Source organism: Paracoccus aestuarii (assembly GCF_028553885.1).
Lineage (GTDB): Bacteria > Pseudomonadota > Alphaproteobacteria > Rhodobacterales > Rhodobacteraceae > Paracoccus > Paracoccus aestuarii.
Genome location: NZ_CP067171.1, coordinates 113,600 through 169,754, shown reverse-complemented (window position 1 = coordinate 169,754; position 56,155 = coordinate 113,600). Strand labels below are relative to the sequence as shown.

Annotated in this window: 48 protein-coding genes, 1 tRNA gene, 3 pseudogenes and 2 riboswitches (2 of these 54 cut by a window edge); of the genes and pseudogenes, 29 read left to right on the top strand and 23 right to left on the bottom strand. The window is 69.6% G+C overall.

The window, feature by feature from the left end; all coding sequences use genetic code 11:
• From JHW48_RS17875 to JHW48_RS17845, 7 genes are all read left to right on the top strand, one after another.
• Positions 1–557: the 3' portion of a glycosyltransferase family 2 protein gene (locus tag JHW48_RS17875; protein ID WP_119886252.1), read on the top strand. The gene continues 403 nt to the left of window position 1, outside the view; only the last 557 of its 960 coding nucleotides appear in the window; its start codon lies beyond the left edge, outside the window; it ends in the stop codon at positions 555–557.
• Between the two features lie 136 nt (positions 558–693).
• Positions 694–867, top strand: coding sequence for a hypothetical protein (locus tag JHW48_RS17870; RefSeq protein WP_170152291.1), 174 nt, complete (start codon positions 694–696; stop codon positions 865–867).
• A 70-nt stretch (positions 868–937) separates the two neighbouring features.
• A complete protein-coding gene (treZ, locus tag JHW48_RS17865; protein WP_119886250.1) occupies positions 938–2,614 on the top strand; it encodes a malto-oligosyltrehalose trehalohydrolase in 1,677 nt (558 codons plus the stop codon).
• A complete protein-coding gene (gene treY, locus JHW48_RS17860) occupies positions 2,611–4,875 on the top strand; it encodes a malto-oligosyltrehalose synthase (protein ID WP_119886249.1) in 2,265 nt (754 codons plus the stop codon). Before treZ ends, treY begins: the two co-directional genes overlap by 4 nt.
• 118 nt (positions 4,876–4,993) lie before the next feature.
• On the top strand, positions 4,994–6,148 hold the full coding sequence (locus JHW48_RS17855) for a sugar phosphate nucleotidyltransferase (protein WP_119886248.1): 1,155 nt from the start codon (positions 4,994–4,996) through the stop codon (positions 6,146–6,148).
• Positions 6,141–8,186: a glycogen debranching protein GlgX gene (gene glgX, locus JHW48_RS17850; protein WP_119886247.1), complete on the top strand. Its 2,046-nt coding sequence runs from the start codon at positions 6,141–6,143 to the stop codon at positions 8,184–8,186. Before JHW48_RS17855 ends, glgX begins: the two co-directional genes overlap by 8 nt.
• 27 nt (positions 8,187–8,213) lie before the next feature.
• Positions 8,214–8,474, top strand: a complete 261-nt coding sequence (locus tag JHW48_RS17845; protein WP_205961903.1) for a DUF2934 domain-containing protein — start codon at positions 8,214–8,216, stop codon at positions 8,472–8,474.
• Here the strand turns inward: JHW48_RS17845 and JHW48_RS17840 are convergent.
• Together JHW48_RS17840 and JHW48_RS17835 are read right to left on the bottom strand one after the other, a co-directional pair.
• On the bottom strand, positions 8,471–9,280 hold the full coding sequence (locus tag JHW48_RS17840) for a PaaX family transcriptional regulator C-terminal domain-containing protein (protein ID WP_170152290.1): 810 nt from the start codon (positions 9,278–9,280) through the stop codon (positions 8,471–8,473). The two genes, JHW48_RS17845 and JHW48_RS17840, sit on opposite strands and share 4 nt — an antisense overlap.
• Positions 9,281–9,341: 61 nt before the next feature.
• Positions 9,342–12,747, bottom strand: a pseudogene (locus tag JHW48_RS17835) (indolepyruvate ferredoxin oxidoreductase family protein).
• A gap of 120 nt (positions 12,748–12,867) precedes the next feature.
• Between JHW48_RS17835 and JHW48_RS17830 the strand changes: the two are divergent.
• The 3 genes from JHW48_RS17830 to JHW48_RS17820 all read left to right on the top strand — a co-directional run bounded on the left by JHW48_RS17830 (position 12,868) and on the right by JHW48_RS17820 (position 14,386).
• Positions 12,868–13,305 (top strand): Lrp/AsnC family transcriptional regulator, encoded by a 438-nt coding sequence (locus JHW48_RS17830; protein WP_119887856.1) that lies wholly within the window; start codon positions 12,868–12,870, stop codon positions 13,303–13,305.
• Between the two features lie 80 nt (positions 13,306–13,385).
• Complete coding sequence (locus JHW48_RS17825; RefSeq protein ID WP_119887855.1) at positions 13,386–13,955, top strand: type 1 glutamine amidotransferase domain-containing protein; 570 nt, start codon at positions 13,386–13,388, stop codon at positions 13,953–13,955.
• A 113-nt stretch (positions 13,956–14,068) separates the two neighbouring features.
• Positions 14,069–14,386, top strand: coding sequence for a hypothetical protein (locus tag JHW48_RS17820; protein WP_419182431.1), 318 nt, complete (start codon positions 14,069–14,071; stop codon positions 14,384–14,386).
• Here JHW48_RS17820 and JHW48_RS17815 read toward each other — a convergent pair.
• Positions 14,387–14,482: transfer RNA gene (locus JHW48_RS17815), tRNA-Sec, on the bottom strand.
• Positions 14,483–14,532: 50 nt separating this feature from the next.
• A complete protein-coding gene (gene putA / locus JHW48_RS17810) occupies positions 14,533–17,940 on the bottom strand; it encodes a bifunctional proline dehydrogenase/L-glutamate gamma-semialdehyde dehydrogenase PutA (protein WP_119887015.1) in 3,408 nt (1,135 codons plus the stop codon).
• Positions 17,941–18,004: 64 nt separating this feature from the next.
• Between putA and JHW48_RS17805 the strand changes: the two genes are divergently transcribed.
• Positions 18,005–18,514: an Lrp/AsnC family transcriptional regulator gene (locus JHW48_RS17805; RefSeq protein ID WP_419182429.1), complete on the top strand. Its 510-nt coding sequence runs from the start codon at positions 18,005–18,007 to the stop codon at positions 18,512–18,514.
• Here JHW48_RS17805 and selB read toward each other — a convergent pair.
• Genes selB through fdnG form a run of 6 tightly spaced genes read right to left on the bottom strand, consistent with a single transcriptional unit; the run spans position 18,511 to position 27,476 of the window.
• Positions 18,511–20,403: a selenocysteine-specific translation elongation factor gene (selB, locus tag JHW48_RS17800; RefSeq protein ID WP_119887016.1), complete on the bottom strand. Its 1,893-nt coding sequence runs from the start codon at positions 20,401–20,403 to the stop codon at positions 18,511–18,513. The genes JHW48_RS17805 and selB overlap by 4 nt on opposite strands.
• Positions 20,400–21,758 carry an L-seryl-tRNA(Sec) selenium transferase gene (gene selA / locus JHW48_RS17795; protein WP_119887017.1) on the bottom strand — a complete coding sequence of 453 codons (1,359 nt, stop codon included), beginning with the start codon at positions 21,756–21,758 and terminating at the stop codon, positions 20,400–20,402. Before selA ends, selB begins: the two co-directional genes overlap by 4 nt.
• Positions 21,758–22,672, bottom strand: coding sequence for a formate dehydrogenase accessory protein FdhE (gene fdhE / locus JHW48_RS17790; RefSeq protein ID WP_119887018.1), 915 nt, complete (start codon positions 22,670–22,672; stop codon positions 21,758–21,760). Before fdhE ends, selA begins: the two co-directional genes overlap by 1 nt.
• A 54-nt stretch (positions 22,673–22,726) precedes the next feature.
• Complete coding sequence (locus JHW48_RS17785; protein ID WP_119887019.1) at positions 22,727–23,416, bottom strand: formate dehydrogenase subunit gamma; 690 nt, start codon at positions 23,414–23,416, stop codon at positions 22,727–22,729.
• Complete coding sequence (gene fdxH, locus JHW48_RS17780) at positions 23,416–24,390, bottom strand: formate dehydrogenase subunit beta (RefSeq protein ID WP_119887026.1); 975 nt, start codon at positions 24,388–24,390, stop codon at positions 23,416–23,418. Before fdxH ends, JHW48_RS17785 begins: the two co-directional genes overlap by 1 nt.
• 5 nt (positions 24,391–24,395) lie before the next feature.
• Positions 24,396–27,476 (bottom strand): formate dehydrogenase-N subunit alpha, encoded by a 3,081-nt coding sequence (gene fdnG, locus JHW48_RS17775; protein ID WP_147388126.1) that lies wholly within the window; start codon positions 27,474–27,476, stop codon positions 24,396–24,398.
• 249 nt (positions 27,477–27,725) lie between these two features.
• On the opposite strand from fdnG, the gene JHW48_RS17770 reads away from it, so the two are divergent.
• The 3 genes from JHW48_RS17770 to JHW48_RS17760 are packed head-to-tail and all read left to right on the top strand — an operon-like array spanning position 27,726 to position 30,756.
• Entirely contained in the window at positions 27,726–28,589 is an 864-nt protein-coding gene (locus JHW48_RS17770) for a putative selenate ABC transporter substrate-binding protein (protein WP_119887022.1), read from the top strand.
• A 3-nt stretch (positions 28,590–28,592) separates the two neighbouring features.
• Complete coding sequence (locus JHW48_RS17765; protein ID WP_119887023.1) at positions 28,593–29,249, top strand: phosphonate ABC transporter ATP-binding protein; 657 nt, start codon at positions 28,593–28,595, stop codon at positions 29,247–29,249.
• Positions 29,218–30,756 carry a PhnE/PtxC family ABC transporter permease gene (locus tag JHW48_RS17760; protein WP_272835901.1) on the top strand — a complete coding sequence of 513 codons (1,539 nt, stop codon included), beginning with the start codon at positions 29,218–29,220 and terminating at the stop codon, positions 30,754–30,756. Before JHW48_RS17765 ends, JHW48_RS17760 begins: the two co-directional genes overlap by 32 nt.
• On the opposite strand, the gene JHW48_RS17755 is transcribed toward JHW48_RS17760, so the two are convergent.
• Positions 30,753–31,355, bottom strand: coding sequence for an acyl-homoserine-lactone synthase (locus JHW48_RS17755; protein WP_119887864.1), 603 nt, complete (start codon positions 31,353–31,355; stop codon positions 30,753–30,755). The genes JHW48_RS17760 and JHW48_RS17755 overlap by 4 nt on opposite strands.
• A gap of 15 nt (positions 31,356–31,370) precedes the next feature.
• Positions 31,371–31,580, bottom strand: a complete 210-nt coding sequence (locus tag JHW48_RS17750) for a hypothetical protein (protein ID WP_119887865.1) — start codon at positions 31,578–31,580, stop codon at positions 31,371–31,373.
• A 139-nt stretch (positions 31,581–31,719) separates the two neighbouring features.
• Here JHW48_RS17750 and JHW48_RS17745 point away from each other — a divergent pair, with 139 nt between their 5' ends.
• Positions 31,720–32,337 (top strand): helix-turn-helix transcriptional regulator, encoded by a 618-nt coding sequence (locus tag JHW48_RS17745; RefSeq protein WP_119887866.1) that lies wholly within the window; start codon positions 31,720–31,722, stop codon positions 32,335–32,337.
• Between the two features lie 4 nt (positions 32,338–32,341).
• On the opposite strand, the gene xylB is transcribed toward JHW48_RS17745, so the two are convergent.
• Positions 32,342–33,790 carry a xylulokinase gene (xylB, locus tag JHW48_RS17740; RefSeq protein ID WP_119887867.1) on the bottom strand — a complete coding sequence of 483 codons (1,449 nt, stop codon included), beginning with the start codon at positions 33,788–33,790 and terminating at the stop codon, positions 32,342–32,344.
• A 205-nt stretch (positions 33,791–33,995) separates the two neighbouring features.
• On the opposite strand from xylB, the gene minC reads away from it, so the two are divergent.
• Genes minC through JHW48_RS17720 form a run of 4 tightly spaced genes read left to right on the top strand, consistent with a single transcriptional unit; the run spans position 33,996 to position 36,173 of the window.
• On the top strand, positions 33,996–34,733 hold the full coding sequence (gene minC, locus JHW48_RS17735; RefSeq protein WP_272835900.1) for a septum site-determining protein MinC: 738 nt from the start codon (positions 33,996–33,998) through the stop codon (positions 34,731–34,733).
• Complete coding sequence (minD, locus tag JHW48_RS17730; RefSeq protein WP_119887900.1) at positions 34,730–35,578, top strand: septum site-determining protein MinD; 849 nt, start codon at positions 34,730–34,732, stop codon at positions 35,576–35,578. The genes minC and minD overlap by 4 nt, the downstream gene beginning before the upstream one ends.
• Complete coding sequence (gene minE, locus JHW48_RS17725; protein WP_205962009.1) at positions 35,575–35,859, top strand: cell division topological specificity factor MinE; 285 nt, start codon at positions 35,575–35,577, stop codon at positions 35,857–35,859. Before minD ends, minE begins: the two co-directional genes overlap by 4 nt.
• Positions 35,856–36,173, top strand: a complete 318-nt coding sequence (locus JHW48_RS17720; protein WP_205962010.1) for a hypothetical protein — start codon at positions 35,856–35,858, stop codon at positions 36,171–36,173. Before minE ends, JHW48_RS17720 begins: the two co-directional genes overlap by 4 nt.
• A 19-nt stretch (positions 36,174–36,192) precedes the next feature.
• Here the strand turns inward: JHW48_RS17720 and JHW48_RS17715 are convergent.
• The 4 genes and pseudogenes from JHW48_RS17715 to JHW48_RS17705 form a co-directional block, all read right to left on the bottom strand.
• Positions 36,193–36,950, bottom strand: a protein-coding gene (locus JHW48_RS17715) for an IS5-like element ISPaes2 family transposase (protein ID WP_119887901.1) whose coding sequence is annotated in 2 segments (ribosomal slippage) — positions 36,193–36,626 and positions 36,626–36,950 — 759 coding nt in all. Because the reading frame shifts where the segments join, the coding sequence is not laid out codon by codon here.
• Positions 36,951–37,012: 62 nt separating this feature from the next.
• Positions 37,013–37,900, bottom strand: a complete 888-nt coding sequence (locus tag JHW48_RS17710) for an MFS transporter (protein ID WP_272835899.1) — start codon at positions 37,898–37,900, stop codon at positions 37,013–37,015.
• A 67-nt stretch (positions 37,901–37,967) separates the two neighbouring features.
• A pseudogene (locus JHW48_RS18720) lies at positions 37,968–38,072 on the bottom strand (hypothetical protein); the annotation flags it as partial.
• Between the two features lie 92 nt (positions 38,073–38,164).
• On the bottom strand, positions 38,165–38,707 hold the full coding sequence (locus tag JHW48_RS17705) for a TetR/AcrR family transcriptional regulator (protein WP_119887963.1): 543 nt from the start codon (positions 38,705–38,707) through the stop codon (positions 38,165–38,167).
• Between the two features lie 98 nt (positions 38,708–38,805).
• Between JHW48_RS17705 and JHW48_RS17700 the strand changes: the two genes are divergently transcribed.
• Complete coding sequence (locus tag JHW48_RS17700) at positions 38,806–39,459, top strand: ceramidase domain-containing protein (RefSeq protein ID WP_272835898.1); 654 nt, start codon at positions 38,806–38,808, stop codon at positions 39,457–39,459.
• A 6-nt stretch (positions 39,460–39,465) separates the two neighbouring features.
• Here JHW48_RS17700 and JHW48_RS17695 read toward each other — a convergent pair whose 3' ends face one another.
• Positions 39,466–41,349: a methyl-accepting chemotaxis protein gene (locus tag JHW48_RS17695; RefSeq protein WP_119887226.1), complete on the bottom strand. Its 1,884-nt coding sequence runs from the start codon at positions 41,347–41,349 to the stop codon at positions 39,466–39,468.
• A gap of 104 nt (positions 41,350–41,453) precedes the next feature.
• Positions 41,454–41,653: riboswitch (cobalamin riboswitch) on the top strand.
• 126 nt (positions 41,654–41,779) lie between these two features.
• On the opposite strand from JHW48_RS17695, the gene JHW48_RS17690 reads away from it, so the two are divergent.
• The 7 genes from JHW48_RS17690 (at position 41,780) to JHW48_RS17660 (ending at position 50,149) form a co-directional block, all read left to right on the top strand.
• Positions 41,780–43,627, top strand: a complete 1,848-nt coding sequence (locus tag JHW48_RS17690) for a TonB-dependent receptor plug domain-containing protein (RefSeq protein ID WP_119887225.1) — start codon at positions 41,780–41,782, stop codon at positions 43,625–43,627.
• A gap of 73 nt (positions 43,628–43,700) precedes the next feature.
• A riboswitch (cobalamin riboswitch) is annotated at positions 43,701–43,902 on the top strand.
• A gap of 87 nt (positions 43,903–43,989) precedes the next feature.
• Positions 43,990–44,211 carry a glutaredoxin-like protein NrdH gene (nrdH, locus tag JHW48_RS17685; protein ID WP_119887224.1) on the top strand — a complete coding sequence of 74 codons (222 nt, stop codon included), beginning with the start codon at positions 43,990–43,992 and terminating at the stop codon, positions 44,209–44,211.
• Positions 44,212–44,215: 4 nt separating this feature from the next.
• Complete coding sequence (nrdI, locus tag JHW48_RS17680; protein ID WP_119887223.1) at positions 44,216–44,629, top strand: class Ib ribonucleoside-diphosphate reductase assembly flavoprotein NrdI; 414 nt, start codon at positions 44,216–44,218, stop codon at positions 44,627–44,629.
• Entirely contained in the window at positions 44,614–46,737 is a 2,124-nt protein-coding gene (gene nrdE / locus JHW48_RS17675) for a class 1b ribonucleoside-diphosphate reductase subunit alpha (RefSeq protein WP_119887222.1), read from the top strand. Before nrdI ends, nrdE begins: the two co-directional genes overlap by 16 nt.
• 70 nt (positions 46,738–46,807) lie before the next feature.
• Complete coding sequence (gene nrdF / locus JHW48_RS17670; protein WP_119887221.1) at positions 46,808–47,776, top strand: class 1b ribonucleoside-diphosphate reductase subunit beta; 969 nt, start codon at positions 46,808–46,810, stop codon at positions 47,774–47,776.
• Positions 47,777–47,780: 4 nt separating this feature from the next.
• Positions 47,781–49,430: a sensor histidine kinase gene (locus JHW48_RS17665; protein ID WP_119887220.1), complete on the top strand. Its 1,650-nt coding sequence runs from the start codon at positions 47,781–47,783 to the stop codon at positions 49,428–49,430.
• Positions 49,430–50,149: a response regulator transcription factor gene (locus tag JHW48_RS17660; protein ID WP_119887219.1), complete on the top strand. Its 720-nt coding sequence runs from the start codon at positions 49,430–49,432 to the stop codon at positions 50,147–50,149. Before JHW48_RS17665 ends, JHW48_RS17660 begins: the two co-directional genes overlap by 1 nt.
• Here JHW48_RS17660 and JHW48_RS17655 read toward each other — a convergent pair.
• Positions 50,134–50,694, bottom strand: a complete 561-nt coding sequence (locus tag JHW48_RS17655) for a phosphoribosyl-AMP cyclohydrolase (protein WP_119887218.1) — start codon at positions 50,692–50,694, stop codon at positions 50,134–50,136. The two genes, JHW48_RS17660 and JHW48_RS17655, sit on opposite strands and share 16 nt — an antisense overlap.
• A 135-nt stretch (positions 50,695–50,829) precedes the next feature.
• Positions 50,830–52,107, bottom strand: coding sequence for a phospholipase D-like domain-containing protein (locus JHW48_RS17650; RefSeq protein ID WP_119887217.1), 1,278 nt, complete (start codon positions 52,105–52,107; stop codon positions 50,830–50,832).
• 169 nt (positions 52,108–52,276) lie between these two features.
• On the opposite strand from JHW48_RS17650, the gene JHW48_RS17645 reads away from it, so the two are divergent.
• Together JHW48_RS17645 and JHW48_RS17640 are read left to right on the top strand one after the other, a co-directional pair.
• Complete coding sequence (locus tag JHW48_RS17645) at positions 52,277–52,945, top strand: fused MFS/spermidine synthase (protein ID WP_272835863.1); 669 nt, start codon at positions 52,277–52,279, stop codon at positions 52,943–52,945.
• Between the two features lie 21 nt (positions 52,946–52,966).
• Positions 52,967–53,686, top strand: coding sequence for a spermidine synthase (locus tag JHW48_RS17640; RefSeq protein WP_272835897.1), 720 nt, complete (start codon positions 52,967–52,969; stop codon positions 53,684–53,686).
• A gap of 6 nt (positions 53,687–53,692) precedes the next feature.
• On the opposite strand, the gene JHW48_RS17635 is transcribed toward JHW48_RS17640, so the two are convergent.
• The 3 genes and pseudogenes from JHW48_RS17635 to JHW48_RS17625 all read right to left on the bottom strand — a co-directional run.
• Complete coding sequence (locus JHW48_RS17635) at positions 53,693–53,932, bottom strand: hypothetical protein (protein ID WP_272835896.1); 240 nt, start codon at positions 53,930–53,932, stop codon at positions 53,693–53,695.
• The gene (locus tag JHW48_RS17630; protein ID WP_272835895.1) at positions 53,842–55,935 is read right to left on the bottom strand and encodes a metal ABC transporter permease; all 2,094 of its coding nucleotides are present in this window, start codon (positions 55,933–55,935) and stop codon (positions 53,842–53,844) included. The genes JHW48_RS17635 and JHW48_RS17630 overlap by 91 nt, the downstream gene beginning before the upstream one ends.
• Positions 55,932–56,155 (bottom strand): annotated as a pseudogene (locus tag JHW48_RS17625) (metal ABC transporter ATP-binding protein) (it continues 548 nt past the right edge of the window). Before JHW48_RS17625 ends, JHW48_RS17630 begins: the two are co-directional and overlap by 4 nt.

The following is a 56,155-nucleotide window of genomic DNA, read 5'->3' as shown; positions in this document are numbered from 1 at the left end:
CCGTCAAGCATTCCGACCGCGCCGGCCCTCCCGCATCGGGGATCGCGGCCTGCACGGATTACCGCTGTTTCTGGTCGCTGAACTTCGCCATGCGGCGCGCGGATTGGCGGTCCGGCCCGCGCTTCGACGAGGCCTTCACCGGCTATGGCGGCGAGGATACGGATTTCGGCCGGGCGCTGGATCAGGCGGGCATGCCGATCTGGTGGATCGCGGGAGGGCGGGTCTATCACCAGTATCACCCCCATTGCATGCCGCCCGTCCATCACCTGCATTCGGTGCTGCGCAACACCCAGATCTTTGCCGAGAAATGGGGCCACCGGACGATGGAGCACTGGCTCTATGCCTTCCGCCTGATGGGGCTGATCGAACCCGATGGCGACGGCATCCGTATCATCCGCGATCCCGGACCGGAGGAATTCGCGCTCTGCCGTCAGCATGGCGATATGCCCTATGCCAATTCGCGCCGCGTCATCAACCGGCTGAAGGCGATGGCCCCGGGCCAGACCCCCGCCCAGCACCGCGCCGAGATCGACGCCCAGGAACGGCAGCTGCTGTGACCGGCCCGCGCGCTGCCATTTGTTTGCTGGCCAGACGGCCCGGCCCTTGCTAGAATGCAGATTGTGTAAAGTTCGATGTTCGAGGGTATTCATGACGCATCAGATCGTCCCGGGACGACAAGGCGGCGCGGCCGCGATGACGGCCGCATTCACGCGCGAAATGCTGCAGAACCTGGCCGTGGTCATGGAGGCCGCCTGCGAGGACCAGCCCCTCACCGTCGAGGTCGAGGACCTGGCGGTCTGGGCCGTGACCCCCGACGGTGCCCGTCTTTTCATCGGCATCACCCCGCGGACCGCCGCCGCCAACTGATATTTGCGCGCCCTGGGAACGCCCTGCCGCGCCGCACATTGATCTGTGCAATTGGCCGCAGGGGGTGACGATGGGGACGGCGATCTGGGGCCCGCGGCGGGACGGGGACGGCTGGCGCGCGGCGCTCTGGGCGCCCGAGGCGCGCGATGTGCGTTTGGTCACGTCCGAGGGCCGTCACCCCATGACCCGCGATGCGGATGGCTGGTGGGACGCGCCGGTGCCCGGCAGCTGCTACCGGTTAGATGTCGACGGCCAGGTGATGCCCGACCCGGCCAGCAGGCTGCAGGACGGGGGCGTCGATGCGCCCTCCATCCCCGCCTGCGCCGTCACGCCCCCCGCATGGTCCGGCCGGGACTGGGCCGAGGCGGTGATCTATGAACTGAATCTGGGATGCTTCACGCCCGAGGGCACGCTGCAGGCCGCGGCGTCGCGGCTGGAGGGGCTGGCCCAACTGGGCTTCACCGCGATCCAGCTGATGCCCATCGGCCAGTTTCCGGGCGACCGGGGCTGGGGCTATGACGGGGTGCTGCCCTTCGCGCTGCATCCCGCCTATGGCGGCCCGCAGGATCTGGCCGATTTCATCGCCCGCGCCCATGATGCGGGGCTGATGGTCATCCTGGACCTGGTGATGAACCATTTTGGCCCCGAGGGCGCGTGGCTGCATCATGCCGCGCCCCCGTTCTTCGATGCGGCGCGCCAGACGCCTTGGGGCGCGGCCATCGACTTTTCCCGCCCGGAGGTCCGGGGCTTCTGGACGCAATGCGCGATGCATTGGCTGCGCGATGCGGGCTTCGACGGGCTGCGCCTGGACGCGGTCCATCAGATCACCGGCCCCGGCGCGCAGGATTTCCTGACCGATCTGGCGCGCGAGGTGGCCGGGCTGACCCCGCCCCGCCACCTGATCACCGAGGATGACCGCAACCTGCCCGCGCTGCGCGAGGCAGGCTATGACGCCAGCTGGAACGACGATTTCCACCATGCGGTTCATTGCGCCCTGACCGGCGAGGATGACGGCTATTACGCCAGCTTCGCGGTCGATCCGGTGGGCGATCTGGCCTTGGCGCTGGAACGCGGCCATGTCGAACAGGGCCAGCCGCGCCCGGGCCTCGACCATCCGCGCGGCGCCGATTGCAGCCACCTGCCGCCCACGGGCTTCGTCAATGCGATCCAGACCCATGACCAGATCGGCAACCGCGCGCAGGGCGACCGGCTGATCACGCTGGCCGATCCGCATGGGGTGCGGGTGGCCTATGGGCTGCTGCTGGTCGCGCCCTTCATCCCCATGGTCTTCATGGGCGAGGAACGGGGCGAGACCGCGCCCTTCCAGTATTTCGCCGATTATTCCGGCGATCTGGCCCAAGCGATCCGCACCGGCCGGGCCCGCGAATTCGCGGGCATCGCCGCCAGCGACGGGCCGGGGCCCGACCCGATGGACCCCGCCACATTCGCCGCCAGCCGCCTTGGCTGGGCCGATGATGCCGATGCCCGGTCCTGGATGAACCTGACCCGCCGCGCCTTGGCCTTTCGCAGCGCCCTTGTCGTGCCCCTGCTGCGGTCGGGCCGCCCCGAGACGCGGGTCAGCCGCGACGGGCCGGGCCTGATCCGGGCCGAATGGCGCTTTCCGGCAGGCGGGCTGGCGATCTCGCTGGCCTTCGGACAGCCCGACCCCGCCCCGCTGCCCCGCCCGGACCTTCGGGTCGGGCAGGCCGGTTCCGATTACCTCCTGACCGTGAAGGCCCGCCCATGATCCCCCGCATTCCGACCGCCACCTTCCGTGTCCAGCTGCGCGAGGGGGTGGATTTCGACACCCTGGCCGGGCGGCTGGATGCGATCGCGGGGCTTGGGGTCTCGCATCTCTATCTCTCGCCGATCTTTGCGGCGCGGCAGGGATCGACCCATGGCTATGACGTGACCGACCCGACCCGGATCGACCCCGCCCTGGGGGGCCGCGAGGGGTTCGAGGCCTTGGCCCGCGCCGCCCGCGACCGGGGGCTGGGCATCATCCTGGACATCGTGCCGAACCATACCGCGTTTTCGGTCGAAAATCCCTGGCTGGCCGATGTGCTGGCGCGCGGCCGGGCCAGCCCCCATGCGCGGCATTTCGACATCGACTGGCAGGCCGGACCGCTGGTCCTGCCATGGCTGCCCCAACCCTTCGAGCAGATGCTGCGTCAAGGCGATTTCCATGTGGCCGACGGGCAGTGGCATATGGGCGATCTGTCCATCCCGCTGGCCCAAGGCTCGGACGCAACCGATGATCTGCGCGCCCTGCACGAGGCGCAGCACTGGCGCCTGGTTCCCGCCGCCAAGGAACGCGACGCGATCACGCATCGGCGTTTCTTCAACGTCACCGACCTGATCGGCATGCGGGTCGAGGATGCGCGCGTCTTCGACGACACCCATGCGCTGATCACCGCGTTGGTCCGGCAGGGGCTGGTCCAGGGGCTGCGGGTGGATCATGTCGACGGGCTGGTCGATCCGGCGGGCTATCTGGCGCGGCTGGCCGATGCGGTCCCCGGCATCCCGGTCTGGGTCGAGAAGATCCTGACCGGGGACGAGCCGCTGCCCCCCGCTTGGCCCGTCGCGGGCACCACCGGCTACGAGGCGGGCTGTCTGCTGACGCGGATGCTGACCCGGGTGGACGGCATCGCGCGCCTTGATGCCCATTGGCGGCAGACGACCGGCATCGCCGAGGATTTCCCCCAGGCCCTGATGCGCGCCAAGCATGACGTTCTGGACCATGAACTGGCCGCCGAGCGTCGCCAGATGGCGCGGCTGGCCGAACGCGCGGTCCAGCCCGTCACCGATGCCGATTTCGGCCCCGAGACACTGCGCGAGGCGGTGACCGCCCTGCTGACCGCGATCCCGCGCTATCGCAGCTATGTCACCGATCGGGGCGCGGATGGTGAGGACCGCGCGATGATCGCGGCCGTGGCCGACCGCGCCGCGCGCGATCTGCGCTGCGACCGGGCGGTGCGGGTGCTGGCCGGCATCTGGGCCGCGCCCGCCAATGCCGCGCAGCGCGATTTCGTCTTTCGCCTGCAGCAGGTCTCGGGCGCGCTGCTGGCCAAGGCGCAGGAGGATACGGCGGGCTTTCGCTGGACCCGCTATCTGGCCGCCAACGAGGTGGGGGCCGAACCCGACCATCCCGCCGTGGACGCCGCCGAGGCGCTGGCCCTGCTGCGGGCGCGCAGGCCGGGCGACATGGTGCTGACCTCGTCCCATGACAGCAAGCGGTCCGAGGATGCCCGCGCCCGCATCATCGCCGCCAGCCATCTGCCCGATGCGCTGACCGAGCTGGACGACCAGGCGCGGGGTCTGGCCGGGGATCTTGACCCGCAATGGCGCTGGTATGTCCTGCAGACGGCGCTGGCCCTGCAGGGCGCGCCCGAGGCCGGGGACCGGATCGCCGCGCATCTGGAAAAGGCCCTGCGCGAGGCCAAGCAGACCAGCTTCTGGACCCGCCCCGACGCGGCGCTGGAACAGGCCGCGGGCGATCTGGGCCGCGCGCTGCTGGCGGAATGGGACCGCGACCGGCCCGCCGCGCTGACGGCGCTGACGGATCGCGGCGATGCGCTGATGCTGGCGCAGCTGGTCTGCAAGATGCTGATGCCGGGCTTTCCCGACATCTATCAGGGGACCGAAGCGCGGTTCCTGGCCCTGACCGATCCCGACAACCGCCGCCCCGTCGCGTGGCGCGCCCTGACCGCCCCCGCGACCGGCGATGACCCATCCGCCGTCAAGCATCGCTGGACCCGCGCGCTGCTGCGCCTGCGGGCCGATCACCGCGACTGGCTGGCCCGGGCCGAGGTCGATCTGACCATCGATGCGGGCGGCCTGACCCTGACCCGGCACGAGGGCGAGCGTCGCCTGACCGCGCATCTGCAACTGCCGCAAGGGGCGGCAGCGCGGCCCGATCCGGCGGCAATCCTGCACTGGACCGGGCCGGATGGCTGTCATGTGGCGCTGCTGGCCCATGGGCCCGGCTGGACGCGGATTGATAATTGACGATCACAGGAACAACTCTGGCGTGAAACGGTTCGCCCCATGCCCGACTGCGTCGCCGTTCCCCCCTCCGGCGTCGCGGTCGGGCAAACCGTCAGCGCCGGCCCCGAGGATCCCCGCCATGTCCGTGCTTCGCCCCCTTCGCCTGCTGTCCGCCCGCACCCGCTGCCCCGAGACGCCGCCTCTGTCGGACGTGGCCTGCCTGCTGCTGGCCGGCGGGCAGGGGACGCGCCTGCAGCAGCTGACCGCCGTCGACAGCAAGCCCGCCGTGCCCTTTGCCGGGTCGAACCGGATCGTCGATTTCGCCATGGCCAATGCTGCCCGGTCGGGCCTGCGGCGGCTGGTCGTGGCCACCCAATACGCGCCGCGCAGCCTGCATCACCATTTGCGGACCCGGTGGGGCCATTGCTTCGACAAGGGCGGGCTGGTCCTGCGCGACGGGCAGGGCGATTACCACGGCACCGCCGATGCGGCCCGCAAATGCTGGGACCTGCTGACCGAGGGCCCGGAGGATCTCGTGATGATCCTGTCCGCCGATCACGTCTATGACATGGATTACGGCGCCCTGCTGGCGGCGCATCGGGCATCGGGCGCGGCGGTGACCGTGGCCGTGAACCCCGTCCCCCTGGCCGAGGCGCGCGCCTTCGGCGTCATGCAGGCCGACGGCGCGGGGCTGATCCAGTCCTTCGCGGAAAAGCCCGAACGGCCCGCCGCGATGGTCGGGCGGCCCGACATGGCGCTGGCCTCGATGGGGATCTATGTCTTCCGCCGCGACTGGCTGCGGCTGGCGCTGTTCGAGGGCACCCATCCGGCGCTGGATTTCGGCCATGACATCATCCCCCATGCCGTCGACCGGGCCGAGGCCTTTGCCTGGACCCTGCCCGCCGGGCCGTCCGGCCAGGCCTATTGGCGCGATGTCGGCACGCTGGACGCGTTGCGCTTGGCGCAGCTGGATTTCGTGAATGCCGAACCCGCGCGCCTGCCCTTCGCCTGCCCGGCATCCGACTGGTATCTGGGCCGCGGCAGCGTCGCCATGCCCGGCGCCGTCGTGCCCCATTCCGCGCGGCTGACCGCCACGCTGGTCGCCCCCGGCGCGCAGGTCCCGCCGGGCCTGGTCACCGGCGACGACGCGGCCGAGGATGCCCGCTGGTTCACCCGCACCCCCGGCGGCACCGTGCTGATCACCCAAGCCATGCTGGACCGCCGCGCCGCCTATGCGGGCATCCGCCGGTCCGTCACCCCTCCCTCCATCCCCCGCCGAGGCCTTCATGCGTGACCAATCCGCCCCCCCCATCTTCGACGCGAGCCAAGCGCGTTCCGACATCCTGGGGGCAGAATACCTGAGCGACGGCACGAATTTCGCGCTGTTCTCGGACCATGCCACGGCGGTCGAGCTGTGCCTGTTCAGCGAGGACGGCCAGACCGAACTGCACCGCTTGCCCCTGCCCGAGATGGAGGGCGGCATCTGGTTCGGATATCTGCCCGGCATTCGCCCTGGCCAGGTCTATGGGTACCGCGTCCACGGGCCCTATTCCCCCGAGGAGGGCCATCGCTTCAACCCCAACAAGTTGCTTCTGGACCCCTATGCGCGCGAGCTGCGGGGCCAGATCATCTGGGACGACGCGCTGCACGGCTACACGATCGGCGAGGACGACCTGAGCTTTGACGACCGCGACAGCGCGCCCTTCATGCCCAAGGCGGTGGTGGTCGATGCCAATTTCGATTGGGACAGCGACCGCGCCCTGCGCACCCCCTGGCCGCAGACCGTCATCTATGAAGGCCATGTCAAGGGCCTGACCATGCAGATGAAGGACGTCCCCGAGGAGCTGCGTGGCAGCTTCAAGGGCCTGGCCCAGCCCGCGCTGATCGACCACCTGCAGCGCATGGGCGTCACCACGCTGGAGCTGCTGCCCATCCATGCCTTCGCCAATGACCGCTATCTGGTGGAAAAGGATCTGTCGAACTACTGGGGCTATTCCACGCTGTCCTTCTTTGCGCCCCATGCGCCCTATCTGAAGACCGGCCAGATCCGCGAGGTCAAGGAGGCGATCCGCGCCTTTCACAAGGCCGGGATCGAGGTGATCCTGGACGTGGTCTACAACCACACCTGCGAAGGCTCCGAGCTGGGCCAGACCCTGTCCTTCCGCGGCATCGACAATGCCAGCTATTACCTGCTGGCCGATGACAGGCGCCACAGCTTCGACACGACCGGCACGGGCAACACGCTGAACGTGGCGCATCCGATGGTGCTGCGGATGGTCATGGATTCGCTGCGCTACTGGGTGCAGGTGATGCATGTGGACGGGTTCCGCTTCGACCTGGCATCGACCTTGGGCCGCGAGGCCAGCGGGTTCGAGCGCGACGGCGCCTTCTTCAACGCGATCCGCCAGGATCCGGTCCTGTCCGGCGTGAAGCTGATCGCCGAGCCTTGGGATATCGGCGAGGGCGGATACCAGGTTGGCGGCTATCGCTGGCCCTTCCGCGAATGGAACGACAAGTTCCGCGATGACACCCGCGCCTTCTGGCGCCGCGATCCGGGCATGCTGGGCGCCGTCTGCGAGCGGTTTTCCGGCTCGCCCGTCCAGTTCGACCACAGCCACCGCCCGGCGACCAGCTCGGTCAATTTCGTGGCGGCCCATGACGGCTATACGCTGTGGGACACGGTCAGCTATGTCGAGAAACACAACGACGCCAATGGCGAGGATGGCCGCGACGGGCATGACCACAACCTGTCCGACAATCTGGGCGCCGAAGGCCCGAGCGACGATCCGGGCATCGAGGCCGCCCGCATCCGCCGCGCCCGCGCCATGCTGGCCACGGTGCTGCTGTCGCAGGGCGTGCCGATGATCCTGGCCGGGGACGAGATGGGCAACAGCCAGGACGGCAACAACAACGCCTATTGTCAGGACAACCCGATCAGCTGGCTGGACTGGGACGCCGCCCGCCCCGAGCTGATGGAGGCCGTGGCCGCCCTGTCGGCCTTCCGCAAGGACAGCGGGCTGGCCCATACCCGCTTTTCGGGCAAGGAGGGCGGGCCAGCCGTCGAATGGCTGCATCCCCGTGGCGATCACATGGGCGATGCCGACTGGTCCGACGCCGATCTGCGCCTGACCGGGATGCGCCTGCAGCCGGCCTTCGGCCCGGCCAGCTTGATCATCGCCAATGCCGGCGATGACGGCGAATTCGCGCTGCCGCCGGGGAACTGGCGCCTGCGCATCGACACCGCCCGCGACAGCGTGGCCTGCGACGAACCGGTCTCCGGGGTGCTGCCCTTGGGCTGGCAGAGCGTCGTGGCCCTGACGCTGGCCGATTGATCCACCGTCACATCACAGGAGGATATGATGACGAACGACCAGGACGAGATGATCCGCGCCCGCGCGCACAAGATCTGGGAAAGCGAGGGCTGCCCCGAGGGGCGCGAGTCCGATCACTGGGCCCGCGCCGAGGCCGAGGTGAAGGCCGAGGGCGGCACGTCCGACGACGCGCCCGCCCAAGGCACCCCGGATTACGGCAAGCCCACCGATCGCGGCCAGGAGGAGGGTCATTCCCCCCCGAATGTCGCGGGCGACGAACCCCATCGCCGCGAACAGCGCAAGTCCTAGGACAAAGCGGCCTGGCGAGACCGGCTGTCGGCGCTTTGCGCGGGCAGGGGGCCGTCGCCGCCATCCAGTGACGCGATCTGCGCCTCGGCCCCGGGGCAGAGGCGCAGATAGCGGTCGCGGAACAGGTCCTGCGCCCGCCGCCCCGCCCAATCGGCGGGCAGCAGCGCATCGGGCAGCAGCGGGTCGCGCAGCCGCGCCGCCCGCCAGCCATGGACCAGCAGCAGCCGTTCCGCCAAGGGCTGCGGCCCCTGCGGCAGATCCGAGAAGACGCGCAGCAGGCGGGCGTAGCGCACCGCCACCCCCTCCAGATCCCAGAAACCCGCGATGCCCGGCACCAGGCCCGGATCATCGGCGGGTGCGCGCATGACGGGCATCGCGCCCGCGGGAAAGGACCCGCCATCAGGTGCCAGCCAGCAGCCGCCCCCCACCGGCGCCAAGTGATGGGCGCGGCGCTGGTCCTCGGTCGGGTCCTGATCCAGCCGCAGCAGCCACCAGCCCGATGGGCGCGCGTCGGGGCGATAGATCAGCGCCGCCGCATGCTGGAATTCGTCCCGCGCCGCATCGGTCAGCCGATAGAAGCTGCGCCGCCCGCGCCGTTCGCCCGCCAGCCGCCCCGCGCCGACCAGCCGCGACACCGCCGTGCGGACCTGGTTTTCCCCGAAACCCGCCATGGCGCAGCAGTCGATCAGGCTGGCCATGGCCAGGACGCCGCCCCGCGGCAGCACCACGTCGCCGTAAAGCGTGATGATGAAGCCGGGGGCCGAGACCTCCAGCTGTCGGGCCAGGTCGGCGGGGTTCGCGTGCATTTGACCTCTCGGGCGGAACTGGCCCTTGATGCCAGCGCGCCCGCCCGGCGGCAAGCGCCCGTCAGGCCAGGAGCGCCTCGACCTCGGCGCGGATGCGGTCGGCGGCGGCATGGCGCACGGGGCCATAGCCGCGGATCTGGCCCACCGCGGCCAAGGCGCGGACGGCGCGATCCGGGCCGATGCGGTCATGGTCGCGGGCGATGCGGTCCATCACCCCCTCGAACCATGCCAGCAGCGCGGCATCCAGCCGCCGGTCGGCAGTGCGGGCAAAGGGATCGGCCCAGCCCCCGCAGCCCCCGCAGCCGCGCCAGCCCCGCCAGCACGGGCCGCATCCACGGCCCGAAGGCGGTCTTGCGCGGCCGCCCCCGCCCATCCGTCCCGCGCGGCAGCATCGGCGGCGCCAGGTGGTGGCGGATGGTGTAGTCGCCCTCGAATTCGGCCGCGATGCGGGCGGCGAAGGCGGGGTCGGCATGCAGCCGCGCGACCTCGTATTCGTCCTTGAAGGCCATCATCCGGTAAAGCTGTTCCGCCGCAGGCCGCATCACCGCATCGCTGTCCGCAGGCAGGGCGCGGCGCAGCGCCGCCAGCCGGTCGCGATAGCGCGCGGCATAGGCGGCGTCCTGATAGGCCTGCAGCAGCCCCGCGCGATGGGCGATGACCGCATCCGTGTCATCGGGCGCGGCGGGGATGGGGGCGGGGGCCAGGGCCTGGGGATCGGCGGCCAGCACCCGGCCCAGATCGAAGGCCATGGAATTTTTCTCCACCGCCACGCCGTTCAGCAGGATCGCCTGTTTCAGCGCGACCTCGCTGACCGGGACCAGCCCCTGCTGCCATGCCGCGCCGAGCGCCATGATATTGGCAAAGACCGCATCCCCCATCAGCCGCTCGGAGGCGGCGTTGAAATCCCGGGCGGTGACGTTTTCGGGGCCGACGGTGCGGGCGATCAGGTCCTCGCGCTCGGGGATGCGCAGATCGGCATCGCGGTTCAGGACCAGATCGCCCGTGGGCATCGGCGCGCGGTTCAGCACCACCCGCGTGCCGGCGCGGTAATGGACCGAGGCCTTGGGCGACGAACAGACCACCGCATCGCAGCCGATCACCGCATCGGCATGGCCGCGCTCGATCCGCACCTGATGGATGTCGTCCGGGCGCGGGGCCAGCCGGACATAACCCAGCACCGTGCCGAATTTCTGCGCGAAGCCGGTGAAGTCCAGCACGCTGGCGCCCCGCCCCTCCAGATGGGCGGCCATGGTGATCAGCGCGCCCACCGTCACGACGCCCGTGCCGCCCACGCCCGCCACCAGCAGATCGAAGGGCCGGTCCAGCGCCGGGATCGCGGGCTGCGGCAGGCCCGCGCGCAGCGCGCCCATGTCCAGCGCGGCAGGGCCGGGCTTGCGGCGCCGCCCGCCCTCGATGGTGACGAAGCTGGGGCAGAACCCGTCCAGACAGCTGAAATCCTTGTTGCAGGATGACAGGTTGATGCGCCGCTTGCGGCCCAGGGGCGTCTCGACCGGCTCCACCGACAGGCAGTTCGAGGCGATGGAGCAATCGCCGCAACCCTCGCAGACCGCCTCGTTGATCATCACGAAACGCGCGGGATCATCGGCCTTGCCGCGCTTGCGGCGGCGGCGCTTTTCGGTCGCGCAGGTCTGTTCATAGATCAGCACGGTGACGCCCCGGATCTCGCGCAGCTCGCGCTGGATGGCGTCCAGCCGGTCGCGATGGTCCAGCGTGGTGCCGTGCGGGAAATCACGCAGATCGAAGGCGCCGGGATTGTCGCTGACCAGGGCGATGCGGGTCACGCCCTCGGCCCGGCAGCTTTGCGCGATGGCCTGCACGCTGACCGGGCCGTCCACCGGCTGGCCGCCGGTCATCGCCACCGCGTCGTTATAGAGGATCTTGTAGGTGATGTTCGCGCCCGCCGCGATGGCCTGCCGGATCGCCAGCGAGCCGGAATGATACCAGGTCCCCTCGCCCAGGTTCTGGAACATGTGCCGCCCGCCGTTCCAGCGCTGCGCCACGGCGATGGGCACGCCCTCGCCGCCCATCTGGGCATAGCCCAAGGTCTGGCGGTCCATCCAGCCGGCCATGACATGACAGCCGATGCCGCTGGCCGCCTGGCTGCCCTCGGGCAGCTTGGTCGAGGTGTTATGCGGGCATCCCGAACAGAAATAGGGCGTGCGGGTTGCGCCCGGCACCGACAGGACCGGGGCGGGCGTCTCGGTCAGGGCGCGGGCGCGGTCGGCCAGCCCCTCGTCGGAGAAGAAACGCGACAGGCGTTCGGCCAGCACGGGGACCAGCATCAGCGGGCCGAGCTCGCCCGTCCATGGCAGCAGCGGGTCGCCCGCGGATCGGTGCTTGCCCACCATCTTGCGGGGCTTGGCGCCGGGCCAGTCGTAGAAATATTCCTTGAACTGGCTTTCGATGATGCCGCGTTTCTCCTCGATCACCAGCACCTCGTCCTTGCCGGTGACGAAGGCCAGCGCGTCGCGGCGCGCCAAGGGCCAGACCATGCCGACCTTGTAGATGTCGATCCCGAGCCGGCGGCAGGCGGCCTCGTCCAGACCCAGCAGGCGCAGCGCCTCCAGCGTGTCCAGATGGCCCTTGCCGGTGGTCACGATGCCGAAGCGCGCATCGGGAATGTCATAGATCCGGCAGTCGATGGGGTTCGCCTCGACGAAGGCCTCGACGGCGCGCAGCTTGTGGGTGATCCGGGTCTCGATCTCGGGGCTGGGCAGGTCCGACAGACGCACATGGATGCCGCCCTGCGGGCCGGTGAAATCGGGCTGCACGAAGGCGCGATCCTCGGGCAGCTCCACCGATTGGCCGGATTCGACCGTCTCGGAGATCGCCTTGAACCCGACCCAGGTGCCGGAAAACCGCGACAGCGCGATGCCGTATTCGCCGAAGGACAGGTATTCTGCAACCGATGCCGGGTTCAGGACCGGCATGAACCAGGACATGAAGGCCACGTCCGACTGATGCGGCATGGACGAGGACACGCAGCCATGATCGTCCCCCGCCACGACCAGCACGCCCCCCTTGGCCGAGGATCCATAGGCATTGCCATGCTTCAGCGCATCGCCCGACCGGTCCACCCCCGGCCCCTTGCCATACCACATCGAGAACACGCCCTCGACCTGGCAGCCGGGATCCAGCACGGCCTGCTGCGCGCCCAGGATCGCGGTCGCGCCCAGATCCTCGTTGACGGCGGGCAGGAATTCGACCCCCGCCTCGGCCACGCGGGCCTTCTGGCGCCACATCTCGAGATCCAGGCCGCCGAGCGGCGATCCGCGATAGCCCGAGACCAGCCCCGCCGTGGTCCAGCCCCGCGCCCGGTCGCGCCGCGCCTGATCCAGCATGATCCGCACCAGCGCCTGCGTGCCGGTCAGAAAGACCCGGCCGGTCAGGCGGTCATAGCGGTCGTCCAGGCGATAGGTGTCGAAGCCGGGCTGATGCTGGGTCATGGGGTCCTCCTGCTTCGGGGAATGATGGCGCAAGACGGGTGGGAAATTTGACCGGATCGCTGGCATGGGCGGCGCATTGCGAATAATCTGACCGGAACTGTGCCGAAAAACGGACGAACCATGTCAGATGCGACCGATGACCGGATCCTCGCCGAGCTGCGCCGCGACAGCCGGATCGCCAATGCCACCTTGGCGGAGCGCGTGGGGCTGTCGGCCTCCAGCTGCTGGCGGCGGGTGCGGGCCTTGGAGGAATCGGGCGCGATCCGCCGCTATACCGTCGATCTGGATGACGAGGTGCTGGGCGACCGCTTCAAGGCCATCGTCCATGTGAACCTGATGCGCCATGACCAGGCGCTGATGCGCGACTTCATCCGCATGACCCGCACCACGCCCGAGGTGCGCGCCTGCTATGCCATCACCGGCACGGCGGATTATCACCTGCATGTGACCTGCCGCGACCTGCAGGCCTATAATCGCTTTCTGGACGACCACTTGCTGTCCCTGCCCGCGGTCAAGGGGGCCCAAACCTTCCTGGTCCTGAAGGTCATCAAGGACTGAGGAGCCGGAACCGTCCCCCCGGGGGGCCGCGTTGCCGCCACCGAACCCCCGCAGGCGGGGGCCAACCGAAAGGAAGCGCCATGAAACTGGATGGAAAACGCATCGCCCTGCTGGTCGCCCCCCGCGGCACCGAGGAGCCCGAATTCGCCGAACCGCGCCAGGCCCTGCGCGATGCCGGGGCCGAGGTCACCGTCATCAGCACCGAGACCGGCACCGCCAAGACGGTGAACGGCGATCTGGACCCCGGATCGGATTACCCCATCGACAAGGCCATCGGTTCGGTTTCGGCCGATGATTTCCACGGGCTGGTCATTCCGGGCGGCACGGTGGGCGCGGACACGCTGCGTGCGGATGCCGATGTGGTGTCGTTCGTGCGCGACTTCTTTGCCCAGAAAAAGCCGGTCGGCGCGATCTGCCACGCCCCGTGGCTGCTGGTCGAGGCGGATGTGCTGAAGGGCCGGACCGTGACCTCCTATCCTTCGGTCCGCCGCGACATCGAGAATGCGGGCGGCACTTGGGTCGATTGCGAGGTGATGACCGATGCCGGGCTGGTCACCAGCCGCACGCCCGACGATCTGAAGGCCTTCTGCGCCAAGCTGATCGAGGAATTCGCCGAGGGCAAGCATGACGACCAGGCCCGCAGCGCCTGATCCCGCAGCAGGGGGCGGAACCCCGCACCAACTGCGGCGTTCCGTCCCATCCTGATGAACGAGGCCGCACCATGCCCTTTCCCCTGAAAACCAGCGTCCTGATCCTGGGGCTGATGGCCGTATCGGCGATCGCGCAGGTCGCCGCCGATGATGCGGCCCCGGTCGCCGCCCCGCAGGCGGCCGGGACGATCGCCGCCGCCCCCGATTGCCCCGCGCCCGCCACCCAGGCCGAGGCCGCGACCCAGCCCGACCCGGAGGAGGACGCGACCGCGGCCGAAAATTCCGCCTCGACCGGCTGGACGGGCGGCACGGGCGGATCGCATCAGGGCACGAACATTCAGGGCGCGATCGCCAGCTCGCCCACATGGCAGCCGCCGACCGCGCGGGGGCTGGATCTGGCTGGGATGCCGGAACCCGTTGCCGAATGCTGATGGCGGAAGGGAATGGGAGTCGAACCCACCCGGGACAGGCTCGCTGCCCCAACCGGATTTGAAGTCCGGCCAAACCACCGGGTCTGATGCCCCTCCGCGGATCGTCAGGCTAGGCGGGGCAGGCCCCCGCCGCAAGGCCTAATCCGTTACCCCGCCAGCAGGGCCGCGTTCCCGCCCGCCGCCGTCGTATCGACGCAGAGATGCCGTTCATGGCTGACATGCGCCCGGTCCGGCATGGCGGTGATCAGTGGAACCAAAGGCCCGTCGCGCCGCGCCAGCGCCTGCGCCATGGCCCGCCCCTGTTCCGCATCGCCCCACCACAGAACCGCCGTCACATGCGGCAGATCGGCCAGCGCCTCGGGCGCGGTGTGGCCTTGCGCCTCGACTGGCTGGCCGCCGAGGGCGGTGACGGCGCGGGCCTGCGCCGCCGCCGCATCCGCGCCGGGGCCCAGGCACAGGATCGGGCCGCGCGACAGGATGCGCAGGCGGTTCAGCTCGCCCGTGGGGCCGGGCATCAGCATCTCCTCCGGCGCGGGGGCTGCGGGGGGGGCGGCTAGGGCGCGGGTCAGCCGGTCTGGGTCGTCACCGGTCGGCCATGGCGATCCGGACATGGGCGACGCGGGCGCGAGGAAGCGCGGCAGATAGAGGGGCCCGCCCGCCTTGGGGCCGGTGCCCGACAGCCCCTCGCCGCCGAAGGGCTGGCTGCCCACGGTCGCGCCGACTTGGTTGCGGTTGACATAGATGTTGCCGACATGGACCGCCTCGGTCACCTGCTGGACGCGGTCGTCGATGCGGGTATGCAGCCCGAAGGTCAGCCCATAGCCGCGCGCATTGATCGCCGCGACCACGCGGTCCAGATCGCGGGCCTTGAAGGTCGCGACATGCAGGACGGGGCCGAAGATCTCGCGGTCCAAGGCCTCGATCCCGGGGACGCGGATCAGGGACGGGGGGACGAAATGGCCGCGATCCGGGACGGGCAGGCGGTGCAGGATGTCGCCCTGACGCGCCGCGAGGTAGTCCATGATGCCCGCCTGAGCCTCGGCATCGATCACCGGGCCCACATCGGTGGCCAGATCCCACGGATCGCCCACGCGCAATTCGTCCATGGCGCCGCGGATCATCTCGATCACCTTGGGGGCCACGTCCTCCTGGACATAGAGGCAGCGCAGCGCCGAGCAGCGCTGGCCGGCGGATCGGAAGCTGGAGGCGACGATGTCGCGGACCGCCTGTTCGGGCAGGGCGGTGCTGTCCACGATCATCGCGTTCAGCCCGCCGGTTTCCGCGACCAAGGGCGTGCCGGGGGCCATGTGATCGGCCATGCTGGCGGCGATCAGCCGGGCGGTGTCGGTGCCGCCGGTGAAGACCACGCCGTCGATGCGCGGATCGCGGGTCAGCGCCGCGCCGACCGTGGCCCCGTCGCCGGGCAGCAGCTGCAGCGCCGTGACCGGCACCCCCGCCCGGTGCAGCAGGCCCACGGCATGGGCCGCGATCAGCGGCGTCTGTTCGGCGGGCTTGGCCAGGACCGCATTGCCGGCCATCAGCGCCGCCGCGATCTGGCCGGTGAAGATCGCCAGGGGGAAGTTCCACGGGCTGATCGCGGCGATGATGCCGCGGGGCGCGCCGGTCGCCCCTTCGCCCTGCTGGGGGTAGTAGCGCAGGAAATCCACCGCCTCGCGCAGCTCGCCCACGGCGTCGTTCAGCGTCTTGCCGGCCTCGCGCGCGAGGATGCCGAAGATGGGGCCGAATTCGGCCTCGTAGAGATCGGCGGCGGCGCGCAGGATGCGGGCGCGTTCGGGCGCGGGCGCGTCCCAAGGCCGGGCGGCGGCGATGGCGGCGGCGACGGTGGCCTCGTCGGCCTCGGTCACCTGCGCCAGGGGGGTGCCGGTCGCGGGATCCACGACCGGGACCGCACGCCCCGAGGCATGGCCTGCAATGATCGGCGCCGCGTCCGCGAGGGGGGCTTCGCGCCCCGCGAAGATCCGCGCCAGACAGTCATCGGCGGTCAGATCGAAGCCCGCCGCATTCACCCGGCCCGCGCCATAGATCGCGGCGGGGGCCAGCAGCGCCTGCGGGGCGCGGGCGGTGGGCAGCGCGTCGAAGGGGTCGCGGGCGATCTCCTCCGGGGTCACGTCCTCGTCGACGATCTGGTTGACGAAGCTGGAATTGGCGCCGTTCTCCAACAGGCGACGGACCAGATAGGCCAACAGGTCCTGATGCGCACCGACGGGGGCATAGATGCGGCAGCCCGTGGCGTGATCGCGCAGCACGATGTCATGCAGCCGCTCGCCCATGCCATGCAGGCGCTGGAATTCGAAGGTTCCCCCGGCCAGGCCCTGATTGCCCGCCATCTCCAGCACGGCGGCGACGGAATGGGCGTTGTGCGTGGCGAATTGCGGATAGATCCGGTCGGTCATCGCCAGCAGCTTGCGCGCCAGGGCCATGTAGCTGACATCCGTCGCCGTCTTGGAGGTGAAGAGCGGGAAATCCGGATGCCCCTCGACCTGGGCGCGCTTCATCTCGGTGTCCCAATAGGCGCCCTTGACCAGCCGCACCATGATGCGGCGGTCCAGCCGTTCGGCCAAGGCATGCAGCCGGTCGATCACCGCGCCCGCGCGCTTGCCATAGGCCTGCACCACCACGCCGAACCCGTCCCACCCGGCCAGGCGCGGATCGGCCATCACGGCCTCGATCACCTCCAGCGACAGGGCCAGGCGGTCCTGTTCCTCGGCATCGACGTTCAGGCCCATATCGGCGGCGCGGGCCTGCAAGGCCAGCTCCAGCACCACCGGGACCAGTTCGGCCATGACCCGGTCGCGCTGCGCGACCTCGTAGCGGGGATGCAGCGCCGAAAGCTTGATCGAGATGCCGGGATTGCGCCGCACCGATCCGCGGTCGCAGGACCCGGCGATGGCGGCGATCGCCTTGCGGTATTCCTCGGCATAGCGGGCGGCGTCGGCCGCGGTCATCGCGGCCTCGCCCAGCATGTCGTAGCTGTAGGAATAGCCCTTGGCCTCCTGCGCGCGGGCGCGGTCCAGCGCAGCGCCGATGGTCTGGCCCAGCACGAATTGCCGCCCCATCTCGCGCATGGCGCGGGTGACGGCTTTGCGGATCACCGGTTCCCCCAAGCGGCGGATCGCGCCGCGCAGCGTGCCCGCCAGCCCCGGCTGGTCGGCATCCAGAACCCGCCCCGTCAGCATCAAGGCCCAGGTCGAGGCATTGACCAGGCTGGAGGAGCTTTCGCCCAGATGCCGGCCCCAATCGGAGGGCGCGATCTTGTCCTCGATCAGCGCGTCGATCGTGTGGCGGTCGGGCACGCGCAGCATCGCCTCGGCCAGGCACATCAGGGCCACGCCCTCGCGGGTCGAAAGGCCGTATTCGGCCAGCATCAGCTCCATCATCGTGGGCTTGGATTCGCTGCGGATGCGGCGGACCAAGGCGGCGGCGCGGTCGCTGATGCGGGCGCGCATGGCGGGGGACAGGTCTGCCTCGGCCACGAGGCGGTCCAGCAGGGGGCCCTCGGGCTGGAACTTGGCGGCGGAATCAAGGTCGGACATGGCGGCACCCCATCTGGCTGTTCCCGCCATGATACCGCAGGGCATCTGGACGAAGGGACCAATCATGGCGCATGATGCAGGCGATTTTCCCAAGTTATGGGCCTTTTGCGTGACAGACCTGCTGGACCCGATCAACCGCCGCATCCTGGCCGAGCTGGTCGCCAATGCCCGCATCCCGGTGACGGAACTGGCGCGCAAGGTGGGCCTCTCCAAGACCCCCGTCGCCCTGCGCATCCGCCAGTTGGAGGAGGCGGGCCTGATCACCGGATATCGCGCCATCCTGTCGCCGGTGCGCCTTGGCCTGACCCATGTCACCTATGTCGAGATGCGCCTGTCCGACACCCGCCACAAGGCGCTGGAGGCCTTCAACGCCGCCATCCGCCTGATCCCCGAGGTCGAGGAATGCTACATGATCGCGGGGGGCTTCGACTACCTGCTGAAGGTGCGGTCGCGCGACATGGCCGATTACCGCCGCATCATGGCCGAAAAGCTGTCGGCCCTGCCGCATGTGGCCTCGACCTCCAGCTATGTGGCGATGGAGGCGGTGGTCGAACAGGGCGGCGCGATCCTCTAGCCGAAGAGGTCCAGCCGGTGCGGGTTCAGCCGCCGCAGATCACCCCGGCGCAGCGTGACCCCGTGGCGGTCGAAGAAATCCAGGATCTCGATGGCGACCTTGCGGCCGTTCCGGACCCGGTCGCGGAACTGGGGCGCGGTGAACCAGCCGTCATCCGTGGCCGCCGCCACGTCGCGCAGGATCGCCACCATGTCCGCCGTCACCCTGCGGGCGAAGAAATGGTCATGCGCGATCTGGTCGGTCCGCCCCAGCCTCTGCGTCAGGCGCAGGATGCGGCGGATGTCCTTTTCATCCGCGCCGAACTCGGTCGCGAAATCGCGCACGCGGGGCGGGCGATAGCGCAGATCGCCCAGCAGCGCGGGCTGGATGCGGTCCCAGATCGCCTCGTCATCCGGGGACAGGCGGACCTCGTGGCCGGGCAGGCGCAGGAAGGCGCCGTCGGGGAGGATGCGCCCGGCCTCGGCCTCGGCCCGCAGCAAAGCCAGCCACGGATCCTTGGGCAGGCGCGGGGTCAGGGACAGGCGCAGCCGTTCGCGGCCCAGACCCGGCAGGTCGGGATTGTCGGCGTGAAAGGCCGCCAGCTGCGCGGCGATCCCGGTCCGCAGCGCCTCCAGCTGCGCGGGTGACAGGGCCAGCCCCGCCAGGACCGTGCCGCCCGCACGGGCCAAGGCGGCGCGGGCCTGATCGGGCGGCATCGCCCGGTCGCGGGCAAAGACGCCCAGATCGACCGGCGCCACGGCCAGCATCGCGGCCAAGGGATCCGGCGCACCAGCGGCGGCGATCAGGGCCAGCCGTTCGGGCGTGCGCCGCTTGCGCGCGGGTGGGCGCAGGTCCAGCAGATGCCCGCCCCCGATGGTCCGGCTGGCCGAGACGTCGCGCAGGATGAACCGGTCGCCGATGGTCGCGGCCAGGGGGCGGTCCAGCACGATCTGGACCGGGCCGCTGCCGCCGGGCGGGATCGGGTCGCCCAAGGGGACGATGCGCGCGCCCGCCTCGGCGGCATGGGAATGCATGCGAGCGGGGAACCATGTGCCGATGGGTTTGGGCTCGGATGGCAGGACGGTCAGCACCGCGTCGATCCGGTCGGTGGGCGCGTGCAGGGCAGGGGCCTGAACGATGTCGCCGCGATGGATGGCGTCCTTGGACACGGCCTCGCCCGCCAGGTTCAGGGCGCAGCGCTGGCCGGCCAGGCCTTCGGTCGCGGGCCGGCTCTGGGCATGGATGGCGCGGACCCGCGCGGCGATCCCCGAGGGGCCCAAGGTCACCGCATCGCCCACCGCGACGCGCCCCGACAGGACCGTGCCCGTGATCACCGTCCCCGCGCCCTGCAGGGTGAAGCTGCGATCGACGGCCAGGCGGAACCCCGCATCGGTGGCGCGACGGGCCTGCGCGCCCTCGGCCCGGATCAGGGCATTGCGCAGCACCGCGATCCCCTCGCCCGTGACCGAGGAGACGGGGATGATCGGCGCATCGGCCAGCCCGCCGCCCGCCAGCGCCTCGCGGATCTGGGCCGTGACCTGCGCGCGGCGGTCGGCATCGGCCAGATCCGCCTTGGTCATCGCGACGAGGCCGCGCGACAGGCCAAGCAGGTCCAGGATCGCCAGATGCTCGCGCGTCTGCGGCATGACACCGTCATCGCAGGCCACGACCAGCAGCGCCAGGTCGATCCCGCCCGCCCCCGCCAGCATGGTGTGGATCAGCCGTTCATGCCCCGGCACATCGACGAAGCCGGTGACCCCGCCGCCCCCCAGAGCGGCATAGGCGAAGCCCAGGTCGATGGTGATGCCGCGGGCCTTCTCCTCGGCCAGGCGGTCGGCATCGGTGCCGGTCAGGGCGCGGACCAGGGCGGTCTTGCCATGGTCGATGTGACCGGCCGTGCCGACGATCACGCCAAGGCCTCCAGCAGGTCGGCGTCGCGGTCCAGGCAGCGCAGGTCCAGGATCAGCGCGCCGTCATGGATGCGCCCGATCACCGGGCGGTCGCGGTCGCGCAGCATCGCGGCCAGCCGGTCGGGGGCGTCGCCGCCCTGACCGGTGATGCGCAGCCCGGCCGAGGGGATCGTGTCCGTCGGCAGCGAGCCCGACCCGATCTGGCTGGCGCAATCGGTGGCGGTGACCCGGTATCCGGGCAGCAGCGCCGCGACCTGCGGGGCCAGGCGCGCGGCCTGGGCCGCGATATGGGCCTGGGGGCGCGCCAACATGCGCAGCACCGGCAGGCGATCCTCCAGCCGGTCGGGATCGCGATAGAGGCGCAGCGTCGCCTCCAGCGCAGCAATGCGGATCTTGTCCAGCCGGACGGCGCGCTTCATCGGGTTCCGGTTGATCCGCGCGATCAGATCGCGCCGGCCCAGCACGAAGCCCGCCTGCGGCCCGCCCAGCAGCTTGTCGCCGGAAAAGGTGACCAGATCGGCGCCCTCGGCCACGGCCTCGGCGACGGTGGGTTCGCGGCGCAGCCCCCATCGCGACAGATCGACCAGCGACCCCGCGCCCAGATCGTTCAGCATCACCACCCCGGTCTTGCGGGCGATGGCGGCCAAATCGGGGGCCGGGACCTCGGCCGTGAAGCCCTCAATGCGGTAGTTCGAGGTATGGACCTTGAGGATCACCCCCGTCTCCCCGCTGATCGCGTCCTGATAGTCGCGCGGATGGGTACGGTTGGTGGTGCCGACCTCGACCAGGCGCGTGCCCGCGCGGGCCATGATGTCGGGCATGCGGAAGGCGCCGCCGATCTCGATCAGTTCCCCGCGCGAGACAATGCTGTCCCGCCCTTGGCCGAAGGTGTTCAGCGCGATCAGCACGGCGGCGGCGTTGTTGTTGACGATGGTCGCGTCCTCGGCCCCCGTCAGCTCGCAGAGCAGGCCGCGCAGGTGATCGTCGCGCTGGCCCCGGCCGCCGGTCCGCAGGTCGAATTCCAAGGCCAGCGGTGCCGCCATGGCGGCCTTGGCGGCGGCGATCGCCTCCTCGGCCAGGATGGCGCGGCCCAGATTGGTGTGCAAGACCGTGCCGGTCAGGTTCAGGATGGGCCGCAGCCCGGTCACCGCCGCCGCCGCCAGATCGGCGGCCAGCAGATGCGGCAGGCGGGCGGCCTCGGCGGCGCCCTCGGCCCCGTCGCGGATCGCCGCGCGTGCCGCATCCAGACGCAGCCGGGCATGGCGGGTGACCGCCTGGCGGCCATGCGCCTCGACCAGGGCGGGCAGGCCGGTCAGCAGCTGGTCGACCGAGGGCAGGGCGCGGAACCCCGTCATCAGTATCCCGCGAGGAAGGGGTTGAACCCGCCGCGCCGCAGGCCCTGATCCTTCATCATCAGGTCCAGCCCCAGGCTGGCCACGTCGTCGGCGATGGGCTCCAGGCTGGGGTTCTTGTTCTGGTAGAGGACCTTGACCCAGGACTCGCAATCGCCGCAGACCTCGGCGCGGACGGTGGCCTGTTCGGTCTCGACGCTGCGATAGCTGATCTTGCCGGTCTCGCCGCAGCACAGGCAGGTCAGGCGCACCTCGTTCCACTGGGTCTGGCAGCAGGCGCAGGCGGCATAGCGCACGCCGTCCAGTTCCGCCATGCCCACCACGCTGGAGGTCGCGGGCCGCCCCCCGCAGGACGGGCATATGCCGGTGCGGATCTTGACCAGCTGATCGGCGGGCAGGGTCGCGGCCAGGCGCGACAGATGCAGCTGGACCGCCAACGCCGCAAACAGATGCGGCGCCACGCTGTCATCGGGGATGCGGTCGGCCAGCACGTTCTCCAGCAGCCAGTGCCGGTCGGGCAGGGGGGCCGCGATCACGGCCTGCAGGGCCAGGCGGGCGGGCTCCGGCATCTCCAGCGCGGCGGCGCCGTCCAGCACCGCATCCAGCACCGCGTGCAGCGCCGGGTCGGCGGCCAGGGGCGCGCGGTCGATCGGCGGCATACGGTTCTCGCGCGCCAGGCGGATCCGGTCGGGGTCGATGGGGGCGGGGCGGGGCAGCTCCTCGGCCAGCCGGGCCTGTAGCCCGGTCAGCGCGGTCAGAAAGGACAGCCAAGGGGCCAGGTTCTGATTGTGCCCGGCCAGGAATTCCAGGCGCTTGGCCCGGGCGGCGTAGAGCCGCATCGGCTTTGGCAGCAGGGCCAGGGGCGCGGTGGGCACCCCGCCGATGGCCGAGGGGTCGGGTTGGATGGTGGTCGTCATGTCTCGCTCCGGGCCGGACCGGCCACAGGGATGCCGGTGGTGGTGGCCGGCGGATTACTCCGCCGGGCCCTTGTTGTCGCGGCTGGCGATTTCGCGCAGCCATTTGCGGTGGTGGCGCCAGGCCCAACCGCCGGTCACCGTGCCCCGGGTCATGGCGCGCAGCGTGCCCCGTGTCCAGATCGCGGCATAGACATGCATGATGAAGACCAGGATGATCGCCACCGCCGCCAGCGCATGGACCAGCACCGCGATGCGGCGAGCCGGCACGCTGACCAGATGGCCCGCGACCTGCTGCCAGATCATCACGCCCGACACGATCAGCACGATGATCAACCCGGTCATGGCCCAGAACACGAATTTCTGGCCGGCATTGTACTTGCCCAGCTCGGGCAGGTTCTCCTCGCGGCCCTTCACCACATCGCCGATATTTGCGACCCAGGTCGTGTCCTCGGGCTTGGGCATGTTCAGCCGCCACAGCTGGATGAACATCAGCGCGAAGCTGAAGAACAGCACCACGCCGATGATCGGGTGGATCCAGCGCGTCATCTGCCCGCCGCCGAAAAGGCCGGTGAGGAAATACAGCGCGGGGTCGAACAGGGCCAGCCCCGACAGGGCCAGCGCGATCAGGCTGAAGGCCGTGACCCAGTGGTTGGCGCGGGTGAAGCCGCGATAGCGGCTGACCTCGACCGGCTGGACGCTTTCCAGCCGGTCGCCCGGTTCCGAATAATAGGGGCGCGGCGCCATCAGCGATGCCCCCCTTCATCGGGGTCCTGACCCTTGACCAGCTTGTCGGCGGCCTCGATGTCGTGATCCTCGACCTCGTTGCCGCGGGCAAACAGACCGTGCAGCGTCGCGCCCACCGCGGCCAGACCGATGGCCGCCAGGCCCGCGGTCTTGGTCACGCCCTTCCAGCCCTCGACCACCGGAGAGATGCGGGGGTTTTCGGGCAGGTCATTGTAGATGCCGGGCTTGTCCGCGTGATGCAGCACATACATCACATGGGTGCCGCCCACGCCCGCGGGATCATAGAGGCCCGCATTGTCATAGCCGCGCGATTTCAGGTCGTCGATGCGCGCCTCGGCATGGGCCTGCATGTCGGCCTTGGTGCCGAAGACGATGGCCTGGGTGGGGCAGGCCTTGGCGCAGGCCGGACCCTGGCCCACGGCGACCCGGTCGGAACAGAGCGTGCATTTGTAGCTTTTGTGATCGACCTGGCTGACGCGGGGGATGTCGAAGGGACAGCCGGTGATGCAATAGCCGCAGCCGATGCAGTTGTCCTTCACGAAATCCACGATGCCGTTGGAATACTGCACGATGGCGCCGGGGGCCGGGCAGGCCTTCAGGCAGCCCGGGTCCTCGCAATGCATGCAGCCATCCTTGCGGATCAGCCATTCCAACTCGTTCGTGGCCGGGTTCTCCCATTCGGCGAAGCGCATCAGGGTGAACATGTCGGGGGTCAGGTCGTGGGGGTTCTCATAGACCCCCACATTCTCGCCCACCGCCGGATGGGTGTCGTTCCATTCCACGCAGGCGGATTGACAGGCCTTGCAGCCGATGCATTTGGACACATCGATCAGCTTGGCCAGCTTTTCCAGCTGGCGGTCGGGCTGGGGCACGTTCCGGGTGGCCGAGATGCGCACGACGTCGCGCGCATCGAAATAGGCCTCGGTCGGCTGCACCGGCGGGTTGGACGCCGCCGTGGTCGGGCTGGTGGCGATGTCCTTCATGCGACCGGCTCCTCTGCTGCGGGTTCGATATTGACCAGGAAGGCCTTGAACTCCGGCGTTTCCACATTGGCGTCACCGACGAAGGGCGTCAGGCTGTTGGGCCCCCATCCCTTCTTGGCGGCACCCATGAAGCCCCAATGCAGCGGGATGCCCACGACATGGACGGTCTTGCCGTCGCAGGTCAGCGGACGGATCCGCTTGGTCACCACGGCCTTGGCCCAGACCTGCCCGCGCGCCCCCCAGACCCGCACGCGGCCGCCCTTGGCGATGCCCCGTTCGGCGGCCAGCTCCTCGCTGATCTCCACGAAGAACTCGGGCTGCAACGCGGCGTTCACCGGGTTGTGCTTGGTCCAGTAGTGGAAATGCTCGGTCAGGCGGTAGGAGGTGGCGACCAGCGGGAATTCCTCGCTGCTGCCGAGGCGTGCCGCATCGGATGCGAACATCCGCGCCACCGGGTTGCCGCGCATGCGCGGGTTGAACACGTTGGCCATGGGGCTCTCGAAGGGCTCCATATGCGTGGGGAAGGGCCCGTCGCGCATCATGCCCCGGGTGAAGAGCCGCGAGACCCCTTCCTGGTTCATGATGAAGGGACCGACCTCGGACGGGTTCGCGGTGGGCGCGATGTCGGGGATGTCATATCCCGTCCAGCGTTCGCCGTTCCACTGGACCAGCGGGCGCGTCGCGTCCCAAGGCCGGCCCTGAAGGTCGGCCGAGGCGCGGTTATAGAGCACCCGCCGGTTCGCCGGCCAAGCGAAGGCCCAGTTCAGGTACATGCCGGTCGCGTCGGGGTCGGAATTGTCCCGCCGCGCCATCATATTGCCATCCTCGGTCCAGCTGCCGGCATAGATCCAGCAGCCCGCCATGGTCGTCCCGTCCGCGCGCAGCTGGCCGAAGCCGGACACCTGCCGGCCCGCCTGCACGATGACCGCGCCCGTCGCCGGGTCGGTCACGTCGCTCAGGGCGCGGCCGTTCATCTCGCGCGCCAGCTCTTCGGGCATGGGATTGCCGGGATCGGCATAGTCCCAAGACAGGTTCACGATCGGATCGGGGAAGGCACCGCCCTCGGACCGATAGAGATCGCGCACCCGCGTCCAGATCTGCGCCATGATCCAGGTGTCGTGCTTGGCCTGGCCCGGCGGCGTCGCGCCCGGCCAGTGCCATTGCAGCCAGCGGCCCGAATTGACCAGCGCGCCCTCGTCCTCGGCAAAGCAGGTCGTGGGCAGCTCCAGCACCTCGGTCTGGATCTCGGCGGTGGGCACGTCGTTATGCGCCCCGTGATTCTGCCAGAAATGCGAGGTCTCGGTCGACAGCGGGTCCATGACGACCAGCAGCTTCAGCCGCGACAGCCCGCGGGTGACCTTGCCCCGGTCGGGGAAGGACAGCATCGGGTTGAAGCCCTGGCAGAAATAGATGTTCACGCGGTCGTTGTTCATCAGCTCGAACATCCGCAGGACATCATAGGCCGGCACGTCCAGCTTGGGCAGATAGTCGAAGGCCCAATCGTTCTGTTCCGTCGCCGCATCCCCCCACATGGCCTTGAGGAAGCTGACCATGAAGTTGGGATAGTTCTGCCAGTAGCTGGTCTGACCGGGACGCAGCGGCGTGAAGCTGCGGGTGGACAGATAGGTCTCCCAGTCCCGTTCGCGTTCGGTGGGGATGTTCAGATAGCCCGGGATCAGGTTCGACATCAGGCCGATATCCGTCAGGCCCTGGATGTTGGAATGGCCGCGCAGCGCGTTCATCCCGCCGCCCCGGACGCCGATATTGCCCAGGATCAGCTGCAGCATCGCCATGCCGCGGATGTTCTGGGCCCCCTTGGAATGCTGGGTCCAGCCAAGCGCATACATCGAGGTCATGGTCCGGTCGGGCGCGCTGCATTCCCCGATCATCGCGCAGATGTCCAAGAACTTGTCGCGCGGCGTGCCGGTGATGTTCTCCACGAATTCGGGCGTGTAGACATCGACATGCTGGCGCAGCATCTGCCAGACGCAGCGGGGATCCTGCAGGGTCGGGTCGGTCAGCGCATAGCCGTCCTCGCCGATCTGGTAATCCCAGCTTTCCTTGTCGTAGTCGCGCTTTTCCTCGTCATAGCCGGTGAAAAGCCCGTCGGACCAGCCGAAATCCTCGCGCACCAGGAACGACGCGTTGGTGTAGTTGCGGACATAATCCCACTGAACCTTGTCGTTTTCCATGCACCAGCGGATCGCCCCCATCAGGAAGGCGATGTCGCTGCCCGGACGGATGGGCGCGTAGTAATCCGCCACCGATGCGGTGCGGGTATAGCGCGGGTCGACGACGATCAGCCGGGCACCGCGTTGGGCCTTGGCCTCGGTCACCCATTTGAAGCCGCAGGGATGCGCTTCGGCGGCATTGCCGCCCATCACGATCACCAGGTCGGTGTTCTTGATGTCAGTCCATGGATTGGTCATCGCTCCACGGCCGAATGTCGGGCCCAAACTGGACACCGTCGGGCCGTGTCAGACGCGAGCCTGATTATCGAATCCCACAATCCCCATGGACCGGACCGTCTTGTAGGTCAGCCATGCGGTTTCATTGGTCGTGGCCGATGCGGCCAGGAAACCCGTCGTCGTCCAGCGGTTGACGGGGGTGCCGTCATCGTTGGTGGCGATGAAGTTCGCGTCGCGGTCGTCCTTGACGGCGCGGGCGATCTTGTCCAGCGCCTCGTCCCAGCTGATCTCCTCGAACTGGTCGGAACCGGCGCGGCGGATGCGGGGATGGGTCAGGCGGGTGGGGGCATGGACGAAATCCTTCAGCGCCGCGCCTTTGGGGCACAGCGTTCCGCGGTTCGTCGGGTGGTCGGCATCGCCTTCGATATGCATCAGCTCGGCGGTCTCGCCGGCCTTCACGTCGCCGCGCGAATACATGATGATCCCGCAGGCGACCGAACAATAGGGGCAGGTGTTGCGTGTTTCCGTCGTCGTGGTCAGCTTGAAGGCGCGCACGCTTGCCGCCTCGGCTGCCTCGGCCGCGCCAAATCCCATGGCGCCCAGTGACGTTGCCGCAACCCCCGCACCCGCCAGCCTCAGAAAGCCGCGGCGCGAAAGGTCGATATTCATGGGACCCTCCCCTCTGCCTGTCGTTTGATAGGTACAGACCAATCGTCCTCCTTTGACCGCTCCAAGTCAAGGCGGATTGTATTGCGCGCGACCTTTCACCTGGTCTATGGTCCGGGGGCAAGCCGATGCGCCGGGGGCGTTCGGGCCAGGTGGGCTGCGCCGGAAACGGGGCTTTGCACAGCGGCGCGCGATCTCCGGGATCCGCCGGTCCAAGCATCTGCAACCCTTCAGTCGACGGAAACCCGATCCATGCCGCTTTCCCCCCGCATCTGCGCGGGCCTTCTGGCCCTTCTGCTGCCCGTCTCGGCCGCCGCCCAGGACGCGCTCTATTTCTCGGCCATTCCCGACGAGGACGAGACCCGCCTGATCGAGCGCTTCACCGCCGTCGCCGGATACCTGTCCGACGAATTGGGCGTGCCGGTCGAATTCGTGCCGGTGAAGTCCTATCCCGCCGCCGTCACCGCCTTCTGCAACGACCAGGTCCAGCTGGCCTGGTTCGGCGGGCTGTCGGGGGTGCAGGCGCGGCTGCTGGTCGACGGCGCCCGCGCCATCGCCCAAGGCGACGAGGACACGACCTTCGTCAGCTATTTCATCGCGCATCGGGATACCGGCCTGGAACGGTCCGAGGATTTCCCCGAGGCCGCGCGCGGCCTGTCCTTCACCTTCGGGGCCAAGACCTCGACCTCGGGGCGGCTGATGCCCGAATACGCGATCCGCGAGAATACCGGCGAGGCGCCGGAGGCGTTCTTCGACCGGGTGGGATTCTCGGGCGATCACAGCCAGACGCTGCGGCTGGTTGCCTCGGGCGCTTGGCAGGTCGGGGCGCTGAACTACACCGTCTATGACCAGGCCGTGGCCGACAACGCCCCGGAGGTCGAGACCGCCCATGTCATCTGGCAGACGCCGCCCTATCCCGACTACAACTGGACGATCCGCGGCGATGTGGATGCCCGGTGGGGCGAGGGTTTCGCGGACCGGGTGCAGGCGGCGCTGATCGGGATGGACGATCCCGACCTGCTGGCGGCCTTTCCCCGCAACGCCTTCATCGCGGCCGAGAATGACGACTATGCCCCGATCGAGGATGTCGCCCGCCAGCTGGACCTGCTGGAATAGGCCTTGCAGCTGCTGGATCGCGCCGATCTGGGCTGGGGCGACGCCCCGGTCCTGACCGGCATCAGCCTGACTGTCGCGCCGGGGGAAAGGCTGGCCCTGCTGGGGCGCAGCGGGTCGGGGAAGTCGACCCTGCTTTCGGCCCTGCGCGGCGCGGTCGAGGCGCGGGGCATGCGCATGGCGCTGGTCCCCCAGGACGCGGCGCTGGTGCCGCAGCTGTCGGCGCTGCGCAACGTGCTGATGGGGCGGTTGGACGATCACGGCGCCTGGCGCAACCTGGCGACCCTGATCCGGCCCGCCCGCCGCGACCGGGCCGAGGCAGGCGCCGTGCTGGACCGCGTGGGCCTGCAGGGCCTGGCCGACACCCGGGTCGAGACCCTGTCGGGCGGCCAGAAGCAGCGCGTGGCGTTGGCCCGCGCGCTCTATCGCGGCGGCGAGATCATCCTGGGCGACGAGCCGCTCTCGGCCGTCGATCCGCTGCAGGCCCAGGCCTTGGCGCGGCTGGTCCAGGGGGCGTTTCCGACCGCGATTCTGGCCATGCATGACGTGGCCGTGGCCCGCGCCTTCGCCAGCCGCGTGATCGGTCTGAAGGAGGGGCGGGTGCTGTTCGACCTGCCGGTGGCGGGGCTGGATGCGGCGCGGATCGACCGGCTCTATGGTTAGGCTGTCGCGCCTCGGGGTGGTGGCGGGGTTCGTGGTCCTGGCCGCGGCCTGCCTGCCCTTGGCCGATCTGGCGGTGGCGGGCCATGATCCGCGCGCGGCCCTGATGCGCATGGGCCGGGGCTTTCTGTCGCCCGATTTCGGCGCCATCGAGCAGATCCTGCGTGCCCTGGCCCTGACCGTGGCCTTCGCCGTGGCCGGGGTGGCCTTGGGCGGCGCGGCGGGGCTGTGCCTGGCGCCCTTCTACCGGCTGTGGCCGGTCCGGGCGCTGGCCATCGCGGTGCGATCCGTGCACGAGCTGTTCTGGGCGCTGCTGCTGCTGCAGGTCTTCGGGATCAGCGTCTGGTCGGGGGTGCTGGCCATCGCGCTGCCCTATGCGGGGATCTTCGCCAAGGTCCTTTCCGAGATGCTGGACGAGGCCGATCCCCGCCCCGCCGCCTGGCTGGGGCCGCGGGTCGATGCGCTGACGCGGTTCCTGTGGGCGCGGGCACCGCTGGCGGGGCCGCAGATGGCCAGCTATGCGCTCTATCGGCTGGAATGCGGGCTGCGGTCCTCGGCGGTACTGGGCTTCGTGGGCCTGCCGACCCTGGGCTTTCAGCTGGACAGCTTCTTTCGCCAAGGGGATTACGGCGCGGCGGGGGCGGTGATGATCCTCTATGTCGGGCTGATCGCCTCGATCCGGCTGTGGATGCGGCCGCGGCTGGTCCTGGGCTGGCTGGTCTTTGCCGCGGTGATGCTGGCCACGGTGCGCACCCCGCCAATGGGGCAGGGGGCGCTGTGGCGGTTCCTGTCCCAGGACATCATCCCCGCGCCGCTGCGCCAAGGCGATCCGGCGGGCCTGCTGGCCTGGCTGGGGACCCTGATGCAGGGGGCGATCCTGCCCGGGCTGGTCGCCACGCTGATCATGGCGCAGCTGGCGCTGGTGCTGGCGGGGGCGGTGGCCTTCGTCGCGCAGGCGCTGATCGTGCCGCGGGTGACGGGGCGGGCGGGCGCGGCCTTGGGGCATCTGGTGCTGGTGATCCTGCGGTCCTTTCCCGAATACATGCTGGCCTATCTGTTCCTGCAGGTCTGGGGGCCGTCGATGCTGCCGGCGATCCTGGCCCTGGGGCTGCATAACGGGGCGATCATCGGGCATCTGCTGGGCCGGCAGGCGGCGGGGCTGGCGCTGCGGGCCGATGCGCCGCGGGGCCTGACCCTCTGGGGATGGGAGATCGTGCCGCGGCTTTTCGGCAATTTCGTCGCGCTGTGCCTTTACCGGTGGGAGATCATCATCCGCGAATCCGCGATCATGGGGATCCTGGGCATCGCCACCCTGGGATTTTTCCTGGACGATGCGATAGGCGAGCTGCGCATGGACCGCGCAGTCGTCATCCTGGCCGCGACCGGGCTGGTCACGGTGGGCATCGACACGCTGTCGCGCGCCATCCGCGCCCGGATCGGGGCCGGGCACCTGCGCGTCGCGGGGCCGGAGGGGGCGCGCCCCGCCCCCGGCCCGGCGGCGGGTGGCTAGGCGGCCATCTGCGGCCCGCGCACCGCGCAGGCAAAGGCCAGGAACTTGCCGTCGTCATTCGACACCAGGTCCCCCATCGGCCGCGGCGTCCAGCCGAGCCGCGAGGCCATCCTCAGGAAGGCGGGCGGGCCCAGGAACAGGCAATCCGTCGCGCCGACCTGGTGCAGATACTGGTTCGACGCCTCCAGGATCGCCTCGGCCAGGCCCGGGCGGGGCAGGGCCGCAAAGCGCGTCAGCTCCCATGCCTGGGGATCGACGGGGGGTTCGTCATGGCACAGATTGGTGGGCATGCCCGGCAGCAGCCCCAGATGGGCGTCGCGGATCATGTAGGAATAGACCACCTTGCCGCCCCCGAAGGAACAGTCGGTCCGCTTCAGCCGCGCGCCGCCGACGGCGCGGCCGTTCTCATGCGCGATGACATAGACGGTGTCGAAGGTGTCGTATTGCTCGAACTCGATACCCTCGGCATGGTGCAAAGGCCATGCCATGCGGTCCACGAAGATCTGCTTGCGCAGCTTGAAGAAGCTGGTGACCAGATCGAAGCGGTCCATGTCGCGGGGCAGGCGGATCGTGTCGATCCGCAGGGTGCTGTCGGTCATTTGGGTGATCCTTGCTTACTGGCGATAGCCTTTGGGCAGCCGGGCGAGGCCCAGGAATTGCCGTCCCCCGGTGACGTTGTTGGGCAGCCACAGCCCCCATCCGGTGACCTCGACGCGCAGCACGCCATCCTCGGCATAGGCGTCGAAATAGGTCAGCATGGTCTCGACCATGTCGCGACTGAATTCAGCCGTCGCCAGCCGTGGTTCCCTGATTTCCTTGACCATGGCGGTCCTCCTTTTACCTGATAGGTAGCACCGGGATGGCGCGCGGGTGCGAGGATGTCGCGCGAAAAATGCGCAACCTGCCTTTTCAGCATGTCCGAAAAGACATATTCTGCCCATCACCAACGCGTGGGAGGGGTGGATGCTGAACGACCTGATCCCGAATTTCGACGACGAGATCGCGCAGATGCATGCGCTGGCGCCGTCGGGTTGGATCATGGGATTCAACCTGACCTACAAGGGGCCGGAGCATCTGTTCAACGCCTATCCAGAGGCCTGGCGCGGCATCTACGAGGAACGCAACTATTTCTTTGGGGACCCGGTCGCGATGTGGACGATGACACATGAAGGTGCCGTCCGCTGGTCCGAGGTGCGCATCCCCGACCTGCGCGGGGTGATGCAGGCGGCGCGGCGGTTCCGGCTGAACTATGGGGTGGCGATATCGCGCAAGGTGGCGGGCAAGCGGTCATTCCTGACCCTGTCCCATCCCGAACGCGAATTCACCGATGACGAGATCGCCCACGCCCGCGCCAAGTTCAACCTGTGGACCGACATGGTACTGAACCGCGCCTCCCTGACCCAGGCCGAGCTGGACGTGCTGCGCTGTTTCCGCGACGGGCTGGGCCAGATCGAGACCGCGACCCAGCTGGGCATCGCGGAATCCACCGTCAAGCAGCGCGCGCTGCGCGCCTGCGGCAAGCTGGGCGCGAAAAGCCGCACCCAGGCCGTGGCGATCGTGGTGGCGCGCAACTACCTCTAGCAGGTCACTGCACGGCGCGGATCGCGGGATAGGCCGCGCGGAACCCCTGCAGGGCGGCGGCGAAATCCTCGCGCAGGGCGGCGTTCGGGGCGATCTCGCCGGTGATGGCGGGGGGGGGCATGATCTCGGCCGGGCTACCCACGCCGCAGGCCACCATGCCGAGCCGCGCCGCCCCCAGGGCCGCGCCGAAATCGCCGTCCTCGGGCAGGGTCAGCGTCACGTCCAGCGCGGTGGCGATCACCTCCAGCCAGTATCGCGACCGCGCGCCGCCGCCGATGGCCATCAGCCGGTCGGGCCGCGCCCCCGTCGATTGCAGCGCGGCCAGGCTGTCGGCCAGACCGAAGGCCACCCCCTCCAGCACGGCGCGGGTCAGGTCGTCGCGGTCGGTCCCCGCGCCCATCCCGGTCAGGGCGGCGCGGATGGCGGGGTCGTTATGCGGCGTGCGCTCGCCCGACAGATAGGGCAGGAATCGCACCGCCCCCGGCGCGCGCAGCGGCCCCAGATCGGCGGTCAGCGCGGCCGGGCTGGCCCCGGTGATCCGCCCCAGCCAGTTCAGGCTGTCGGTCGCGGCCAGCATCACACCCATCTGGTACCACCGCTCCGGCACGGCATGGCAGAAGCTGTGCAGCGCCGTGTCCGCCGCCGGGGCATAGCCGTCGCGCGCGGCCAGCAGCACCCCCGAGGTCCCGAGCGAGACGAAGCCCGCGCCTTCGGCCAAGGCCCCGATGCCGCAGGCGGCCGCCGCATTGTCGCCCGCGCCCCCGGCCACGGTCACCGGGCCGCGCAGGCCCCATTCGGCGGCCAGGTCCGGACGCAGGCGCCCGGCCTCGGCGCTGCCCTCGACCAGGCGCGGCATGCGGGTGCGGTCCAGCCCCGTTGCCCCCAGCAGCGCGTCCGACCAGTCGCGCGCCCCCACATCCAGCCAGCCCGTCCCCGAGGCGTCGGACAGATCGCCCACCGCCTCGCCCGTCAGCCACAGGTTCAGCCAGGCCGCCGGCAGCAGCACCCGCGCCGCCCGGTCGAACAGGTCCGGCTCGTGCCGCTGCATCCAGGCCAGCTTGGGCGCGGTGAAGCCCGGAAAGACGATGTTGCCGGTCAGGTCGCGGAACCGCGGATCGGCGTCCAGCGCCGCGGCCTCGACATGGCTGCGGGTGTCGTTCCACAGGATGCAGGGCCGCAGCACGCGGTCATCAGCGTCCAGCACCGTCGCGCCATGCATGTGGCCCGCGACGCCGATCCCGGCCAGATCGGCGAATTCCGGACGCTCGGCCCGCAGCTGGCCCACCGCGCCCTGCAGCGCCGCGATCCAGTCGGCGGGGTCCTGTTCGGACCAGCCCGGATGGGGGTGTTCGACCCGGTAATGCCGTTCGGCCGAGGCCAGGGGCCGGCCCGCGCCGTCCACCAGCAGCGCCCGCAGCCCCGAGGTGCCCAGATCGATTCCCAGATAGCTCATCCCGTCCCCCATCGTGCTTCGCGCAAGGTTGACCGATCGGCCCCCGATGTCCAGTGGCCGGGCGGCGACGCGCGAATATCGGCCTGATCGGCCCCAATCCCGCCGCCATGGCTTTCACCGCGCGCCCGTTCGTGAAAAAGAGGCAACCGACAAGAGCGGCGCATCCCGATTCGCGATCCGCCCAGAGCAGGAGCACAGTTTCGACGTGTCAGACCGATCTGCCCGGCCCCGGGCGCAGGCCGCCCAGTTTCAGGTCCGCGGACGCTTCCTGACCGCGTTGGCGCTGCGCATCGACGGCAGCGCGCTGGACGATGCGCTGCTGGCGCAGCTGGACGACCAGCTGGGGCGCACGCCGCAGTTCTTTTCCGGCGCGCCGGTGGTGCTGAACCTGGACCCGGCCCCCGCCGATCCGGCCCGGCTGCGGGCGCTGGTGGCCCGGCTGCGCGGCCAGGGCCTGCGGGTCTTCGGGCTGGAGAATGCGGGCGCGATGGATCCCGCCCTGCTGGAGGCTCTGGGCCTGATCCCCGTGGCCCCCGGCCGCGACGCCCCCATGCCCCGGCCCGCCGCGGCGGCGCCGGAGGCCCGGCAGGACCCGCCCGCCGCCGATGCCGCGCCGCGCAACAAGGTCATCCGCGTGCCCGTGCGGTCGGGCCAGGTGATCATGGCCGAACAGGGCGATCTGACGGTGATCGGATCGGTCGCCTCGGGGGCCGAGCTGATCGCGGCGGGCAACATCCATGTCTATGGCCCCCTGCGCGGCCGGGCCATCGCGGGATGCCATGGCGACGAGTCCGCGCATATCTTCTGCCAGAGCCTGAACGCCGAACTGGTCGCCATCGCCGGTCTCTATCAGACCAGCGAGACGCTGGAGGAGGCCGTCCGCCAGCAGCGCACGCATATCTATCTTGAGGATGAGAAACTTCGCATGGAGGTGATCGCATGACGACAGAATCCGGGACCAAGCCGCCACTGGGGCGGGTCATCGTGGTGACCTCGGGCAAGGGGGGCGTGGGCAAGACGACCTCCTCCGCGGCGATCTCGGCGGGGCTGGCCAAGCAGGGCTTCCGCACGGTGGTCATCGATTTCGACGTGGGCCTGCGCAACCTGGACATGACGATGGGATGCGAGCGCCGGGTGGTGTTCGACTTCATCAATGTCATCCAGGGCGACGCCAAGCTGAAGCAGGCGCTGATCAAGGACAAGCGGCTGGACACGCTGTCGATCCTGCCGACCTCGCAGACGCGCGACAAGGACGCGCTGACCCGCGAGGGGGTCGAGAAGGTCCTGACCGAGCTGAAGACCGAATTCGACTATATCATCTGCGACAGCCCCGCGGGGATCGAGCATGGCGCCCAGATGGCCATGCATTTCGCCGACGAGGCCGTGGTGGTGACCAATCCCGAGGTCTCCTCGGTCCGCGACAGCGACCGGATCCTGGGCCTGCTGGGCAGCCAGACCCACCGCGCGGCGACCGACGGGGCCGAACCCGTCAAGGCGCAGGTGCTGATCACCCGCTACGACCAGGAACGGGTCGAGCGTGGCGAGATGATGACCGTCGAGGATGTGCTGGAGATCCTGGCCGTGCCGCTGCTGGGCGTCGTGCCCGAAAGCAAGGCCGTTCTGAAGGCGTCGAACGTGGGCACGCCGGTCGTGCTGGACGGCCCCTCGGCCGCGGCGCAGGCCTATGAGGACGCGGTCTCGCGCCTGATCGGCGGCTCGGTCGAGATGCGCATCGCCAGCGAGCCGCGCCCGGGCCTGCTGCAGCGCCTGTTCGGTCGCGCGTCATGAGCCTGTTCAGCTTTGCGCGCAGAAAGCGCCCGACCCCAAGCGCCCAGACCGCCAAGGACCGGCTGCAGATCCTGCTGGCCCATGAGCGGGGCACCGGCGGATCGCCCGAGGCCGATTATCTGCCCATGCTGCAGCGCGACATCGTCGCCGCGATCCGCAAGCATGTGCCGATCGGCGACGAGGATGTCGAGGTCCGCATGGAACGCGGCGACCAGATGTCCAGCCTGGAGATCAATATCGAACTGCCCGGCGCGCCCCCCTCGGGGGCCAAGGGCCGATGAGCGACGATCCGGGGCCGGTTGGCGCCCCGGATGGCCCGTCCGAGGACCGGCGTGCGCCCCAGCTGACCAGCGCCACCCGCCAGGCGGGCTGGCGTCGGGCGAATCCCGCGAAATACATTGCCCATCTGGAGGTCCAGAAGGCGCTGGCCGCCGGCCGCCTGACGCGCGAGCCCTGCGAGGTCTGCGGGGCCGAGGTCGTGGACGCGCATCACGACAGCTATGACCGCCCGCTGGAGGTGCGCTGGCTGTGCCGGCGTCATCATGTCAAGCTGCATCAATATGGCGAGGACATGTTCCCCGTCCGCCGCCGCTAGGCTCCAGACTCATTGAGTTTCACAGCCAGAACAAGACGGTTGCGGCGAGCATGATCGCTGAGAAGAACGTTTCCGGGCAGCGGTCATAACGGGTTGCGACGCGCCTCCAGTCCTTCAGACGTCCGAACATGATTTCGATGCGGTTACGCCTTTTGTAACGCCGCTTGTCGTATTTGACGACCTTCTTGCGGGACCTCCGTCCGGGGATGCAAACCTTTATCCCCTTGTCTTTCAAAGCGTCTCTGAACCAATCAGCGTCGTAGCCCCTGTCGGCCAGAAGCCACTCAGCCTTCGGCAGGCTGCCCAGCAGCGCCGCCGCGCCGGTGTAATCGCTAACCTGGCCGGCCGACATGAAGAACCCGATCGGCCGCCCCTTCGCATCGGCGACAGCGTGCAACTTGGTGTTCATACCGCCTTTGGTGCGCCCGATCTGGCGCCCGCGCCCCCCTTTTTCACCCCAAGGCTCGAGGCCGTGCGGTGTGCCTTGAGATAGGTCGCGTCAATCATGATCGTCTTGTTCTCGGCGCTCTCGGCGGCAAGGCCGACCATGATCCGGGCAAAAACCCCGTTATCGCTCCAGCGCTTCCAGCGGTTGTAGAGGGTTTTGGCCGGGCCGTATTCCTTCGGCGCGTCACACCACCGCAACCCATTACGATTGATGAAAATTATGCCGCTGAGGACGCGACGATCATCGACCCGGGGCTTGCCATGGCACTTGGGAAAGAACGGTTTCAGACGCTCCATTTGGGCGTCGCTCAGCCAGTAAAGATTACTCATCGATCAGGTCTCCTTGAGGAGCCTGAATCATGCAAAGACCGTAAGATCAATGGGTCTGGAGCCTAGGCAGCGGGGACCGGGACCACGCGTGCGCCCCGATGCGGGACCGGCAGGGCGGCCAGCGCCATGACCAGCACCGCGGCCCAGAGGGCGGTGTCGATGCCCCGGGCCTCGGACAGGGCGGCGAAGGCGGGGGCGCCGACGCTCTGACCCGCGGCGATGGTCAGGAAGGCCAGCCCCAGGCCCATATCGGGCCGCCCGCGAAAGATCGCGATCCCCCAAAGCAGCAGCGCCCCGGTCGACAGGATATAGCCCGCCCCGAACAGCGCCATCACCCCGAGCGGCCCCCAGCAGCCCGGCCCCGTCACGGCCAGCCAGGCCAGCGCCGCCCCCATCAGCCCCAAGGCCAGCCAGTGCACCGCGCCGATCCCCCACCGGTCGGTCAGCACGCCCGTCACCGCTCCGGTCAGCCCCGCCGCGCCCAGCACGATCCAGGCCAGCGCGATGCCCCGATCGGTGACCGCCAGCCGGTCCTGCAGGATGTCGGCGCCGAAGGTCCAGACCGCCGTGCTGCCCGCCCCCATCAGCAGCCCCGCCAGCCCGAGCGCCACCACCCCCTGCCCCCGCCCGGCCGGGCCGGTCGGCGCATCGGTAAGCAGCCGCCCGGGGGGGATGGTCAGCCACAGCCACAGCGTGATCGCCGCGCCCATGGCGGCGAAGGCCATGTAAAGCTCCCTCCAGGCGGATGCGAAGGCCATGACCGCCAAGCCCGACAGCATGATCCCCGCCCCCGTGCCCGCATTGATCAGCCCGTTGGCGGCGGGGCGGCGCGGCTCGGCGATCCAGCGCGCGACGGCGGCGGCCAAGGGCGGCGAGGCCAGCCCGGTGCTGAGCCCCGCCAGCGCCATGCCCGCGAAGACCACCGTCCCCAATGGCGCCGCCCCGATCATCCCCAACCCCCGTGGCGAACAGCCCCGACAGCACCGCCACCCGGCGCGGCCCCCAGAGGGGCACGACGAGCAGCGCCACCACAACGCCGATGCAATAGGCGCCGAAGCCCGCGCTGCCGATCCAGCCCGCCTGGATCGGGGTCAGGCCCAGCTCGGCCTTGATCTGGGGCATCAGCAGGCCGAAGGCGAATCGCGACAGCCCATAGGCCAGGGCGGTCAGGGCGAAGGCCGCGCCGATCAGGCTGCTGGCCGGGGGGGTGCGGGTCATGACGGCTCCGATGCGGCGCGGGACAGAAGGGCTTGTGCGGCGGACAGCGCCGCGTCGATGACCGAGGGTCCGGCCACCGCGGCGGCGGCGGTCGCACCCTCGAAGAGCAGCCAGATCTGGGTGGTCAGCATCTCGTCCGGGCGGCCGAGGCAGGTTCGGACGCGGCGCGCGATCTCGCCCCGGAACTCGGTCTTCTGCCGGGCGACCAAGGCCGCGACCGCGTCACTGGCGGCGGCATATTCCGCCCGCGCCCGCAGCAACATGCAGCCATGCGCGCCGTGATCGACCAGCCAGTCGGCCAAGGCCTGGAACAGCGGCTCGATCCCGTGATCGGGCAGCCGGGCCAGCGCCCGCATGAAGGCTTGGTGCCGCCGCTCCACCACCGCCAGGACCAGCCCGTCGCGCGACCCGAAATGTTTGTAGAGCGTGCGCGTCGATGCCCCCGACGGCGCCAGCACGGCATCGACGCCGATGCCGCGAAAGCCTTGCAGCTCGAAGACGCCCATGGCGCCGGCGATGATCTCGTCCCGTTTTTCCATGGGGCGGGTGTAAAGCGTTCGTTTTACATGCGCAAGCCCGCCCTTGCCACCGGCGGCCGGGCATGGCCCCATGGGCGTGACATGCGAAGGGAGACGCGATGAGCTGGCTGGAACCCGTGAACGCCTATTGCGAGAGGACCGGCCCCGACTACTGGTCCGAGCCGATCAACGCCGTCACCAACCTGGCCTTCCTGATCGGGGCCGCGGTGATCGCCCCGCGGCTGCGGGGGCCGGGGATGGGGACGGGGCGGCTGCTGGCGGCGATCCTGTTCGTGATCGGCATCGGGTCTTGGCTGTTTCACACCCATGCCAACCGGCTGACGGGGTTGATGGACGTGCTGCCGATCCTGGCCTTCATCCTGGTCTACATCTTCGCGGCCAGCCGGGATTTCCTGGGGATGCGGCCGTGGCTGGCGGGGGTGGCGACGCTGGCCTTCCTGCCCTATGCGGCGGTGACGGTGCCGGTCTTCGCGCTGATCCCGGGGATCGGATCCTCGGCGGGCTATGCGCCGGTGCCGGCGCTGATCCTGGCCTATGCGGCGATCCTGTGGCGGCGCGACCCGGACACGGCGCGGGGGCTGGCCATCGGGGCGGCGATCCTGGTCGCCTCGCTGACCTTCCGCAGCCTGGACATCCCGCTTTGCGACGTCACGCCCTTCGGGACGCATTTCATGTGGCACATTTTGAACGCGGTCATGCTGACCTGGATGATCGAGGTCTGGCGCCGGCACGCATCGCGCCGGCGCCGCTGATCGGGATCAGAACTCGGCCATGCGGGCCTGGCGCGGGGCCTGGACCACGCGGGCCGGGGCGCGGGCCGGGGCGGCCTGCATCCGCGCGCCCGTGTCGAAGCCCGCCAGCGCGCCGTTCAGCTCGCGCGCCTGCTGGTTCAGCGAGGCCGCGGCCGCATTCGCCTGTTCGGCCACGGCGGCGTTCTGCTGGGTCACCTGATCCAACTGGTTGACGCCCTGGTTGATCTCGGCCAGGGCGATGGCCTGGTCATTGGCCGCCAGCGCGATCGAGGCCACCTGGTCCGAAATCGACCGCGCCCGGTCGAGGATCTGTTCCAGGCTGCCCCCCGTGCGCGAGACCAGCGTCGAACCCGCCTGCACATGCGTCGAGGAATCCGAGATCAGGCCCTTGATCTCGCGCGCGGAGTCGGATGCGCGCTGCGCCAGGCCCCGCACCTCGGAGGCGACGACGGCAAAGCCGCGCCCCGCCTCGCCCGCCCGCGCCGCCTCGACGCCCGCGTTCAGCGCCAGCAGGTTGGTCTGGAAGGCGATGTCGTCGATCACCGCGATGATGCGGTTGATCTGTTCGGCGGATGCCTCGATGCGCTTCATTGCGGCGATGGCCTCGCCCACGACGCTGCGGCCCTGTTCGGCGATGGCATGGTTGTCCGACGACACCTCCTGCGCCGAGCGGGCAAGGCCCGCGGTCGATTCGACGCTGGCCGTCAGCTCGGTCAGGGCGGCGGCCGATTGCTCCAGCGTGGCGGCCTGGGTCTCGGCCCGGCTGGCCAGATCCTCGGCGGCCGAGGTGATCTCCTCGGATCCGCCCTGCACCTGGCGCGCCACGTCGACGATGCGCATCATCGTGCCCGACAGATCGGTGGCCACCTGATTGAAGCTGGACCGCAGCTGTTCGTAATCGGCCGGGAAGGGGTCATGGGCGGGGTTTTCGATCCGCGCGGTCAGGTCGCCCCGCGCCAGGCGCTGCAGCCCGGCCATCAGGTCCGACACGGCGCGGCCCTGCTTGCGGGCCTGGTCCTCGGCCTCGGCCTGGGCCTCGGCGCGGCTGGCGGCGACGGCCTCGCGGTCGCGATCGGCCTGGGCCAGGTTGTCGCGGAACATCTGCAGGCTGCGGGCGATGGATCCGACCTCGTCGCGCAGGTCCGTATGGGGGATGGGCCGGTCGTAATCGCCTTGGGCCACGTCCTGCATCGCCCCGTCCAGCGCCACCAGCGGCCGCATCCCGCGCCGCGTCATGACCGAATTGATGGTGCAGGCCACGGCCAGTGCCAACAGCGTGATCGCCAGCGCGACCCCCATACTGCGCTGCAGGACCTGGTTGATCTGCGAGATCGCCGTCCCGGCATAGAGCACGCCGTGAACCTCGCCCTGGGCGTTGCGGATCGGCAGATAGGCGGTGATGTAGTCCTCGCCCAAGATGTTGGCCTGGCCCGCGAAATATTCGCCGCGCAGCATGGCCTCATGGACCGGGCCCTGCGGGTCCAGCGCCGTGCCCACCGCGCGCGTGCCGTCCGGGCGCATGACGTTCGTGGTCATGCGGATGAACTGGCCCGAGGCGTCGCGGCGGAAGATCGTCGCCGTCTCGGCGGTCTGGGCGCCGACGCTGTCGATCATCGCATGGTCGTCGAAATCGGGAATCACCGGCCAGACGACGTCGCTCAGCGTGCCGTCGGCCTGTTCGGTGGCGGAAAAGCCCTCGAACTGGTTGCGCAGCTCATGGGCAAGGACGCGCAGCGTCACGCGCTGCAGGCTCTCGGCGCTTTCCATCAGGCTGTCGCGTTTGGTCAGGGTGAAGGCCCCCACCAGCACGAAGGCCAGCGTCGCCATCAGCACCACGCTGGTGGCGATCGTGCGCTGGCGCAGGGTCAGTTTGGGAATTCGGGCTTTCATCGCGCGCTCCGGGTTCTGTGACGGCGTCAGGTTTAGGCCAAAGGTCCTAAGATCCCGTTAGCGCCCACCGCGCGCTTGGGCGTTGACAGCCCGGCGCGGGATTTGCATGAAGGCCGCGCTACGGTTCCGGCCTTGCGGTCGGATGAAATGGGAACGCCGGTGTCGCCCGACAGGGTCAATCCGCGGCTGCCCCCGCAACAGTAAGCGGCGAGCGACGGCCCCCGCAGCCACTGGAGCGATCCGGGAAGGCGGGCCCGAGCCCTGACCCGCAAGCCAGGAGACCTGCCGCAGCACTCACCCATTTCCGGTGCGGGGCGCGCCAGGAAAGCGGCCTTTTCCCGCAGAGGTGTCCGTCACCGCCCGGCATCGCCATGCGCCGGGCATCGTTCTGTGCCGCAGGCCCCGCCTGCATCCTGGAAAGGTCCGACCGATGCGTCGTCCCCTGTCGATCCTGGCGCTTGCCGCCGCCCTGCCCACAGCTGCACTGTCCCAAGAAGGCCAGCCCGTCCTGCTGGACGGCATCGTCATCTCGGGCGGGCTGGCCCCCGTGCCCCAGCAGGGCTTTGCCCGCGCCCATACCGTGATCGAGGGGGACGAGATCCGCCGGCGCGGCCTGGTCACCGTCCAGGAGGCGCTGCGCGGCCTGCCCGGCCTGTCGGTCAGCAGCTCCGGCAACCTGACCCAGCTGCGCGTTCGCGGGGGCGATGGTCGCCACGTCCTCGTTCTGATCGACGGAATCGAAGCCGTGGGCGGGGGCGACGAATATTTCTTCTCGGGGCTGGACACGGATCATGTCGAGCGGATCGAGGTGCTGCGCGGGCCGCAATCGGTGGCCTATGGCTCGAACGCCTCGACGGGGGTGGTCAACATCATCACCCGCCGGGCCGAGCCAGGCCGCGCCGCGGGCGGCAGAGTCGAGCTGGGCAATGGCGGTGCCGCATCGGCCTGGGTTACGCAGCGCGGTGATCGGGGCGGCGTGGCCCTGACCCTGTCGGCGCGCGAGGATCGGGGCTTCGACCAGTCGGGCGATGGCGGCGGGCGCGACGGCACGAACCGGCGCACCATCGGCCTGTCGGGCGATTTCGCCGCGACCCCGGATCTGCGCTTCGGCACGGTGCTGCGCCGGTCGACCGAGACGATCGGCCGCGACGTGACGGATTTCTTCGCCAGCGACGCGGCGGGCTATGTCGTCGATGCCGACCTGATCGACGATCGCGACGAGTTCCAAGGGGGCATCTGGGCCGAGCTGGCCCCCGAGGGCGCGGCCCTGTCCCACCGGATCGACCTGCAGCAGACCATCGAGAAGCGCCGCCCCGCCGATGACGTGGACAGTCGGGGCGAGACGGTGAAGCTGAAATACCGCGCCACCCTGGGCCTGGACGGCAGCGCGGCGGATGCGCGCCAGGTCGTCAGCCTGCTGGCCGAACGCCAGCGCGACACCAACACCTTCGCCCAGGGCCGCGACCGGCGGATGGGCTCGGTCGCGCTGGAATACCGCGCCGCGCTGGACGGGGGGCTGGACCTTCAGGCCGGGCTGCGCCGCGACCGGAACCGCGAATTCGCCGATTTCACCAGCTGGACCGTCGCCGGGTCCTGGCAGGTGCCGGACCGGCCCTTGCGACTGCATGCCTCGGCGGGGACGGGGCTGGTCAGCCCGTCCTTCATCGAGCTTTTCGGCGGTTTCGGCACGATCGGCAATCCCGACCTGCGCCCCGAGATCAACCGCAGCATCGACATCGGAATCGAGACCCAGCTGGCCGGCGGCATCATCGACCTGACCTGGTTCCGCGAGCGTCTGGACCACGAGATCGAGTTCTTCGTCACCGATGCGGGCGCATTCTCCTATCGCAACCGCACCGGCCGCAGCCCGCGCGAGGGGGTCGAGCTGTCGGGCCGCATCGCGGTGACCGACGCGCTGACCTTGGGCGGCAGCTATACCTATCTGGACGCGCGCGACCCCGGCGGCGCGACCGAGATCCGCCGCCCGCGGCACGAGGCCGCAGTCTCGGCCAGTTTGGCCCTGCTGGAGGGGCGGGCCGATCTGTCGGGCGATCTGCGCCATGTCTCGGGCCTGCGCGACACCGAATTCTGGCTGGACGGCGGGACGGTGACGGTCCCGTCCTTCACGGTGGCGAATGTGGCGGCAGGCTATGACCTGACGCCCCGGGTGCGGGCGACGGCGCGGGTGGTCAACCTGTTCGATCGCGACTATTCCGAGGTGATCGGCTATGCCAGCCGGGGCCGCACCGCCTATGCCGGATTGCAGGCCCGCTGGTAAGGGTAGGCGATTCGACCGCCTGCGGGGGCCGCTTTCGAAAACACAAGATGTTGACAGTCGCGTGGCGATCATGTCCATATCGGGTGGTCATGGTGCCCCCGACTCGCGTCGGGGGTGAAAAGGGAAACCGGTGCGCCCCGTCGCGGGTCAGGCCGGTGCTGCCCCCGCAACTGTAAGCGGCCGGCAGGGCTGATCACGCCACTGGAGCGATCCGGGAAGGCCAGCCCCGCCATCAGGCCGCCAGCCAGGAGACCTGCCATGACGCGACAGAAACGACTCCGGGCGGCGGGCCCGGCGGCGTGGCGCGGGACGTGGTCCCGGCCATTCCGTGCCCGTATGGCCCATCACGAAAGGCACGGCCCATGACCATCACCGTCTATTCCAAACCCGCCTGCGTGCAATGCACCGCCACGACCCGCGCGCTGGACGCCAAGGGCCTGGACTATCACGTGATCGACCTGACCCAGGATGACGAGGCGATGGCCCGCGTCACCCAGCTGGGCTATCGCCAGGCGCCGGTGGTGATGGCGGGCGACCGCCACTGGGCGGGCTTTCGCCCCGACATGATCGGCCAGCTGGCCTGATCCCGTGGCGGGGCTGGTCTATTTCTCCTCCGGTTCGGGGAATACGGCGCGGTTCATCCAGGCTCTGGGCCTGCCCGCCGCGCGCATCCCGATCCGCCAGGACGAGGCCGTCCCCGCGCCCGGCGCGCCCTATGTGTTGATCTGCCCGACCTATGCCGACGGCACCGGGGCGGGCGCGGTTCCCAAACAGGTGATCCGCTTTCTGAACGACCCCGCCCGCCGCGCCCTGATCCGGGGCGTCATCGGGGCGGGCAACCGCAATTTCGGGGCGACCTATGGTCTGGCCGCCCGGATCATCGCCGAGAAATGCCGCGTCCCGCTGCTGGCCACCTTCGAGCTGGCCGGGACCCAAACCGATATCGCCCGCATCCGCGACGGGCTGACCCTGTTCTGGAGAGAGCCATGCTTGACGCCGTGAAGCCCGACCTCGACTACCACGCGCTGAATGCGATGCTGAACCTCTATGACGGGGACGGTCGCATCCGCTTCGACGCGGACCGCATGGCCGCGCGGCAGTATTTCCTGCAGCATGTGAACCAGAACACGGTCTTCTTCCATTCGCTGGACGAGAAGCTCGATTACCTGGTCGACGAGGGCTATTACGAGGCCGAGGTCCTGGCGCAATACCCGCGCGAGTTCCTGCATGCGATCTGGGCCGCCGCCTTTCGCGCCAAGTTCCGCTTTCCGACCTTCCTGGGCGCGTTCAAATACTACACCAGCTACACGCTGAAGACCCGCGACGGGCAGCGTTATCTGGAACGCTACGAGGATCGCGTGGTGATGGTCGCGCTGACCTTGGCGCGTGGTGATCAGGCGCTGGCGATGCGCTTCATGGGCGAGATGCTGTCGGGCCGTTTCCAGCCCGCGACGCCGACCTTCCTGAATGCCGGGAAAAAGTCGCGCGGCGAGCTGATCAGCTGCTTCCTGCTGCGGATCGAGGACAACATGGAGTCCATCGGCCGCGCCATCAACTCGTCGCTGCAATTGTCCAAGCGCGGCGGGGGCGTGGCGCTGATGCTGACCAACATCCGCGAGGCCGGCGCGCCGATCAAGGGAATCGAGAACCAGTCATCGGGCGTCATCCCGGTGATGAAGCTGCTGGAGGACAGCTTCAGCTATGCCAACCAGCTGGGCGCGCGGCAGGGGGCGGGTGCGGTTTACCTGAACGCGCATCACCCGGACATCCTGCGCTTTCTGGACACCAAGCGCGAGAATGCGGATGAGAAGATCCGCATCAAGACCCTGTCGCTTGGCGTGGTGATCCCCGACGTGACCTTCGAGCTGGCGAAGCGGAACGAGGATATGTACCTGTTTTCGCCCCATGACGTGCAGAAGGTGTACGGCGTGCCCTTCTCGGAGATATCGGTTTCCGAAAAATATGCCGAGATGGTCGAGGACAAGCGCATCAAGAAGCGCAAGATCAACGCGCGGGCCTTCTTCCAGACCCTGGCCGAGATCCAGTTCGAATCGGGCTATCCCTACATCATGTTCGAGGACACGGTGAACCGCGCCAACCCCATCGCGGGGCGGATCACCATGTCGAACCTGTGCAGCGAAATCCTGCAGGTGGCCGAGGCCTCCGAGTTCAACGAGGATCTGGGCTATGCCAAGATGGGCACGGACATCTCCTGCAACCTCGGCAGCCTGAACATTGCGCAGACCATGGACGGCCCGGATTTCGGCGAGACGGTGGAGACGGCGATCCGGGCGCTGACCGCGGTCAGCGAGATGTCGGCGATCGACGCCGTGCCCTCGATCCGGCGCGGCAATGACGAGGCGCATGCGGTGGGCCTTGGCCAGATGAACCTGCACGGGTTCCTGGCGCGCGAGCGGATCCACTACGACAGCCCCGAAGCGGTCGAGTTCACCAGCGTCTATTTCGCGGCCGTCGCCTATCACGCGATCCGCGCCTCGAACGCGCTGGCGCGCGAGAAGGGTGAGACCTTCAAGGGGTTCGCGGATTCTCGCTATGCGGACGGGTCGTTCTTCGAGAAATACGTCACCCGCGACTGGCTGCCCGAGCGGGAGGGCGTCGCGCGGCTGTTCGAGGGCATCACCCTGCCGAAGCGCGCCGATTGGGCGGCGCTGCGTGAGGCGGTGATGAAGGACGGGCTCTACAACCGCAACCTTCAGGCGGTGCCGCCGACCGGGTCGATCAGCTATATCAACAACTCGACCAGCTCGATCCATCCGATCGTGTCCAAGATCGAGATCCGCAAGGAGGGCAAGATCGGCCGCGTCTATTACCCCGCGCCCTTCATGTCGAACGAGAACCTCGACTACTACCGCGACGCCTACGAGATCGGGCCGGATGCGATCATCGACGTCTATGCGGCGGCGACCGAGCATGTGGATCAGGGTCTGTCGCTGACGCTGTTCTTCCCGGCGGAGGCCACGACGCGGGACATCAACCGGGCGCAGATCAAGGCGTGGAAATCGGGGATCAAGACGATCTATTACATCCGCCTGCGCCAGGCCGCGCTGGAGGGGACCGAGGTGCAGGGCTGCGTCAGCTGCTCGCTGTGACCGGCGTCGGACCGGGGGCCTGCCCCCGGACCCCCGGGGTATTTGGACAACGAAGAAGAGGCTTTGGGCGATGCGTGACATGGTGACGGGCGCGGCGCGCGCGATCAATTGGAACCGGTTGGAGGACGAGAAGGACCTGGAGGTCTGGAACCGGCTGACGGTGAATTTCTGGCTGCCCGAGAAGGTGCCGCTGTCGAATGACGTGCAGAGCTGGGCGACGCTGCGGCCGGCCGAGCGCGAGCTGACCATCCGGGTCTTTACCGGGCTGACGATGCTGGACACGATCCAGTCGAGCCTGGGCGCGCCCGCGCTGATGGGCGATGCGATCACGCCGCATGAGGAGGCTGTGCTGTCCAACATCGCCTTCATGGAGGCGGTGCATGCGCGGTCCTATTCGTCGATCTTCTCGACGCTGTGCTCGACGCCGGAGGTGGATGATGCCTTCCGCTGGTCCGAGGAGAACCCGCATCTGCAGCAGAAGGCGCGGCTGATCCTGCAGGAATACGCGGCGGACGCCGATCCGCTGAAGCGCAAGATCGCCAGCGTTTTCCTGGAAAGCTTCATGTTCTATTCGGGCTTCTACCTGCCCATGTACTGGTCCAGCCGCGCGAAGCTGACCAACACCGCCGACCTGATCCGCCTGATCATCCGCGACGAGGCGGTGCATGGCTATTACGTCGGCTACAAGTTCCAGCGCGGGCTGGAGCGGGTCGGCGAGGCCGAGCGCGACGCGCTGAAGGATTTCGCCTTTTCGTTGATGTTCGACCTTTACGAGGTCGAGAGCCGCTATACCGAGCAGCTCTATGACGGGATCGGGCTGACCGAGGACGTCAAGGCCTTCCTGCATTACAACGCCAACAAGGCGCTGCAGAACCTGGGCTATGAGGCGCTGTTCCCGCCCGCCGCCTGCGAGGTGAACCCCGCGATCATGGCCGCCCTGTCGCCCGACAGCGAGAACCATGATTTCTTCTCGGGGTCGGGATCGTCCTATGTGATCGGCAAGACCGTCGCGACCCAGGACGAGGACTGGGATTTCTGATCCGGTGACACCGACCCGGTCACGGCGCCGGCGCAGCAGCTATGTCCGGCGGCTGCAGCTCGCCTTCGGGGCCTTGGCGGGCCTGGCGCTGCTGATGGCGGTGCTGGGCTGGCACATCCTGCGCGAGGCCGAGCATCGGGTCCTGCGCGGGCGGATCGCCAGCGATGTCTATACCTCGCTGCTGCTCTTTGCCGAGGCCAAGGCCGAGCTGCGCAACTGGTCCTATCGGCGCGTCCTGGACCAGCCGGCGACGGCGGAGGCGCGCGACGCGCTGATCGACGCGCTGCAGGGGCATCTGGGCGATTACGCGGCACTGGCCGATCTGGCGCGGGCGCGCGATGCGGGCCGCAACAAGCCCGCGATCGAGGCCGAGGCCCGCGACCGCATCCTGACGGTGCTGGCCGCGGTGGTCGACCGGCTGGATGCGCAGACCGGGGCGCTGCTGCCCGCATCGCCCTTGGCCGAGGGCGTCGCCATCCGCCGCATCGACCGCCAGTTCGACAGCCTGGCCGAGGCGGACCTGCCCGCGCTGCTGGACGAGGGGCTGCGGGCCGAGCGCGCCGCGCTGGATCTGGAGCGTCTGCGCGCCGACGAGGGGCTGGCCGATGCGCGCCAGCTGTTTCTGGCCGCGGCGGGGACGGGGGCGGTGGGCAGCCTGGCGCTGGCGCTGTTGCTGGTCCTGCGCCTGCGCCAGCCGCTGCGGCGGCTGGAGACGGGGCTGGCGGCCTTTGCGGCGGGGGATTTCGGGCATCGCTTCGGCGGGTTCAGGGATCGCGAATTCGTCCAGCTGGGCCGCCAGCTGAACGCCATGGCGACCGAGGTCGTCCAGAACCGCCAGCGCGACGATGAATTCCGCAGCCAGCTGGAGGGCGCCGTCCAGGCGCGCACCTCCGATCTGCGCCGTGCCTTGGCGGAACTGGCGGCCTCGGAACGGGCGCGCCAGCAGCTGGTCGCCGATATCGGGCATGAGCTGCGCACCCCGGTCACGGTGATCCGGGGCGAGGCGCAGGTGGCGCTGCGGGCGGCGGATGCCGATGCGCCGCGGGCGGCCTTGGGGCGCATCGTCGACGTGACGCGCCAGATGGGCCGGTTGATCGAGGATCTGCTGGTCTTCGTGCGCCGGCCCGATGACGGGATGCGGGTCGATCCGCGCCCGGTGGGTCTGGCGGATGCCTTGGACCGCGCGTTGGGCGGGGCGCGCAGCCAAGGTGCGGCGCGGGGCGTGACGGTGGCGATGGGCGCGGTGCCCGCAGGCATCCGGGTGATGGCCGATCCCGACCGGCTGCAGCAGATCCTGGCGGCGCTGCTGGATAATGCGCTGCGCTATTCCCATCCCGGCGGCGCGGTGTCGGTGGATGTCGCGACGGATGGCGGGCGGGTGCGGATCGCCTTGCGCGATCAGGGCATCGGGATTACGCCGCGCGACATGGATCATGTCTTCACACGCGGCTGGCGGGGCAGGGCGGCGCGGCGTCACCGGCCCGACGGGCTGGGCCTGGGCCTGGCGATCGCGCGCGACCTGGCACGGGCACAAGGCGGCGGGCTGGATCTGGGCCCGAACGATCCGCGCGGCGTGGTGGCGGTGCTGGCCCTGCCCTTGGCCCCTGATCCCGGGGCCCCCGATCCCGTGTCCTCCGATCCCGGGGCCGCCTGATGGAGATCCTGCTGATCGAGGACGATCCGCGCGTCGCGGATTTCCTGACCCGCGGCCTGCAGGCCGAGGGCTACGCCGTCCAGCACCGCGCCTGCGGGCGCAGCGGCCTGGCCGCGGCCGAGGCGTTTTCGCGCGACTGCCGGATGCGGGGCGCGGCGGGGGTGATCGTGCTGGATGTGCTGCTGCCGGGGATGGACGGGCTGACGCTGTGCCATGCGCTGCGCCAGCGCGGCCATGACGTGCCCATCCTGATGCTGAGCGCGCTCGGCGAAAGCCGGGAACGCACCGACGGGCTGCGGCGGGGGGCGGATGACTATCTGCCCAAGCCCTTCGATTTCGACGAATTGCTGGCCCGGATCGAGGCGTTGATGCGCCGCGCCCTGCGCCCCGTCGACCGCGCACCGCCGCGCATCGGCGCCATCACGCTGGACCGCCGCCTGCCCGCTTTGCGCTGCGGCGAGCGCGAGCTGGCCCTGACCGCGCGCGAGCTGGCCCTGATCGAGCTGCTGATCGCCGCGCGCGGGGCGACCGTCAGCCGCGAGCGCATCCTGGCCCGTGTCTGGCAGACCGATCGCGACCCGCTGACCAATGTCGTCGATGTCTATGTCAGCCGGCTGCGGCGCAAGCTGGCCGCGCTGCAGCCGGGCGCGGGGATCCTGGCGGTGCGCGGCCTGGGCTATCGCCTGACCGCGCCCGACGGGGATCAGTTCACGCCATAGGGCAGCGAGGAATGGTGCAGCACGATGCGCAGATCGCCCGCCGCGTCGCGCTGGAACCCCCAGGTCTTGTCCACCGTCGTCACCGCGCCGTCGGGGCCGGTGATATGGACATGGCCCATGGTCAGCGCCGTGTCGCCGGCGATGAAGATGGCGGCGTTCTCGACCTCGACCCCGGTCCAGCCTTTCAGCGCAAAGCCCTGATCCTGTGGGAAATCATCGTCATGGCCGATGAAATAGGCCAACGCCCCCTCGGGCGTGGTGCGGAAGGTCTGTTCGCCCCCGGCCAAGGTCGGCTTGAAGAGGACCGGCCCCATGTCATGGCCATAGGCGCCGTCCAGCACCGCGGCCGCGCTGTCCCGCGCCCGGTCGATGCCGCCGATGTCGTAATCATGGGCGATGCGGACCAGGCCTTCGCCCCAGGCCTGCTGGGCGGCCTCGACCTCGGCCTGGGTCAGGGTGGTGTCCAGCTTGGTCGCCTCCACGGCCAAGGCGGCGCCGGGCAGGGTCAGGAAGGCTGCGGCCATGGCCAAACGGTTCAGGGTCATCGTTCTCTCTCCTCTGTGATGCCGCATCCGGGTGCGGGACAAGAGGGGATATGGCCGCCGGGCCTGACAGGGGCCTGAGCCGAAGATGAACCGATCATGAATTTCCCCGAGTCACATCTGGGGTCACATCCGGGGTCACATTTGGGGGCGCAGCCAGCTCCAGCCCCAGTCAGCCATGCGGGTGGTCCAGGACCGGTCCTGCCATTCGCGCAGCGTGATCTCGCGGGCATCGGCCATGTCCGCCTCGAACAGCGCGATATGGGCGCGCGCGAAATCGCGGTCATAGACGTTCAGGTTCGCCTCGTCGTTCAGGCGAAAGGACCGTTCGTCGAAATTCGTGGACCCGACCGAGGTCAGCACCTCATCCACGATCAGCAGCTTGGCATGCAGGAAGGTGGGCTGGTATTCGCGGATGGTCACCCCCGCCTCCAGCAGCGGCCCCCAGAGCGCGCGGGACGCGCGGCGCACCGGCGGCTTGTTGATCTCGGGGCCGGGCAGCAGGATGTCCACCTGCACACCGCGTTCGCGCGCCGCGACCAGCTGGGCTACGGCGATGTCGTCGGGCACGAAATAGGGCGTGGCGATGCGGATGTTGGTCTCGGCCGCCGACAGGGCGGTCATCAGCATCATGTGGATGTAGTTGCGGCTGCCCGTGCTGCTGACGGCCAGCTGGGCTACGGTGTCGCCCTGCGGCTCCAGCGGGGGAAAGAAGGCGTCGCCGCGCAGGATCTCGGTGCTGTCCTCGACCCAGTTCGAGGCGAAGGCGCCCTGCATCATCGCCACCACCGGCCCGGTGACGCGATAGTGGTTCTCGCGGAATTCCTCGGCGTTGCGGGCGTCGCCGCGCCATTCGTCCGCGATCCCCACGCCGCCGGTGAAGCCCACCCGGCCGTCCACGATCAGCAGCTTGCGATGCGTGCGGTTGTTCACCCGGTCGATCGTGTACCAGTGGATCGGGCGGAACCGCGTGACCTGCACGCCCGCATCCTCCATCCGGGCGATCATGTCGGGATCCATGGGCACCGATCCGAACCAGTCCAGCATCACCCGCACCGCGACGCCCGCGCGGGCGCGTTCGGCCAGGGCCTCGGCGAAATCCTCGGCGATGCTGCCCGACCAATAGACATAGGTCTCGAAGGTGATGCTGGTCTCGGCCGCGCGGATCGCGTCCAGCATGGCGGGAAAGATCTCGTCGCCATTGACCAGCAGCTCGATCCGATTGCCCTCCAGCATGTTGGACCCGAAGAGGCCGTTCATGCTGCGCAGAAAGGCCGGGTCGGATGTGGTGATGGTGGTGGCGACCGCACGGCGCAGTTCGCGCCGGTCGGGGACCAGGTTCATGGCGGCGACCACCACAAGGCCCGTCAGGAAGGCGATGATCGCCGCCTGGATCAATCCGTTTCGCGTGATCATCGGGGCGCTCCTGCCGGCTGTGTCATGGGGTCGGGTCTAGCCGCCTTTCGGCCCGCCCGACAAGCGGAACCGTTTTTTGGAACATAAGACAGATTATAAAAACTATGCGCGCGATTGCACCGTGGTGCGCGCTGCGCTAGGCCGCCCTCCGCGCCAAGGGAGAATGCCGATGCGGTTCTGGACCACAATCACCCTGATCCTCGTCCTCTCGGCGGTCGGGCTGACCTACGAGATCGCGGCAGGCCGCGTGCTGGCGCCGTTCTTCGGGACCTCGCTGGTGACATGGACATCGGTGATCGCGGTGATCCTGGCGGGATTTTCTCTAGGCAGCGCACTTGGCGGGCTGGTCGCGGATCGCGACCGGGCGGTGGCGGTGCGCGCGGTGCGGATCGCGCTGATCGCGACGGCGCTGCTGATGGCGGTCTCGCCCGCGGTGCTGGGGCTGGTCTATGCCTTGGGCGCGCGGGGCACGGGGGGGATGCTGGCGGCGGTGATGCTGGCCTTCTTTCCGGCATCGGTTCTGGTCACCTTCCCCTCGCCCTTTCTGGCGCAGATGGCGATCGAGGCCCGGCCGGGGCGCGAGGGGTCGTCCCTGGGCCTGGTGCTGGCCGCGGGCTCGCTCGGGGCGATCTTCGGGGCGGTGCTGGCGGGGTTCGTGGCGCTGCCCGTGGTGGGGTCGGTGGCGACCTTCGCGGGATGCGGGCTGGTCGCGCTGGCCTGCGTGCCGCTGATCCGGGGGCGGGGCGCGGGCCCGGCGGGCCGGGCATGGCGGTGGCCGGGGGCTGGCGGGGCTGGCCGTGCTGGGCGTGACGGCCAGCGGGCCGATGTGCCGCCATGAATCGGGGATACCTGCATCGATGTGCAGGTCCAGGGCGACACCGTCTGGCTGCTGTCGGACCGCACCCCGCAGGCGGCCGAGGCGGATGCGCCGGGACCGGCCATGCTGGCCCTGCCCTATACGCGCTGGATCTGGTCGCGGATGCAGGCCGATCTGGGGCCCGCGCCATCGGTCCTGTTCATCGGCGGTGGCGGCTACAGCCTGCCCGCGGTGCTGCTGGACCAGGACCCCCGGGCCCGCGCCATGGCGGTCGAGATCGACCCGCTGATCACCCGCGTCGCCCAAGGCCACCTGCCCCGCGCCGGGGCACTGATCGGGGGGGGTGACCCGCGGCTGCGCATCGCCCATGCCGACGGGCGGCTGTTTCTGAACGAGGCGACCGAACGGTTCGACGCGGCGGTGATGGATGCGTTCTCCTCGGGGTCGGTCCCGGCGCATCTGGCCACGCGCGAGGCCTATGCCCGGCTGCGCGCGATGGTGGACGGGCCGGTCTATGTGAACCTGATCGACCGCCCCGACGGGCCGCTGCTGCGCGGGGTCCATGCGATCCTGTCCGAGATCTATCCCCATGTCCAGGCCGTGCAGGGCCCCGTCAGCGCGCGGGGCCGGGCGAACCTGGTGCTGGCGGCATCCGACCGGGCGCTGGCCCCGCTGGCGGCGCTGCCCGACGGGTTCGCCCCGGTCGCGGTGACGCCCGCCCGCGCCTTCACCGACGACCGGGGCTGGATCGGGCATCGCTGAGACGCCTCAGGGCATGCGGCCAAAGATCGCCTCGGCCTCGGCCAGGCCCTTGCGGCGCAGCGTCAGCAGACCGTCGCGCCGCGTGACCAGCCCGCGGTCATGGGCGCGCAGGATCGCCGCGCGGGCCCGCGGCGCGGACCAGCCCAGATTGTCGGTCAGGGTGCGCAGGGTGCTTTCCTCGGCCATGTCGGGGCTGTCGCGATGGGTGAAGAGATGCGCGACCAGCGCCCGGCTGTCATGGTCCATGCGCTGGCCCCGGCGGCGCAGCGCTTGCGCCACCAGCCCCGATCGGGCGCTGCGATCAGCGCCAGCACGAACCACAGGCCCGCCATGCTGGCCATCATCCCCGCGATGGACACGTTCCAGCGCAGCGCCAGCGCGTAGCCCGCCAGGCAGGACGCCACCGCCAGCAGGACCGCCACCGCCATCATCGACCACAGCCGCCGGCACAGCAGGAATGCCGTCGCGGGCGGCACGATGACGAAGGCGATGAACAGAATCGCCCCCACCGCGTCGAAGGCCGCGACTGCCGTCACGCTGGTCAGGGTCAGCACCCCGTAATGCAGGACCCCGGGCAGGAACCCCAAGGCCGCGGCCAGCCCGGGATCGAAGCTGGCCAGCTTCAATTCCTTCCAGAAGGCCAGCACGAAGGCCAGGTTCATCGCCAGCACCGCCCCCAAGGTCGCCACCGCCACCGGCACGGGATGTCCCGCGACCGTGACGATGTTCAGCCAGACAAAGCCGATCTCGCCCAGAAGGACGCTGTCGACATGCAGATGCACGTCGCGCGCATGGACCGAGATCAGCAGCACCCCCGCCGCGAACATCGCCGGAAAGACCAGCCCGATGGCCGCATCCATCCGCACCAGGCGCGACCGGGCCAAGGCCTCGGTCAGGATGACGGTCAGCACGCCGGTCAGCGCCGCGCCGATCAGCTGGACCGGCCCGGACAGATGCCCCGTGGCCAGCCAGACGGTGATGACGCCCAGGACGATGGAATGGCTGATCGCATCGGTCAGCATCGCATTGCCGCGCAGCACCAGGAACGTCCCCAGCACCGCCCCCGACAGCCCCACCAGGATGCCGGTCAGAAGGATCATCGCGGGGATCGAGGCGAAGAAGGCGTCGATCATCCCGCGTCCCCCGATCGGACCCGGCGCGGTCGCGGCGGCGGGCGTCAGCTGCCAGCGGGGCGCGGTCTCGGGCGGATGGGCGACAGGGCGGATCAGGCCCTGCCCCTCCAGCGCGGCCAGGCGGCGCGGCGATGGTGCCTTGCCGAGCGCCGCCCCCAGCATGCCGCGTTCGGCCGGATAGGCGGCGTCGTCGTGATCGCGCGCCAGCCCGTCCATCGCGGCCAGGATGCGCGCCTCGCTGATGCGCGCACGGGCGCGGGCGCGTGCCACCGCCCGCCACGCCAGCCCCCGCCCCGGCGCCAGGATCAGCGAGACCAGCACCACCGCCGATGCGATCAGCACCACGACCGGCCCCGTGGCCAGCCCCCGCGCGCCCGCGCTGATCAGCGCGCCGCCGGCGCCTGATGCCGCTCCGATCGCCGCCGACAAAAGGACCATCGGCCCCAGCCTGTCCGTCCATTGCCGGGCCGCCGCCGCCGGCGCGATCAACAGCGCGACCATCAGCACCACCCCCACCAGCTGCAGCCCCAGCACGATGGCCAGCGCGATCAGCACGGTCAGCGCGGCCTCCAGCGCGACGACGGGCATGCCTTGGGCGCGGGCGAAGTCGGGGTCGAAGCTGACCAGCTTGAATTCCTTCCACAGCGCCAGGATCACCGCCAAGGCCAGCGCGCCCCCCGCCCCGATGATCCACAGATCCCCCACCAGGATCGCCGCCGCCTGACCGAACAGGAACCCCGACAGCCCCGCGCTGGCCGATCCGCCCGCGGCCTGCAGATGGGTCAGCATCACCACCCCCACCGCGAAGAACACCCCCAGCACGACGCCGAGCGCCGCATCGGTCTTCAGCCGGGTGCGGCGGGTGATGACCATGACCGACAGCGCCGCCAAGGCCCCGGTCAGCAGGGCCCCGGCCATGATGCTGCCCAGATCGCGACCGCCCGCGACCAGGAACCCCAGGCAGACGCCCGGCAGGGCCGCATGGGCCAAGGCGTCGCCCAGCAGGCTCTGCCGGCGCAGCACGGCGAAGGCGCCCAGCATCCCCGACACCGCCCCCAGCATCACCGCCCCCAGCAGCACCGTGCGCACGATCTGGGACGACAGCAGCTCGGTCACGGGCGGCCCCCGTCGGGCAGGGCGATCATCGCCAGATGGCGGCCATAGGCGGCGCGCAGGTTCTCGGGCGTATAGGTCTGCGCCACCGGGCCTTGGGCCACGATGCGGATGTTCATCATCACCAGCCAGTCGAAATAGCTCTGGACCGTGGTCAGGTCGTGATGGACGACGATGACGGTGCGCCCCTCGTCGCGCAGGCGCTTCAGCAGGGCGATGATCA

Excerpts from the sequence above, each read along its gene's own strand:
- JHW48_RS17870 (WP_170152291.1), top strand. The coding sequence starts at position 694 with ATGACGGCCGCATTCACGCGCGAAATGCTGCAGAACCTGGCCGTGGTC.
- treZ (WP_119886250.1), top strand. The coding sequence starts at position 938 with ATGGGGACGGCGATCTGGGGCCCGCGGCGGGACGGGGACGGCTGGCGC.
- treY (WP_119886249.1), top strand. The coding sequence starts at position 2,611 with ATGATCCCCCGCATTCCGACCGCCACCTTCCGTGTCCAGCTGCGCGAG.
- JHW48_RS17855 (WP_119886248.1), top strand. The coding sequence starts at position 4,994 with ATGTCCGTGCTTCGCCCCCTTCGCCTGCTGTCCGCCCGCACCCGCTGC.
- glgX (WP_119886247.1), top strand. The coding sequence starts at position 6,141 with ATGCGTGACCAATCCGCCCCCCCCATCTTCGACGCGAGCCAAGCGCGT.
- JHW48_RS17845 (WP_205961903.1), top strand. The coding sequence starts at position 8,214 with ATGACGAACGACCAGGACGAGATGATCCGCGCCCGCGCGCACAAGATC.
- JHW48_RS17840 (WP_170152290.1), bottom strand. The coding sequence starts at position 9,280 with ATGCACGCGAACCCCGCCGACCTGGCCCGACAGCTGGAGGTCTCGGCC.
- JHW48_RS17830 (WP_119887856.1), top strand. The coding sequence starts at position 12,868 with ATGTCAGATGCGACCGATGACCGGATCCTCGCCGAGCTGCGCCGCGAC.
- JHW48_RS17825 (WP_119887855.1), top strand. The coding sequence starts at position 13,386 with ATGAAACTGGATGGAAAACGCATCGCCCTGCTGGTCGCCCCCCGCGGC.
- JHW48_RS17820 (WP_419182431.1), top strand. The coding sequence starts at position 14,069 with ATGGCCGTATCGGCGATCGCGCAGGTCGCCGCCGATGATGCGGCCCCG.
- putA (WP_119887015.1), bottom strand. The coding sequence starts at position 17,940 with ATGTCCGACCTTGATTCCGCCGCCAAGTTCCAGCCCGAGGGCCCCCTG.
- JHW48_RS17805 (WP_419182429.1), top strand. The coding sequence starts at position 18,005 with ATGGCGCATGATGCAGGCGATTTTCCCAAGTTATGGGCCTTTTGCGTG.
- selA (WP_119887017.1), bottom strand. The coding sequence starts at position 21,758 with ATGACGGGGTTCCGCGCCCTGCCCTCGGTCGACCAGCTGCTGACCGGC.
- fdhE (WP_119887018.1), bottom strand. The coding sequence starts at position 22,672 with ATGACGACCACCATCCAACCCGACCCCTCGGCCATCGGCGGGGTGCCC.
- JHW48_RS17785 (WP_119887019.1), bottom strand. The coding sequence starts at position 23,416 with ATGGCGCCGCGCCCCTATTATTCGGAACCGGGCGACCGGCTGGAAAGC.
- JHW48_RS17770 (WP_119887022.1), top strand. The coding sequence starts at position 27,726 with ATGCCGCTTTCCCCCCGCATCTGCGCGGGCCTTCTGGCCCTTCTGCTG.
- JHW48_RS17760 (WP_272835901.1), top strand. The coding sequence starts at position 29,218 with ATGCGGCGCGGATCGACCGGCTCTATGGTTAGGCTGTCGCGCCTCGGG.
- JHW48_RS17755 (WP_119887864.1), bottom strand. The coding sequence starts at position 31,355 with ATGACCGACAGCACCCTGCGGATCGACACGATCCGCCTGCCCCGCGAC.
- JHW48_RS17750 (WP_119887865.1), bottom strand. The coding sequence starts at position 31,580 with ATGGTCAAGGAAATCAGGGAACCACGGCTGGCGACGGCTGAATTCAGT.
- JHW48_RS17745 (WP_119887866.1), top strand. The coding sequence starts at position 31,720 with ATGCTGAACGACCTGATCCCGAATTTCGACGACGAGATCGCGCAGATG.
- xylB (WP_119887867.1), bottom strand. The coding sequence starts at position 33,790 with ATGAGCTATCTGGGAATCGATCTGGGCACCTCGGGGCTGCGGGCGCTG.
- minD (WP_119887900.1), top strand. The coding sequence starts at position 34,730 with ATGACGACAGAATCCGGGACCAAGCCGCCACTGGGGCGGGTCATCGTG.
- minE (WP_205962009.1), top strand. The coding sequence starts at position 35,575 with ATGAGCCTGTTCAGCTTTGCGCGCAGAAAGCGCCCGACCCCAAGCGCC.
- JHW48_RS17720 (WP_205962010.1), top strand. The coding sequence starts at position 35,856 with ATGAGCGACGATCCGGGGCCGGTTGGCGCCCCGGATGGCCCGTCCGAG.
- JHW48_RS17710 (WP_272835899.1), bottom strand. The coding sequence starts at position 37,900 with ATGATCGGGGCGGCGCCATTGGGGACGGTGGTCTTCGCGGGCATGGCG.
- JHW48_RS17705 (WP_119887963.1), bottom strand. The coding sequence starts at position 38,707 with ATGGAAAAACGGGACGAGATCATCGCCGGCGCCATGGGCGTCTTCGAG.
- JHW48_RS17700 (WP_272835898.1), top strand. The coding sequence starts at position 38,806 with ATGAGCTGGCTGGAACCCGTGAACGCCTATTGCGAGAGGACCGGCCCC.
- JHW48_RS17695 (WP_119887226.1), bottom strand. The coding sequence starts at position 41,349 with ATGAAAGCCCGAATTCCCAAACTGACCCTGCGCCAGCGCACGATCGCC.
- JHW48_RS17690 (WP_119887225.1), top strand. The coding sequence starts at position 41,780 with ATGCGTCGTCCCCTGTCGATCCTGGCGCTTGCCGCCGCCCTGCCCACA.
- nrdH (WP_119887224.1), top strand. The coding sequence starts at position 43,990 with ATGACCATCACCGTCTATTCCAAACCCGCCTGCGTGCAATGCACCGCC.
- nrdE (WP_119887222.1), top strand. The coding sequence starts at position 44,614 with ATGCTTGACGCCGTGAAGCCCGACCTCGACTACCACGCGCTGAATGCG.
- nrdF (WP_119887221.1), top strand. The coding sequence starts at position 46,808 with ATGCGTGACATGGTGACGGGCGCGGCGCGCGCGATCAATTGGAACCGG.
- JHW48_RS17660 (WP_119887219.1), top strand. The coding sequence starts at position 49,430 with ATGGAGATCCTGCTGATCGAGGACGATCCGCGCGTCGCGGATTTCCTG.
- JHW48_RS17655 (WP_119887218.1), bottom strand. The coding sequence starts at position 50,694 with ATGACCCTGAACCGTTTGGCCATGGCCGCAGCCTTCCTGACCCTGCCC.
- JHW48_RS17650 (WP_119887217.1), bottom strand. The coding sequence starts at position 52,107 with ATGATCACGCGAAACGGATTGATCCAGGCGGCGATCATCGCCTTCCTG.
- JHW48_RS17645 (WP_272835863.1), top strand. The coding sequence starts at position 52,277 with ATGCGGTTCTGGACCACAATCACCCTGATCCTCGTCCTCTCGGCGGTC.
- JHW48_RS17635 (WP_272835896.1), bottom strand. The coding sequence starts at position 53,932 with ATGGACCATGACAGCCGGGCGCTGGTCGCGCATCTCTTCACCCATCGC.